43 protein-coding genes and 4 pseudogenes (1 of these 47 running past the window's edge) are annotated in these 57,671 nt (G+C 62.6%); 25 read left to right on the top strand and 22 right to left on the bottom strand.

Features of this window, described 5'->3' with window-relative positions; all coding sequences use genetic code 11:
- The 7 genes and pseudogenes from SB772_RS18080 to SB772_RS18110 form a co-directional block, all read left to right on the top strand.
- Window positions 1–395: citrate/2-methylcitrate synthase (locus tag SB772_RS18080; protein ID WP_410834594.1), on the top strand; the 395-nt coding region annotated here is incomplete at its 5' end.
- Window positions 396–613: 218 nt separating this feature from the next.
- Window positions 614–3,208, top strand: a complete 2,595-nt coding sequence (gene acnD, locus SB772_RS18085) for a Fe/S-dependent 2-methylisocitrate dehydratase AcnD (protein WP_410834595.1) — start codon at window positions 614–616, stop codon at window positions 3,206–3,208.
- 68 nt (window positions 3,209–3,276) lie between these two features.
- A complete protein-coding gene (prpF, locus tag SB772_RS18090) occupies window positions 3,277–4,476 on the top strand; it encodes a 2-methylaconitate cis-trans isomerase PrpF (protein ID WP_410834596.1) in 1,200 nt (399 codons plus the stop codon).
- 323 nt (window positions 4,477–4,799) lie between these two features.
- Window positions 4,800–6,269 carry an OpgC domain-containing protein gene (locus SB772_RS18095; protein ID WP_410834597.1) on the top strand — a complete coding sequence of 490 codons (1,470 nt, stop codon included), beginning with the start codon at window positions 4,800–4,802 and terminating at the stop codon, window positions 6,267–6,269.
- 454 nt (window positions 6,270–6,723) lie between these two features.
- Window positions 6,724–6,867 (top strand): hypothetical protein, encoded by a 144-nt coding sequence (locus SB772_RS18100; protein ID WP_410834598.1) that lies wholly within the window; start codon window positions 6,724–6,726, stop codon window positions 6,865–6,867.
- 585 nt (window positions 6,868–7,452) lie between these two features.
- On the top strand, window positions 7,453–7,797 hold the full coding sequence (locus SB772_RS18105) for a BON domain-containing protein (protein WP_410834599.1): 345 nt from the start codon (window positions 7,453–7,455) through the stop codon (window positions 7,795–7,797).
- Window positions 7,798–7,880: 83 nt separating this feature from the next.
- Window positions 7,881–7,982 (top strand): annotated as a pseudogene (locus tag SB772_RS18110) (flavin reductase family protein); the annotation flags it as partial.
- Between the two features lie 143 nt (window positions 7,983–8,125).
- On the opposite strand, the gene SB772_RS18115 reads toward SB772_RS18110, so the two are convergent.
- On the bottom strand, window positions 8,126–9,037 hold the full coding sequence (locus SB772_RS18115; protein ID WP_410834600.1) for a LysR family transcriptional regulator: 912 nt from the start codon (window positions 9,035–9,037) through the stop codon (window positions 8,126–8,128).
- A 167-nt stretch (window positions 9,038–9,204) separates the two neighbouring features.
- Here SB772_RS18115 and SB772_RS18120 point away from each other — a divergent pair, with 167 nt between their 5' ends.
- The gene (locus SB772_RS18120; RefSeq protein ID WP_410834601.1) at window positions 9,205–10,293 is read left to right on the top strand and encodes an alkene reductase; all 1,089 of its coding nucleotides are present in this window, start codon (window positions 9,205–9,207) and stop codon (window positions 10,291–10,293) included.
- 13 nt (window positions 10,294–10,306) lie between these two features.
- On the opposite strand, the gene SB772_RS18125 is transcribed toward SB772_RS18120, so the two are convergent.
- From SB772_RS18125 to SB772_RS18135, 3 genes are all read right to left on the bottom strand, one after another.
- Window positions 10,307–10,729 (bottom strand): ACT domain-containing protein, encoded by a 423-nt coding sequence (locus SB772_RS18125; protein ID WP_410834602.1) that lies wholly within the window; start codon window positions 10,727–10,729, stop codon window positions 10,307–10,309.
- Window positions 10,730–10,865: 136 nt separating this feature from the next.
- Window positions 10,866–11,207: a DUF4148 domain-containing protein gene (locus tag SB772_RS18130; protein WP_410834603.1), complete on the bottom strand. Its 342-nt coding sequence runs from the start codon at window positions 11,205–11,207 to the stop codon at window positions 10,866–10,868.
- Window positions 11,208–11,277: 70 nt separating this feature from the next.
- Window positions 11,278–11,637: a DUF4148 domain-containing protein gene (locus tag SB772_RS18135; protein ID WP_410834604.1), complete on the bottom strand. Its 360-nt coding sequence runs from the start codon at window positions 11,635–11,637 to the stop codon at window positions 11,278–11,280.
- A 414-nt stretch (window positions 11,638–12,051) separates the two neighbouring features.
- On the opposite strand from SB772_RS18135, the gene SB772_RS18140 reads away from it, so the two are divergent.
- Both SB772_RS18140 and SB772_RS18145 read left to right on the top strand, forming a co-directional pair.
- Window positions 12,052–12,951 (top strand): LysR family transcriptional regulator, encoded by a 900-nt coding sequence (locus SB772_RS18140; RefSeq protein WP_410834605.1) that lies wholly within the window; start codon window positions 12,052–12,054, stop codon window positions 12,949–12,951.
- 671 nt (window positions 12,952–13,622) lie between these two features.
- Window positions 13,623–14,744, top strand: a complete 1,122-nt coding sequence (locus SB772_RS18145) for a YncE family protein (RefSeq protein WP_410834606.1) — start codon at window positions 13,623–13,625, stop codon at window positions 14,742–14,744.
- A 341-nt stretch (window positions 14,745–15,085) separates the two neighbouring features.
- Here the strand turns inward: SB772_RS18145 and SB772_RS18150 are convergent, their stop codons facing one another.
- On the bottom strand, window positions 15,086–15,691 hold the full coding sequence (locus tag SB772_RS18150) for a TetR/AcrR family transcriptional regulator (protein ID WP_410834607.1): 606 nt from the start codon (window positions 15,689–15,691) through the stop codon (window positions 15,086–15,088).
- A gap of 128 nt (window positions 15,692–15,819) precedes the next feature.
- On the opposite strand from SB772_RS18150, the gene SB772_RS18155 reads away from it, so the two are divergent.
- Both SB772_RS18155 and SB772_RS18160 read left to right on the top strand, forming a co-directional pair.
- Complete coding sequence (locus SB772_RS18155; protein WP_410834608.1) at window positions 15,820–16,743, top strand: NAD-dependent epimerase/dehydratase family protein; 924 nt, start codon at window positions 15,820–15,822, stop codon at window positions 16,741–16,743.
- A gap of 2 nt (window positions 16,744–16,745) precedes the next feature.
- Window positions 16,746–17,090, top strand: coding sequence for a DoxX family protein (locus SB772_RS18160; RefSeq protein WP_410834609.1), 345 nt, complete (start codon window positions 16,746–16,748; stop codon window positions 17,088–17,090).
- A gap of 391 nt (window positions 17,091–17,481) precedes the next feature.
- Here SB772_RS18160 and SB772_RS18165 read toward each other — a convergent pair.
- Window positions 17,482–18,191: pseudogene (locus SB772_RS18165) on the bottom strand (SDR family NAD(P)-dependent oxidoreductase).
- Window positions 18,192–18,295: 104 nt separating this feature from the next.
- Window positions 18,296–19,048, bottom strand: coding sequence for an SDR family oxidoreductase (locus SB772_RS18170; protein WP_410834610.1), 753 nt, complete (start codon window positions 19,046–19,048; stop codon window positions 18,296–18,298).
- 189 nt (window positions 19,049–19,237) lie between these two features.
- Here SB772_RS18170 and SB772_RS18175 point away from each other — a divergent pair, with 189 nt between their 5' ends.
- Window positions 19,238–20,767, top strand: coding sequence for a PLP-dependent aminotransferase family protein (locus SB772_RS18175; RefSeq protein ID WP_410834611.1), 1,530 nt, complete (start codon window positions 19,238–19,240; stop codon window positions 20,765–20,767).
- Window positions 20,768–20,866: 99 nt separating this feature from the next.
- On the opposite strand, the gene SB772_RS18180 is transcribed toward SB772_RS18175, so the two are convergent.
- Window positions 20,867–21,541 carry an FMN-dependent NADH-azoreductase gene (locus SB772_RS18180; RefSeq protein ID WP_410834612.1) on the bottom strand — a complete coding sequence of 225 codons (675 nt, stop codon included), beginning with the start codon at window positions 21,539–21,541 and terminating at the stop codon, window positions 20,867–20,869.
- Entirely contained in the window at window positions 21,538–22,005 is a 468-nt protein-coding gene (locus SB772_RS18185) for a GNAT family N-acetyltransferase (protein ID WP_410834613.1), read from the bottom strand. The genes SB772_RS18180 and SB772_RS18185 overlap by 4 nt, the downstream gene beginning before the upstream one ends.
- Before the next feature lie 1,028 nt (window positions 22,006–23,033).
- Between SB772_RS18185 and SB772_RS18190 the strand changes: the two genes are divergently transcribed.
- Window positions 23,034–23,450: a cupredoxin domain-containing protein gene (locus SB772_RS18190; protein ID WP_410834614.1), complete on the top strand. Its 417-nt coding sequence runs from the start codon at window positions 23,034–23,036 to the stop codon at window positions 23,448–23,450.
- 511 nt (window positions 23,451–23,961) lie between these two features.
- A complete protein-coding gene (locus SB772_RS18195; protein WP_410834615.1) occupies window positions 23,962–24,939 on the top strand; it encodes a histone deacetylase family protein in 978 nt (325 codons plus the stop codon).
- Between the two features lie 213 nt (window positions 24,940–25,152).
- Here the strand turns inward: SB772_RS18195 and SB772_RS18200 are convergent, their stop codons facing one another.
- Together SB772_RS18200 and SB772_RS18205 are read right to left on the bottom strand one after the other, a co-directional pair.
- Window positions 25,153–25,698 (bottom strand): Cache 3/Cache 2 fusion domain-containing protein, encoded by a 546-nt coding sequence (locus tag SB772_RS18200; RefSeq protein ID WP_410834616.1) that lies wholly within the window; start codon window positions 25,696–25,698, stop codon window positions 25,153–25,155.
- Window positions 25,699–26,800: 1,102 nt separating this feature from the next.
- Window positions 26,801–27,518 (bottom strand): annotated as a pseudogene (locus SB772_RS18205) (transposase).
- A 1,059-nt stretch (window positions 27,519–28,577) separates the two neighbouring features.
- On the opposite strand from SB772_RS18205, the gene SB772_RS18210 reads away from it, so the two are divergent.
- Window positions 28,578–29,123 (top strand): hypothetical protein, encoded by a 546-nt coding sequence (locus SB772_RS18210; RefSeq protein WP_410834617.1) that lies wholly within the window; start codon window positions 28,578–28,580, stop codon window positions 29,121–29,123.
- Window positions 29,124–29,438: 315 nt separating this feature from the next.
- On the opposite strand, the gene SB772_RS18215 is transcribed toward SB772_RS18210, so the two are convergent.
- Window positions 29,439–32,618: an EAL domain-containing protein gene (locus SB772_RS18215; protein WP_410834618.1), complete on the bottom strand. Its 3,180-nt coding sequence runs from the start codon at window positions 32,616–32,618 to the stop codon at window positions 29,439–29,441.
- Between the two features lie 421 nt (window positions 32,619–33,039).
- Here SB772_RS18215 and SB772_RS18220 point away from each other — a divergent pair, with 421 nt between their 5' ends.
- The 5 genes and pseudogenes from SB772_RS18220 to SB772_RS18240 all read left to right on the top strand — a co-directional run bounded on the left by SB772_RS18220 (window position 33,040) and on the right by SB772_RS18240 (window position 40,082).
- Window positions 33,040–33,966 carry an ABC transporter substrate-binding protein gene (locus SB772_RS18220; protein ID WP_410834619.1) on the top strand — a complete coding sequence of 309 codons (927 nt, stop codon included), beginning with the start codon at window positions 33,040–33,042 and terminating at the stop codon, window positions 33,964–33,966.
- Complete coding sequence (locus SB772_RS18225; protein WP_410834620.1) at window positions 33,966–35,582, top strand: amino acid ABC transporter permease/ATP-binding protein; 1,617 nt, start codon at window positions 33,966–33,968, stop codon at window positions 35,580–35,582. Before SB772_RS18220 ends, SB772_RS18225 begins: the two co-directional genes overlap by 1 nt.
- Before the next feature lie 28 nt (window positions 35,583–35,610).
- Window positions 35,611–36,897 (top strand): annotated as a pseudogene (locus SB772_RS18230) (acetamidase/formamidase family protein); the annotation flags it as partial.
- Between the two features lie 280 nt (window positions 36,898–37,177).
- Complete coding sequence (locus SB772_RS18235) at window positions 37,178–39,589, top strand: acetamidase/formamidase family protein (protein ID WP_410834621.1); 2,412 nt, start codon at window positions 37,178–37,180, stop codon at window positions 39,587–39,589.
- 79 nt (window positions 39,590–39,668) lie between these two features.
- The gene (locus tag SB772_RS18240) at window positions 39,669–40,082 is read left to right on the top strand and encodes a RidA family protein (RefSeq protein ID WP_410834622.1); all 414 of its coding nucleotides are present in this window, start codon (window positions 39,669–39,671) and stop codon (window positions 40,080–40,082) included.
- Window positions 40,083–40,186: 104 nt separating this feature from the next.
- Here SB772_RS18240 and SB772_RS18245 read toward each other — a convergent pair whose 3' ends face one another.
- The gene (locus tag SB772_RS18245; RefSeq protein ID WP_410834623.1) at window positions 40,187–41,320 is read right to left on the bottom strand and encodes a TDT family transporter; all 1,134 of its coding nucleotides are present in this window, start codon (window positions 41,318–41,320) and stop codon (window positions 40,187–40,189) included.
- Window positions 41,321–41,424: 104 nt separating this feature from the next.
- Here SB772_RS18245 and SB772_RS18250 point away from each other — a divergent pair, with 104 nt between their 5' ends.
- Complete coding sequence (locus tag SB772_RS18250; protein ID WP_410834624.1) at window positions 41,425–42,321, top strand: LysR family transcriptional regulator; 897 nt, start codon at window positions 41,425–41,427, stop codon at window positions 42,319–42,321.
- A gap of 231 nt (window positions 42,322–42,552) precedes the next feature.
- On the opposite strand, the gene SB772_RS18255 is transcribed toward SB772_RS18250, so the two are convergent.
- From SB772_RS18255 to SB772_RS18280, 6 genes are read right to left on the bottom strand one after another with little or no spacing between them, the layout of a single operon-like run.
- Window positions 42,553–42,987 (bottom strand): c-type cytochrome, encoded by a 435-nt coding sequence (locus SB772_RS18255; protein ID WP_410834625.1) that lies wholly within the window; start codon window positions 42,985–42,987, stop codon window positions 42,553–42,555.
- A 15-nt stretch (window positions 42,988–43,002) separates the two neighbouring features.
- Window positions 43,003–44,244 carry a molybdopterin-dependent oxidoreductase gene (locus tag SB772_RS18260; protein ID WP_410834626.1) on the bottom strand — a complete coding sequence of 414 codons (1,242 nt, stop codon included), beginning with the start codon at window positions 44,242–44,244 and terminating at the stop codon, window positions 43,003–43,005.
- A 13-nt stretch (window positions 44,245–44,257) separates the two neighbouring features.
- The gene (locus tag SB772_RS18265) at window positions 44,258–46,549 is read right to left on the bottom strand and encodes a heavy metal translocating P-type ATPase (RefSeq protein WP_410834627.1); all 2,292 of its coding nucleotides are present in this window, start codon (window positions 46,547–46,549) and stop codon (window positions 44,258–44,260) included.
- A gap of 18 nt (window positions 46,550–46,567) precedes the next feature.
- Window positions 46,568–47,155, bottom strand: a complete 588-nt coding sequence (locus SB772_RS18270) for a c-type cytochrome (RefSeq protein WP_410834628.1) — start codon at window positions 47,153–47,155, stop codon at window positions 46,568–46,570.
- Window positions 47,152–47,748, bottom strand: a complete 597-nt coding sequence (locus tag SB772_RS18275) for a cbb3-type cytochrome c oxidase subunit II (RefSeq protein WP_410834629.1) — start codon at window positions 47,746–47,748, stop codon at window positions 47,152–47,154. Before SB772_RS18275 ends, SB772_RS18270 begins: the two co-directional genes overlap by 4 nt.
- 2 nt (window positions 47,749–47,750) lie before the next feature.
- On the bottom strand, window positions 47,751–49,415 hold the full coding sequence (locus tag SB772_RS18280; RefSeq protein WP_410834630.1) for a cbb3-type cytochrome c oxidase subunit I: 1,665 nt from the start codon (window positions 49,413–49,415) through the stop codon (window positions 47,751–47,753).
- A gap of 486 nt (window positions 49,416–49,901) precedes the next feature.
- Between SB772_RS18280 and SB772_RS18285 the strand changes: the two genes are divergently transcribed.
- Window positions 49,902–50,945 (top strand): lyase, encoded by a 1,044-nt coding sequence (locus tag SB772_RS18285; RefSeq protein WP_410834631.1) that lies wholly within the window; start codon window positions 49,902–49,904, stop codon window positions 50,943–50,945.
- A gap of 71 nt (window positions 50,946–51,016) precedes the next feature.
- On the opposite strand, the gene SB772_RS18290 is transcribed toward SB772_RS18285, so the two are convergent.
- Window positions 51,017–51,436 carry a DUF1810 domain-containing protein gene (locus SB772_RS18290; protein ID WP_410834632.1) on the bottom strand — a complete coding sequence of 140 codons (420 nt, stop codon included), beginning with the start codon at window positions 51,434–51,436 and terminating at the stop codon, window positions 51,017–51,019.
- Between the two features lie 369 nt (window positions 51,437–51,805).
- Window positions 51,806–52,753: a pseudouridine-5'-phosphate glycosidase gene (locus tag SB772_RS18295; protein WP_410834633.1), complete on the bottom strand. Its 948-nt coding sequence runs from the start codon at window positions 52,751–52,753 to the stop codon at window positions 51,806–51,808.
- Window positions 52,754–52,917: 164 nt separating this feature from the next.
- On the opposite strand from SB772_RS18295, the gene SB772_RS18300 reads away from it, so the two are divergent.
- Window positions 52,918–55,659 carry an MGH1-like glycoside hydrolase domain-containing protein gene (locus SB772_RS18300; RefSeq protein ID WP_410834634.1) on the top strand — a complete coding sequence of 914 codons (2,742 nt, stop codon included), beginning with the start codon at window positions 52,918–52,920 and terminating at the stop codon, window positions 55,657–55,659.
- Between the two features lie 78 nt (window positions 55,660–55,737).
- Here the strand turns inward: SB772_RS18300 and SB772_RS18305 are convergent, their stop codons facing one another.
- Window positions 55,738–57,303 carry a methyl-accepting chemotaxis protein gene (locus SB772_RS18305; protein ID WP_410834635.1) on the bottom strand — a complete coding sequence of 522 codons (1,566 nt, stop codon included), beginning with the start codon at window positions 57,301–57,303 and terminating at the stop codon, window positions 55,738–55,740.
- Window positions 57,304–57,665: 362 nt separating this feature from the next.
- On the opposite strand from SB772_RS18305, the gene SB772_RS18310 reads away from it, so the two are divergent.
- On the top strand, window positions 57,666–57,671 hold the 5' portion of the coding sequence (locus SB772_RS18310) for a DsbA family oxidoreductase (RefSeq protein WP_410834636.1). 636 nt of this gene lie beyond the right edge of the window; the window shows 6 of its 642 coding nt (coding positions 1–6); it begins with the start codon at window positions 57,666–57,668; the stop codon falls past the right edge of the window.

Below are 57,671 nucleotides of genomic sequence, written 5' to 3' on the forward strand. Positions count from 1 at the left end.
TCCGCCGTCGCGTCGAGAACAAGGAGGTGGTGATCGGTTTCGGTCACCCGGTGTACACGATCTCCGATCCGCGCAACAAGGTGATCAAGGAAGTCGCGAAGAAGCTGTCGAAGGAAGCGGGCAACACCAAGCTGTTCAGCATCGCCGAGCGCCTTGAAACAGTGATGGCAGATGTGAAAAAGATGTTCCCGAATCTCGACTGGTTCAGCGCGGTGTCGTATCACATGATGGGCGTGCCGACGGCGATGTTCACGCCGCTGTTCGTGATCGCCCGCACGGCTGGCTGGAGTGCGCACATTATCGAGCAGCGGATCGACAACAAGATCATCCGTCCGAGCGCAAATTACACCGGGCCCGACGATCTGCCGTTCGTGCCGCTCGCCAAACGCGTCTGAAGGCGTACGGACGAAGCCGCAAGCGTTTCTCCTCCATTGCGTCTCATGAGCGCGACGTAATGAAGTTGGGCCTTGGCTCGCTGGAACCTCGAGCCAAGGCCGTTTTTTTTCGGCGCGTTTTGCACGCGTGTCCGCGAGACCCGCGGCGAGCTGACAAGCTAAACTGAAGCTCGGCCGCCACATCGCCCCCGGATCATTACTGTTTTGTCCCCTAAGCCATGAATACTGCAAACCGCAAACGCCTTCCCGGCACCGGGCTGGATTTCTTCGACACGCGTGCCGCCGTCGACGCAATCCAGCCGGGCGCCTATGACAAGCTGCCGTACACGTCGCGCGTGCTGGCCGAAAACCTCGTGCGGCGCTGCGACCCGGCCACGCTGAACGCATCGCTCGAGCAGATCGTCGAACGCAAGCGCGAGCTGGATTTTCCGTGGTTCCCGGCGCGTGTTGTATGTCATGACATTCTGGGGCAGACGGCGCTGGTCGACCTCGCCGGCCTGCGCGACGCGATTGCTGCTCAAGGCGGCGATCCTGCGATGGTCAACCCGGTCGTGCCGACGCAACTGGTGGTGGACCATTCGCTCGCCGTCGAGTGTGGCGGCTTCGACCCGGATGCGTTCGCGAAGAACCGCGCAATCGAAGACCGTCGCAACGAAGACCGCTTCGATTTCATCAACTGGACCAAGCTCGCGTTCAGGAACGTCGACGTGATTCCGCCGGGCAACGGCATCCTGCATCAGATCAACCTGGAGCGGATGAGCCCGGTGGTGCAGGTGAAGGATGGCGTGGCTTTCCCCGACACGCTGGTCGGCACCGACTCGCATACCCCGATGGTGGACGCGCTGGGCGTGATCGCCATCGGCGTGGGCGGCCTCGAAGCCGAGAGCGTGATGCTGGGCCGCGCGTCGTGGATGCGTCTGCCGGACATCATCGGCGTGGCGCTGACCGGCAAGCCGCAACCTGGCATCACCGCGACGGACATCGTGCTGGCCTTGACCGAGTTCCTGCGCAAAGAGAAGGTGGTGTCCTCGTACCTGGAGTTCTATGGCGAAGGCGCTTCCCACTTGACGCTGGGCGACCGCGCGACCATTGCCAACATGGCGCCGGAGTTCGGCTCAACCGCCGCGATGTTCTACATCGACGAGCAGACCATCAAGTATCTGAAGCTCACCGGCCGTGACGACGAACTGGTCAAACTGGTGGAGACCTACGCGAAGGAAACCGGCCTCTGGGCGGACAGCCTGAAGAACGCCGAGTACGAGCGGGTGATCAGCTTCGACCTGTCTTCAGTGGTGCGTAATATTGCCGGTCCGTCCAATCCGCACAAGCGCGTGCCGACTTCGGAACTGGCTGCGCGCGGCATCAGCGGCAAGGTGGAGAACGAACCAGGTCTGATGCCGGACGGCGCGGTGATCATCGCGGCGATCACCAGCTGCACGAACACCAACAACCCGCGCAACATGATCGCCGCCGGCCTGCTGGCCCGCAACGCGAACCGGCGTGGACTCACCCGCAAGCCGTGGGCGAAGACGTCGCTGGCGCCCGGCTCGAAGGCCGTCACGCTGTATCTGGAAGAGGCCGGGCTGCTGCCGGAACTGGAACAGTTGGGCTTTGGCGTCGTCGCTTATGCTTGCACGTCGTGCAACGGCATGTCGGGTGCGCTGGATCCGGTAATCCAGAAGGAAATCGTCGAGCGCGATCTGTACGCAACGGCGGTGCTGTCCGGCAATCGCAACTTCGACGGCCGGATTCATCCGTATGCAAAGCAGGCTTTCCTGGCTTCGCCGCCGCTGGTGGTCGCGTATGCGATTGCCGGAACCATTCGCTTCGACATCGAGAAGGACGTGCTGGGAATCGACGGCGACGGCAAGCCCGTGACGCTGAAGGACATCTGGCCGTCCGATGAAGAGATCGACGCGATCTTCGCTTCCAGCGTGAAGCCGGAGCAGTTCCGCAAGGTGTATGAGCCGATGTTCGCCGTGTCCGTCGATACCGGCGAAAAGGCCGACCCGCTGTACGACTGGCGCCCGATGAGCACGTACATTCGCCGCCCGCCTTACTGGGAAGGTGCGTTGGCCGGCGAGCGCACGCTCAAGGGCATGCGCCCGCTGGCCGTGCTGGGCGACAACATCACCACCGACCACCTGTCGCCGTCCAACGCGATCCTCGCCGATAGCGCGTCCGGCGAATACCTGGCGAAGATGGGCTTGCCGGAGGAGGACTTCAACTCCTACGCAACCCACCGCGGCGACCACCTCACCGCGCAGCGCGCCACCTTCGCGAATCCCACGCTGAAGAACGAGATGGTGCTGGAAAACGGCAAGGTGAAGGCCGGCTCGCTGGCCCGCATCGAGCCCGAGGGCAAGGTGACGCGCATGTGGGAAGCCATCGAGACTTACATGGAGCGCAAGCAGCCGCTGATCGTGATTGCCGGGGCCGACTACGGCCAGGGCTCGTCGCGCGACTGGGCGGCCAAGGGCGTGCGTCTCGCCGGCACGGAAGCGATCGTCGCCGAAGGCTTCGAGCGTATTCACCGCACCAATCTGGTCGGCATGGGCGTGCTGCCGCTGGAGTTCAAACCCGGCGTGAACCGTCACACGCTCGGTATCGACGGCACCGAGACCTTCGATGTGGTCGGCGAACGCAAGCCGCGCGCCGACCTCACGCTCGTGATTCATCGTAACAGCGGCGAGCGCGTGGAGGTGCCGGTGACCTGCCGGCTCGACACCGCGGAAGAGGTGTCCATCTACGAGGCAGGCGGTGTGTTGCAACGCTTCGCGCAGGACTTTCTGGAATCGTCGAAGGCTGCATAACAGGCACGGATCATTGTGTTCGGGCGGTACGGTGACGTGCCGCCTATCCACATCAGGACAACATTTCTATGGCCCATCAAGCTCAGATCAAAATTTCCGCGACCTACATGCGCGGCGGCACCAGCAAAGGGGTGTTCTTCCGCCTGCAGGATTTGCCCGAAGCCGCCCAGTTGCCGGGCGCGGCGCGCGATGCGCTGCTGATGCGTGTGATCGGCAGCCCGGACCCGTATGGCAAGCAGATCGACGGCATGGGCGGCGCGACGTCGAGCACCAGCAAGACGGTCATTATCGCGAAGAGCAGCCGGCCCGATCACGACGTCGATTACCTGTTCGGTCAGGTCTCCATCGATAAAGCCTTTGTCGACTGGAGCGGCAACTGCGGCAATCTTTCCGCTGCCGTGGGGCCGTTTGCGATCAGTGCCGGGCTGGTCGACGCGAGCCGCATTCCGCAAAACGGTGTGGCCACCGTGCGCATCTGGCAGGCCAATATCGGCAAGACCATCATCGGGCACGTGCCGATTACCGATGGCGCCGTGCAGGAAACCGGCGACTTCGAACTCGACGGTGTGACGTTTCCTGCGGCGGAGGTGCAACTCGAGTTCATGGATCCGGCTGCTGAAGAAGAGGGTGCCGGCGGCGCGATGTTCCCGACCGGCAATCTGGTCGACGATCTGGACGTGCCGGGCGTCGGTACGCTGAAGGCGACGATGATCAACGCCGGCATTCCGACCATCTTCGTGAACGCGGAAGCGATCGGCTATACGGGCACCGAGTTGCAGGACGCGATCAATAGCGACGATAAAGCGCTGGCGATGTTCGAGACGATTCGTGCTCATGGCGCGCTGCGTATGGGTCTTATCAGGCATATCGATGAGATCGCGACGCGGCAGCACACGCCGAAGGTTGCCTTTGTCGCGAGGCCGGCCGATTACGTTGCGTCGAGCGGTAAGCGTGTTGCCGCGGGTGAGGTCGATCTGCTGGTGCGGGCGATGTCGATGGGCAAGCTGCATCACGCGATGATGGGGACGGCCGCGGTTGCGATCGGTACGGCGGCGGCGATTTCGGGGACGCTGGTGAATCTTGCCGCGGGTGGGGGCGAGCGCGATGCGGTGCGGTTTGGGCATCCGTCGGGGACGTTGCGGGTGGGTGCGGAGGCTAGTCAGAGAGATGGCGAGTGGACTGTCACCAAGGCGATCATGAGCCGCAGTGCCCGGGTGTTGATGGAAGGATGGGTGAGGGTGCCTTTTGATGGCTTCGCCGGGAAGTGATGCTCCTGCATGACGGCGTCGCGGTAGGCTTCCCGGGGACGGCAGTTCGGCCATTTCTGCCGGTCACGCTGGTGAACTTCTTGCAGCAATTGTCCGATATTGGGCGGCCTTCAGATTCGGCAGGTGCAACGTCGGCTAGCTGACGCGTTTGTCATCTACACGTCAGCGTCCTGTCTGGATCGTGCCTCTAGACTACTGCTGTGCTGTCGCGATTGACACGCGACAGCGGCTCTCGTGTTCGCACGCAGGCCGTATTTTTTCGCAGGAGTCGATCATGACCACGCTCTATCTCTCTTCGAGCTAAAACCGACGCTGGCCGATTCGTGAACACCCTTGGCGGCTGCGCTGCCCGCCCGGCGCAACAACCTCCGCAGCCGACCGTCATGTCCACACAGCATCAAGCGGAAGTCACCATGAGTCGAAATCCCGCTCGTTCAACGAGCGTCGATTTTCTGCGTGGCCTGGCGCTGATCGTGATTACACTCGACCACGTCTCGCAGAGCGCGCTCTCGCATCTGACACTTCATAACTATGCATTTTGCGATGCGGCCGAGGTCTTCGTCTTTCTCGGCGGCTATGCGAGCGGCGCTGCTTATTGCGCGATGACAGCGAGCGGTGGCGCAGCGCAGGCGCATCGCCGCTTTCTAAAACGCAGCGGAGAAATTTATCGTGGCTATCTCCTGACGGCCGCTTTGATGCTGCTTTGCGGCCTGGCGATGCTCGCGCTGCACATCCACTCCGCCATACTGACCTACACCGATGCGCCACTGTTTTTGGCCCGGCCGTTCCAAACGTTGCTCGATATCGCTACGCTTCGGCGCCAGCCTGATCTGGCTGCGGTGCTGCCGATGTATATCGGGTTCGCGCTGTGCGTGCCGCTGGTGGCGCCGGTGGTTCGCCGCCGGCCGGCCACCGCCCTGCTGGCGAGCCTGGCGTTGTGGCTGTGCGCTCCCTCGCTTGCGCATCTGCTGCCGAGCGCCGACCCTATCGGCTGGTCATTCGATCCGTTCGCGTGGCAGTTGATGTTTATGTTTGGCATGCTGTGCCGGCTGCATCCGGTATCCGCCGTGTTCCAGGCTTCGCGGGCCGGACTGCGGCGGACCTGGATCGCGCTCGCCGTAGCGCTGGCTTTCGCCGCTTACAAGTTGCTGATTGAGAACCAGCCGGAACCGGGCTATTTGAAACAGCACCTGAGTTCCCTGAGAGTCGTCAGCTTCGTCTCGATCGCCTGGCTGGTCGCCCAGCTGAGCCGGCTCGGGTGGATCGACCGGCTGGCCGCGGCGCTACCGCCAGTGGTCACGGCCGGTCGCCAGGGACTGGCCTGTTTTGTCTGGGGAACGCTCATTTCGATCGTTGCCGACACCGCGCTGCAGGTCGCGGCGCCCGCTTTTCATACACGCACGCAAGCGGTCGTCGCGGCGCTATCGGCCGACTTGTTGACGATCGCAGCCGTCCTCGCCGTCGCCATTATTAGCGCCAGGCTCAAAGCGAATCGACCGATACCGCGGCGGCAACACAGAACCGGACAATACGGATGCCAAAGCGTGATTGCCGCCGCCTTTGTGAATCGCTATCAGGACGCGGCCCGCTCGCTGGTTTTGTCCGCACCGAATGTCGCGCGCGGACATCTGCAGGACAAGGAAAAGTCCCCGGAACTTGAGGCGCTTCTGCATGCGGGCAATGCGATGTTGCGATCAGATAGGGTGGCCGTCGTTGACCGGCTTGTTGCATCTGACACGCCCTCCGTGGTTCGGGATCACATGACGTCAAAGCCGGTTCGAGTACCGCATTAGACGGCGTAACAGTAACCCTCCGCGGGTTCGAATGATCGGCTGGCTAAAGCGTCACCGCGTGTCAGCCGATCCAGAGAACTTCCACTACCGCTACTATCGGCGAACGCGAAGGTCCAATCAGGGGCGAGGCGTTCACAAATCGCGAAAGCGGACGCTGGCCTCCGCTCAATAGCGGCCGTTCGACGCTAGAGGTCCAGGTTTGATCGGATTATTTGTCACCGGCTTCGTCCGTTTCATTGAGCATCGTCATTTCCATTATGTTGCCGGCCTCCTCTCGACCGGACCGCGATCCCGCCCTGGGTGACTGGACCGGGGGTGGAGTCCTCGATGACCTGAGACGGCGCCACATTGCCCCTTGCCCCCGGCGCGAACGCGAGAATGCGCAGGTTCGGCTCGGCAACAAGGAGCCGCCCGCAGGTTCGGCTCGGCAACAAGGAGCCGCCCGTCCGAGGAGATGACGATCTTGTTTCCCGGCAAGCCAGGGCCCGTGTTTCCCGTGGCTGGACCGCTGATTGTCCGTACCGGCGGCACGTCGCCGTTCGCCTGGGCGGCGAAAACGCTCACCTGGATCTGCGTCAGGTCCGTGGTCGCGTTGTAGACGAATAACTCGTCCGTACGCGGATCGACAGCGATCGTGATGTCGTTCCTTGCGAAGAGTCCGGCCCCCGGCAGCAGGCCGGTTTTGCTACCCGTGAGGCTGCGCAGAAGCGGCGGGGAGGTAATGGAACCCATGTTTTGGCGGGCGATGCGGGGGAACACCTATGCAGTCAAATTGTCAAAGCTCGGTAGCTGTGGCATTGGAGGTCTTCATGAAGGCGCGATATGCGATGATGTTCGCGGCGCTCGGCGTAGCCGAGTTGTGAAGCGTCGCGTGCCGTGCTGCGCCGCCCGACGTCGCATACACGACGAACGGGACGGCAAGATTCTCGTGTATGCGGTCAATCCGCCAGGCGACGCACAAACCCTGCCTGTGCCGTTGACGCGTAAGGAACAGCGTAAAGCTGAAGTGATCGCAACCAGCCGGTCGCCTGCTAAGGGGACCGCGATCCATCCAGAATGTCTCGATAAAATTGGGCAACGCCACTCAGCCCGCTTTTTAGCTCGCAATTTAGCGCTTATATAGGAAAATCGACTTCATGGCGCGGTCCCTGCTTAATGCACGAATCTGGATGTCGTAACCGACATGCGAAACGCGCCATACATCAAAAGCCGGTTGCTGATCGTCGCGGCGTTCGCGTTGCCCGCGTTCGTGTTCACCAACGGCTGTAAGTCGACGGCGAGTCCGTCCGTGACCGCGCCGGGGGAGATCGCCACTGACGACGCTGCGCTCGCCGCCCGGGTGAAGCAGGCGCTCGTCGCGGACCCGGGGCTGAGATCGTTGCCGATGAGCGTCGCGACGTATCGAGGCGTCGTGCAGTTGTCAGGATACGTGGATTCGGAGGTACAGATTCAGAAAGCGCTTGCCGTGACGCGCGGCGTGCCGGGGGTCCAATCCGTGAGCGACGATCTGCACCTCAGGCCGCAATGACGCGCGTTCGCCGGAAAACAGATGACGAACGAATAACGCAGGAGAGCGCGCCAAAGCGAGGGCTGTCTCACATGCGACAAGATGATACGTTCGGGGCGGGCGTCATCCTCCGCGCGGGAGGACCGTCAGCGTATGCAACGATCCGCCCGGAGAACCGTTTCGATATGTTCCGGCCTCAACCGTAAGTTGCCCGTGTGCCTTGCGCGCATGCTGCGTGAGGGGCAGGGTGGCCATGCCCTGCACGGACAAAAGTTCGTTCGGGCGCTGGCTCGAACGCTCGCCCCCCCCGATGACGGGCCAGTCGGAATGACCGGCTTCGCGACGACGGCTACGTCACCCGATCGAACTTGTGCACAAACCGCTCCGTCGCCCATTCGATGAAGACGCGCAACCGCTGACTCATGTGCCTGTCTGGCGGATACACGAGGAAGAAGGGGTAGGGATCCGGTTGCCATGTCGACAGAACAGGCAGAAGCTCGCCACGCGCGATCGCGTCCCTCGCAGCAAAGGTGAAGGTTTGAATCACGCCGAGACCGGCCAGCCCGGCCGCGACATGTGCGTTGCCCTCGTTGACCCCCATGCCCTGTAAGCCGCCGATTTCGATTCGCTCGCCGCCCTTCTGAAAACGCATCGGCAAGACACGTCCGGTCCGTGCCGAAACGTAGCTCACGATGCGATGCCCGCTTTTCAGCTCGTCGGGGTGCTTCGGCCTGCCGTGCTGCTTCAGGTAATCGGGCGCCGCGCATGTTACCCACGATGCACGGCCGAGCGGACGTGCGATGAGCGAGAGCTCGTCGACGTTGCCGCCGCGGAGGACACAATCGACGTTCTCGCCAATGAGATCGACCTGCCGGTCGCTCACGCCGAGATCGACACGTATGTCGGGATATCGCGCAATGAAGTCGGGCAGTGCGGGGATCAACACGCCGCTTGCGTTCGCCGCGCCGATGTCAATGCGCAGCCGTCCGCGCGGACGCTGATGTGCGCTGGCGAAACCCGAGTCGATGTCCTCGAGTTCCTTCAGCACGCGCGAGGTGCGCTCGTAGTACGCGGCACCCTCGGGCGTGACGGTGACACGTCGCGTCGTTCGCTGGAGCAGCTTGACGCCGAGATGCTGCTCCAGTGAACGCACGAGTTTGCTCACCGTGGCCAGCGGCATGTCGAGCGAATCGGCGGCACGCGTGAATGCGCCCGCTTCGACAACGCGGGCGAACACGCGAATGGCAAGCAGCTGGTCCATGTTGATTATCTACCCATGTGGATAAAGTTATCGAGTTTAGCCACTTTATTCAACAATCCAGGGTTTGTACAGTAGCTCACATCAGCGATGACGCGACATTGAAGCGGCACGGTGCCGTTTCCGCGTTTTATCTGGCCCTACGGGGCTCTTTGAAAAGGAAATTGATCGTGACTACGAACGCACTTGAACGCCTGCTTGCGACCGTTCGCCTTGGCGGGCTGGAACTGAAGAACCGCCTGGTGATGGCGCCGATGACACGCAGCCGCGCCGGGGTTGACGGCACGCCGGGAGAACTGGCCGCGGAGTACTACGCGCAGCGCGCGAGCGTCGGCCTGATCGTGACTGAAGGGACTCAGCCCTCGGACCCGGGCCAAGGTTATCTCGCCACGCCGGGCATCTATTCCGACGCGCATGTCGCCGGGTGGAAGAGGATCACCTCTGCCGTGCATGAGCGCGGTGGCCACCTCTTCATCCAGCTCATGCACGCAGGGCGCATGTCGCACCCGGACAACACGCCGCATCATCGCCAGGCCGTCGCGCCTTCGGCCATCGCGCCCGGTGCGCCGATGTTCACGGCCAAGGGGATGCAGGACATTCCCGTGCCGCGTGCGCTGACGACCGGGGAGGTGCGCCAGACGGTGGCCGACTTCCGCTTCGCGGCACGCCGCGCGATCGAGGCCGGCGCCGACGGCGTCGAGATCCACGGTGCAAATGCCTACCTGGTCCATCAGTTCCTCGCACCAAGCGCCAATACCCGCACCGACGAATACGGCGGCTCGATCGAAAACCGCGCCCGCTTCGCCATCGAGGTGGCCACTGCGATCGCCGGAGAAATCGGCGCTGACAGGACGGCCATTCGCCTGTCGCCCGGCATGACGCTGTGGGGCATCGACGAAGGTGCCGAAGGACCGGCGCTCTACCGCTATCTGGTGGCTGAGCTGGACAAGCTCGGTCTGGCGTACCTGCACGTCACGCATCAGGGCAACGAGCCGCTGCTGGCTGACATTCGCAAGCGCTGGACGGGCCCGCTGATCCTGAACCGGCCGGGCCGCCCCCGTGACGGGATTGGGGCCGATGTGGCCTCGAGGCTCGCCGATCTGGAAGCCTATGGCCAGATGGTGCTGGCCAACCCGGATTTCGTCGCGCGCCTGAAGATCGGTGCACCGATGAACGATGCGAACCCCAATGCTTTCTTCGGCGGTGGCGGGCGCGGCTATATCGACTATCCGGCGCTGGCCGAAGCTGCGGAATCCTGAGGGATCGGGCCCTTCAGGCCCTCTGTAGAATGTCGATCGCCTTTTCGGCGTCGTCCAGCGAGTCGACCGCGAGATAAGCAATGAACTGTGTGCCAAGTACAGCGGCGGAAACGCCGCGGAGGTTGATCCCTCCGTCTGCCAGCATCTGGGTCAATTGCGCGATGATCCCCAACTGGTCCAGACCCATTACACGGACGGAGTGAAGGCTCGGGGTGACGGTGAACCCCACCTGTGTCGCGGCATGGATCTCCCTTTCCCCCTGCAGCGGTGCGACAAACACGACCCCCTTGCCCGAGGCTTCCGGCGTGCGGCGTGCGACAACGAACTGCAAGTCCACGCCCGCATCCCGCAAAGCGCTTAATACTTGCGCAAGCCCGCCCGGTTTGTCCTCGATGGTAGCGGCCCAAACATCGACGCGTTCAACACTCAGTTCCATGACATTCCTCCCGTCCGATGCATCTCCCTATAAAAATCTACTTCACTAACGGCTCGCAAGCAAGGCCGGCAGACGGCGCCAGACACCCGCTGCTGGCGTGTCTGCGCTTTGCCCAATGTGCGTTGCCGGACACCACTCAATGGACTGACACATTGTCAATGCCCGGCATACAGGGAACGGGCGAAATTGCATTTGCCGCCATACCTGTCTGCGAGGAACCGGCCTGCGCGGTACCGCCCACGGCGTCGGCCGCGAGCCGGGCACCGTCCTGTTCAGCAATTTTTGCTTCGGCGGCCTGGATGTCGGCGGGATAGTCCTGATCGTCGCCTGCTGACGGGTTATAGCCCGCCTGCTCGACACGGATGAGATCCGCGCGCACCTGCGCACGGGTCAACTGGCCGGATGTGGCTTGCGCGAAGGTCAGTGCCGGGCTCGCGAGCGCGCTGACGACGAGCGTCAGACAAATAAGCGTCTTCATGACTTGATCTCCTTCAATCAATGATGGGTGGTACTGGGCAATCGATCGGCGTGCGCGACATGTTGCTGCGTCAGCTGCCGAAATACGGCGTACAAAAGCTGACCGGTCCGACGCAGGAAGGCATAGCCGCCTGACTTTTACCGATGCCGGCTTTGCCTGCCGCTTCTCGCTGGCCGGCGGCGCTCGAACCCGACATGCCGGCACCCGTGCCGCTTTCGCTTTGCTGCTTGAGCTGGGCTGCCTGTTGCGCAAAGATCGGGTTGACGTCGGGGTACGACGTGTCGGTCACGAAACGCAGGCCGTTGTTTTCTGCCTGGATCAGTTCCTGACGGACTTCCGCGCGGGTCTTCTGCTGGGCGGACGCGTTGGAAGCGATGCCTGCCGACGCGAGCAGGATCATGGAAAGGCTCAGCACAAAACGCTTGTTCATTTCGAACTCCTAAATTGATGATTAAGAAATAGACACTGGCTACATCATGGTGAACACAGAAAACCTGACTCTATTCCCAGCAGGGACTGCCAGGGGCGATGCTCGTCTGCCGCGTTCGTGGCGCAAATCTGCGTGAGCCGGGGGTTGCATGTGCAGATCTTGTCTAGCGCCTCCATGTACACATCGTATTCACCAGGAAGATAGAAATAAAATATATTGTTGCGATACGATCCATATCTGTAACGCATGCCGCTGAAAGGTGAATGTGGGGTTGTGCCTGCAAACGCAGTGCGAATCGGCGCCAATGGCGTGCGCGGACGCGACTGCACTGCATTGCGAAGGAAGGCGTCGCGACAGGTATGGCATGTGTGGCGTGGTCCAGCGCATGCGCGGTTTGCGGGAATTACAGTTGCGATGAACTTTACTCATCTATTGGCGTTTTTCGAGGTCGCACGCGCGGGCAGCGTTAGCGCGGGGGCCGAACGCCTGCGCGTGAGCCAGCCGGCGGTCACGCGGGAAATCAGGGAGCTGGAGGAACGGCTTGGACTTGTGCTGTTCGACCGGTTGCCGAGAGGAGTCGCGCTGACCGACGCGGGGTCGATGCTGTTCCGCTATGCCGAGCAGATCTTCTCGCTTGCCGACGCGGCGGAATGGGAACTGCGGGAACTGGCCGGTCTCAACGCCGGGCATGTAAAGATAGGCGCCAGCGCGACGGTCGGCGTATATCTCGTGCCGGAGATGATCGCGCGATTCAACGCGAGCCACCCTCAGGTCGCGATCGACCTGACGGTTACCAATACCGAGCAAGTCGAAGCCGGTTTGCGCAACCATGCCTTTGCACTCGGCTTCATCGAGGGGCCATTCGACAACACGATTCTGCATTCCCGTCCGATCGGCGCCGACGAAATCGCCGCGGTCGTCGCAGCCGGACATCCACGTGCCGGGCAGAAGCTATCGTCGCGCGATCTGACTGCGCATACGGTCATTCTGCGTGAGCCCGGTTCGGGCACGCGTGCGGTTGTCGAGGAGGCTTACGAGCATATCGGCCTGCAAATTGACCCACTAATGTCCGTCAGCGACACCGAAGCCATCAAGCGGATGCTGCTTGCCCAGCACGCCATCGCTTACGTTTCGCTGATCAGTGTGAAGGACGAGTTGCGCCGCGGCGAGCTGACGGTGCTCGAAGTCGACGATCTTCGCATCGAGCGCCCGCTGCACATGGTGTGGCTCAAGGGGCGGTCGCTATCACCGAGTACGCAGGGGTTTTTCGACCTGGTGCTGGCGCGGGTCGCAGCGGATGCCGCAGCGCGCTGACGTTGTTGGCCCCTGAAGGTCTCGTGTCGCCCGAACATGTCGTCGTCGACGATCAGCGGGAACCGTGCGAGATCGTTGGGGAGCAAATAGCGGGCGTACGTATGGGTGGCCGCGTAATCAGTTCACCTTGATCCTGAGCCTCGTAATCCGCGCCGAGGCGTTTCAGGGTTTCGACTTCGCGAATCCCGGCACGCGATCACGTGATCAGCTTCATGCTGCATCACTTCTATCCTCTGTACCTGCGCCGCCTGTTCATACTGGCGCAATCGACAATGCACGCACACTGCAACTGACGGATGTCGATGGACGCGTCTTTTCGACATCTCTGCAAGACGCATCAGGGGGCGTGCAGATAGTAATCGATCGCACATAGGCTTTCGCGTTCCATACGGGCTGCCAACAATCCGTTAGTGAAATTAAAATGTATCGACTGAATTTACCAATTCGAGAGTAATCATATAACTGGTTGAATACGCAACGAAATATTCCACTTGGCGCGCAGGACCGCGCGCCTTTTTGCGCCGGCTGAAAATTATATCTTCGACATTCCGCATTGCTCGTCCTAGTGTGCTTGCTGACGTGGCATCCATTCGTGGCCTCGCCTCGCCATCTCGCAGCCAATAATGGTTCCCGTTCTGGATCGAACGTGCGGACCTATTCCGGAGACAACAATGCAAAGACAGCTTTTGTTCGCGATAACGCTTGGCGCGTCGATTTTGCTCGCATCGTGCGGTGGAGGCTCGGACGTCACCTCCACTTCGCCGACCATCAAGACCACCGTCGCGGTGCCCAATTCGGCGACCCCGCCGTTCAGTTTCGACATCAGTTACGCCGGCAGCGGCAAGTACTTCCTTGCGGACCGCAACAACGCGGCGGTCGACGTCGTCGACACGAAGAGCAACACGCTCGTTACACAGATCAAGGGCGGCTTCACCGGCGTCGGCGCGACATCCGATACTTCCGGCCCGGACGGGCTCGTCGGGATTCCCGGCACGAACACAATCTATGTCGGCGACGTCAACGTGGTGAAGATCGTCGACGTCGCAGCGCAGCAGGTCGTCGGCACCATCCCGATCAGCACCGCGGGGCACCGCGTCGACGAAGGCTGTTACGACCCGGACGATAACCTGGTGATGTTTTCGAGCCCGGGTGAGACGCCTCCGTTTGCGACCTTCATTTCAACGAAGACGCAAGCGATCGTCGCAAAGCTTACGTTCGCGACGTCGTCTGGTCTCGAAGCGTGCGTGTACGACTCGAAATCGAAGAGCTTCATCGTCAACAACGACGGCACGCCGGCCAATCCGGAAGGTGAAGTGAACGTGATTGCCGCGAGTACCGTGGTCGCCGGTACACCGGCCGTCAGCAAGGTGTTCCCGCTCGGCACATGCGCGCCGACGGGACTCGATCTCGGTCCGAACAACGACATGCTGGTGGGCTGCGATCCGCCCGCCGGTAAGCCGCTCATCACGTTGATCCTCGATCGCACGACGGGTGCCACACTGGCGAGCATTCCGTTCGGCGGAGTCGATCAGATCGCGTACGATCCTGTGTCGAACCGCTATTTTCTACCGGCACGCCATGAGACCTCGTCCGGCACCGCGGCATCCTCCGGCTTTACGCCGATACTCGGCGTAGTCGACGCGTCGACGCGTACGCTCATCGACCAGCTGCCGGTGGGCACCGGCGTGCATTCGGTCGCGGTAGACGGCGCGTCGGGTCAGGCGTACGTGCCCTTCCAGCCAGGTGCCGCAGCGTTCCCGAATGGCGGGATTCTTGTCGTCACCACGCATTGAAGACGTATGAACCGCTGCCGGCGCCGAGATTGCTGCACGATCTCCGCCGGTAGCATTCCTTGAAACCTGGAGGCTTCAAGGAGCGCGGTCTGGTGCGCAGGAATGTTGCGCTTGCGGCATTCGCGCTCGACGATGAAGCAGTCCGAATAGCGCTGCGTGCCGTCGATCGGCGGCATGCAGTGACCGGCCACAAAACGACATTCACAATCTTAGAAACGCGCCTGGATCGTGCGGAAACCGGTGCGCGACTGCGTTCGGAATCGGAAACGCGGTGTCTTGCTTCCTGCGCTACACGCTGCTGCGCTCCGCATGCAGCGGCTCGACATCTTATGCGGCGCTCCTTAGCGAAGTGCAGCCGCTACCGCCTCGTCAATCTGCAGCGCAAAGCGTGCTTCAACATCGGGCACCGTGTAGCCGATTGACAGTTCCAGATACGCGTCGCCTAGCACCAACTGAACGAATGTCGCTGCCCGCAATGCAGCAGTCGATTCGTCAAATCGCCTTCGCAGAATTTTTGCGGCGAAGGCACGCACGACCTTTGCACCATTTTCGTAAAACACCTGGCCGAGTTCCGGAAAACGCGCGGCCTCAGCAACGATGGCCCGGTAAAGCTGCAGATTATCCGGCGCGATAAGGCTTCGTGCCAACACCCATCCCAACTCGCGCAACTCGACTTCGGGTGCGCCATCGGATTGCTCGCCCTGAGCGCGGGCAAGCACCGCGCCCACCTGAGCGCACATCGCGCTCACCAGACCAACGAAGAGCGCCTCCTTCGACTTGAAGTGGCGGTAGACCGTCTGTTTGCCGACGCCGGCGGCCGAGGCGACATCGTCCATCGTTGCCAAACCGAAACCCTCGCGTAAGAAAACGGTTTTCGCGCCGTCGAGGATTGCAGACCGCTTGCGGCATTGCAGCGGGCTCAGGCCGGGGAGAGAAGAAGTGTCCATGCGAGATAAATAACAGATCGTCGAGTGGTTGACAAGACTGGGTGGTCTCGTTTAGATTTGTCAAAACGAGACCAATGAGTCTCGTTTGTATGGCTATTCAACATCGCAGCCAATCATTGGAGAACGCTTTGAAACTGTTCATTACAGGTGGTACTGGCTTCATCGGGCAAGCGGTCGTGCGCAAGGCAATCAGCCTCGGCCATCAGGTGACGGCGCTGGTGCGCGAGGACAGCTCGGCGGCCGCCAGCGCGCTGGCACGTCTCGGTGTGACACTGCATTCCGGCGACCTGCGCGAGCCACAGTCTTTCGCTGCGACTGCCGGTGCCGCTGATGGCGTGGTGCATACCGCGTCGACCAACGATGCTTCCGCCGCTGCTGCTGATGAGGCCGCGGCTGTAGCGATGCTTTCGCATTTGCATCCGGGCGCGGCGTTTGTCTATACGTCGGGCATCTGGGTCTACGGCAATACGGAGGGGGAGCCCGCGACTGAAGCATCGGCGCTGAACCCGACACCACTCATCGCCTGGCGGCCCGCAGTGGAGCAACAGGTGCTGGCGCTAGCAGCACGCCGCTCGATTGCCGCAGTGATCCTCAGGCCGGCGATGGTGCACGGCTACGGCGGCGGCATCTTCGGCATGCTTGCCGGCATGGTCCGTCAGACCGGCAGTGTGAGGGTCGTCGGCGATGGCCGCAACCACTGGCCTGCCGTTCACGTCGATGATCTCGCCACGGCTTATCTGAGCGCGGTGGAGCGGGTGGCAAGCGGGGACGGTCGAGTCACGGGACAGATCTTCAACGTGGTCGCGGAAGATGCCGTTGCCGTTGCCGAAATGGGTGAAGCGATTCGGGCCTCGGTCGGCGCCGATCGCGTCGAACCCTGGCCGCTCGACGATGCTCGCAAATCGCTTGGACCGTTCGCCGACGCACTGGCGCTCGATCAGACAGTAAGCGGCCAGCATGCCCGGCGAGTTCTTGCGTGGACGCCCCATGGCCCCGGCCTGATTGCGGACCTCTCCGTACAAAAGCACTTTCAGCAAATCAACGGAGCGTGACGATGGCGTGGAACAGTGCATCTTTCGAATCGGTTCTCGCGACGATCGTAGCGGTTCTGTTCGCGGTTGCTGGGTTGGTCAATCTCGCAGGACGCGGCGCGGTGAAGCGCGACTTCGCGCGCTGGGGTTACCCGGCATGGTTTCATTTGCTCTGTGGCGCTCTTGAGCTGTTGTGTGCGGCACTTCTTTTTGGACAACAAACCAGAGTCCTGGGCCTAACGCTGGCCGGTGCGATCCTGGTCGTCGTGCTCTTCACGTTGCTACGAAACCGGGAGCCGTTCCGGCATCTCGCCCCGGCGCTGATCTTCTCGGCTCTCGTTGTGGTTACTGCGGCGCTCCGCGGTTGAGGCTTGCTCGCCACCAGGCGAGTGAGCCCGGGACGCGATGGCTGGCGCCCCGGGTCGCCTGCCGCAGATCACCGCTTTACGTGCCACGGGAAACGGTCCCTCATGCATGGGGCAGCAACCGGCCATCTGCGGACCCTCATCTCAACTGTCGCGCAGACATTGGGACGTCGGTTCGAACGTGTATAACGGCCCTTCGCCGGACCGTGCCATATGCCGGTGCCCAAACATGTTCACGGCGTAGACTGAAAAATGAACAACCTGGTATTGCGCATCGGACATGGATTTCGCACGAAGAAGATTGACGCGTGCAAAGTGTGATTCCAGGAACTCTCGAATGATGTAATTGCTGTAGGGATACGGAAGGGCACCGGTTTGCGGTGCCTGAGGAATTTTAGTGACCGGCGCTCTGGCCGCCGTCGACGTGCAGGATTTCTCCCGTGATGAACGGGGCGGAATCAAGGAACAGAATCGCGTCGGCGATATCGCTCATCTCGCCCATGCGCCCGAGCGGATGGAAGGCGCCCAGCGCTTCATGGGTTTCCGGCGCGTGCATCGGCGACTTGATGATCCCCGGTGCGACGGCATTCACGCGAATACTTTTTTTGGCGTACTCGATCGCCAGCGACTTCGTGGCGGCGTTCAGACCACCCTTCGTCAGGGCTGCCAGTACGGAATACACGCCGCTGATAGCAGCGTCAACGGCGCTGGAGGTCACGCTAACCACGTGGCCGTTCGAATGCTTTTCCATTTCGGCGATGGCGAGTTGCGTGACGTAAAAGAAGCCCGTCATATTCACATTCACCACCGCGGCGTAGTCTTCGGCGGTATGTTGGGTGAAAGGCTTCCGATGTATATGCCGGCGTTGTTCACCAGCGTGTCGATCCGGCCAAATCGTGCGACACCTTCGGAAATGACACGGTGGGCGGTTGCCGGGTCTCCAATATCACCGGCGACGGTCAGGATGTTCGCGTCGTCCGACGGCTTGATCGAACGTGCGGTCGCCACAATGCGGTAGTCGAGCTTGCGAAACGCCTTGACGACTTCGGCGCCTATGCCTTGCGATGCGCCGGTAACGACGACAACCTTTTGTGACGTGCTCATGCTTTACCCAGAAAATTTTTGTTCGCCTTCAACGCCGATCGGGCCGATGGCTCCGATCAAGGCAAATGTAGAGACGTTGATTCAGGTTTCGCATAAACCTGCAATCAACCCTTTTTAGCCTGCGCCAGCCACTGGTCGAGACTGACGCGGCCGATCTGCGCGTCGCCGAGCGGCACGAGCGACTGTTCCTCGACACGACCGCCGTAGTACCGGGCATCGCGATCCGTCACCACCGGGCGTGCGTCGCCTACCGATTTCAGATAACGCGTGACGATCTCCGCGAAGGGCGCGCGGTCTGGGCCGGCGATCTCGACCGTGTCGTTCAGCGGCGCAGCGAGCGCGATCTGCGCGAGGATCGCCGCGACGTCGTCCGCGGCGATCGGCTGAAACAATCCGTCGCCGATGCGCACCGTGCCGCCGTCCGTGCCGAAATCCGCGATACCGCCGATGAACTCCATGAACTGAGTCGCGCGCACGATCGTGTATGGCACGCCCGCCGCTTCGATCACCTCTTCCTGCGCGACCTTGGCAGTGAAATACGCGTTCTCCTGCGTGCGGTCGCAGCCGACGATTGATAACGCGACGTGATGGCGCACCCCTGCGGCTACTTCGGCCTTGCCGAGGTTGCGCGCCGAGGTGCGGAAGAAGTCGAGCACCGCCTGCGGCTCCCATGACGGCGCGTTTGTCACATCTACTACGACGTCCGCGCCCGCGAGCGCGTTGCTCAGGCCGTCGCCCGTAACGCTGTTCACGCCGGTACGCGGCGACGCGGCGAGAGCCTCATGGCCCGCCTCGCTGAGCAGCGTGACGAGACGCGATCCGATCAGGCCGGATCCACCGATTACGACGATTTTCATGGCAGATTCTCCAGATGAGAGTAAATGAACGCGCGGGGCGCTCGGCGGGTGTCGTATCGCATGAAAGTGTTCGCCGCCGTCGCATCGCGTGAGGCTATTGTGGAAGAATCATGCTCTATCGAAAAGTGCCAAGGATTGTCGAACCGACTAGTCCAAGTCGTTGCCACTCCCCTTGTCCGCCAGACCGTCATGACCGTACCGACTCCCGCATTGACCATCGAAATAGATCGGCAGCAGCAGTTGCCGATCTATCAGCAGATCTGCGATCGTTTCAGGACCGCGATCGCCGCGGGGCATCTGCGTCCAGGCGATCGCGTGCCCGCGCTGCGCGGCCTCGCCACGCAGCTGAATACGGCGCGCGGTACGGTCGAGCTCGCCTACACGATCCTCGTCGACGAGGGCTATCTGCAGATGCGCGGCGCGGCGGGCACGTTCGTATCGTCGTCGCTGCCGGCATCGGTGATGCGCTCGTCGCGTGCACAAGGCGTTCAGGACCCGCGCAGTAGGCAAAACGCTGAAGGAAAGGACACGCCGCAGACGTCAGGCGAATCGCGCGGTGGTCAACCGGCGCTGCGCCAGCAGGCCATCGCCGTCGCCATGAGCGGCGAGCCGCGGCCGTTGCAACCAGGGCTGCCCGCGCTCGACGCATTTCCGGGCAAGGTATGGAACCGGCTCGTTGCGCAGCGCGCGCGCAGCGGCGAACGCGCGATGCTCGCGTACCCGGATCCGGCCGGCTACCGGCCGCTGCGCGAACATATCGCCACCTATCTCGGGCTGTCGCGCGGCGTGACCTGCCTGCCGGAACAGGTGTTCGTTACCGGCGGCTACCGTGCGACGCTCGAACTCGTGTTGCGCAGTCTCGCCCGCCCGAACGATCGCGTGTGGTTCGAGGATCCCGGCTATCTGCTCGCGCGCGGTTTTCTGGCCGAGACCGGCGTGCAACTCGTGCCGGTGCCGGTGGATGGCGAAGGGATCGACGTCGAGCGCGGCACACTGCTGGATGCGCAGGCGCGCTTCGCAGTGGTCACGCCGTCGCATCAGAGCCCGCTCGGGCACACGCTGTCGCTCGCACGACGCATGGCGCTGCTGGACTCGGCAGAGAAAGCGTCCCGCTGGATCATCGAAGACGACTACGACAGCGAGTTCCGTTATCTGGGCCGGCCGTTGCCGGCTTTAAAGAGCCTCGACCGGTGCGATCGCGTGATCTATTGCGGCACGTTCAGCAAGGTGATGTTTCCCGGTTTGCGCCTCGCGTATGTGGTGGTGCCAGAGCGGGCCGTCGAGCGCGTCGGGAGGGTGGCGCGCAGCATGAACGCCGGATCGCCGACGCTATTGCAGGCAGCCGTGGCGGATTTCATTGAGCAGGGGCATTTTGCGCGGCATCTGAAGCGGATGCGTGCGTTGTACGGCGAGCGGCGCGTGCTGATCGTGCACGCGCTAGAGCAGGCGTTTGGCGAACGGCTGATTGTCGATTTGCCGCCGGGTGGAATCCAGTTCGCGGTGCAGTTCGCCGAAGGCCCCGATGGCCCGGTCGACGACGTCGCCGTCGCCGCGCGCGCCCGCGAGGCGGGGCTCGCGGTGCTGCCGCTTTCGATCTGGTACGCGAATGGCCGCGCGCGGCACACGCGGCGCGGCCTCGTGATGGGCTTCGCGAACATCGCCGATGCGGGTGAGGCAGGCCGTCTCGCGCGAACGTTGCGCGCGTGTCTGGACGGCTGACGCGCGGGGCATGTGTCCAGATCTCGAATAGGTGCAGCGCGGCAGGCCTTCGCACGATGCGACAAGAACGCTTTCGGAACGCATCCCGTCCGGCGTGCTTTATGCCCTCTGCGCAGCCGTACCCGCCGCCATGCTTGCGCTGCCGGCCGCCTGTGCGGCGAGCGAGGCGAACACCGCGTCGCCGGTAAGTTGGATGCGCGCCGCATCGAGCGCCTCGGCCACCGTCGCTTCGCCCATCACAAGCCCCTGCAGGGGAAGAAACCGCACGCTGTGGATGCCGACCGAGCCGAGTGCATAGCGCAGATACGGCGTCAGGAAATCCGGCTGCCGCGCGCGTTCGCCGCTATGGACACCGCCCGAACCGACGATCACGATGGTCGGCCGGTCGCGCATCAGTCCAACCTTGCCTCCCGGTGTCGCGGCGAACGTGCGATGGATGCGCAGCGTGTAATCGATCCACAGCTTGAGCGCTGCCGGCACCGTGAAGTTGTGCATCGGCGTGTTAATAACGAGTGCATCCGTCGTTTCGATTTCACCGATCAGTTGCTCGGAGACATCGAACTGCGCCTTATCCGGCATGCGCGACGTGATGGCGCGCGCATAGTCGCGGGCGACCGGCGGCAGCGGCGCGGCTGCCAGGTCGCGTTCGATCACTTTGATGGCCGATGCAGCGGGTGCGGCGTGCTCGCGCAGCATGCCGACGATCTCGTCGGCGAAACGGTAGCCGCGGCTCGCCTCGCCGTGCGGACTGGCGTTGATCAGCAAAATTTTCATGACGTGAACTCCGCAGGATCGGAAAGAGGAGTGAGTGGTTCGACGAAGTGCATGCCTCGAGCGAGCAACCCATTGCGGAAATAGAAGCGTTGCGCAAGCGGCATGTGCAGACCCGTGTCGAGCACGAATTGCGCGCAGCCGGCTTCGCGCGCAATCTGCCGTACCGCGTCGAGCAGTTGTGCACCGATGCCGCCACGCTGCAGCCTGCCATCGACAACCAGATCGTCAACATAGACAAAGCGGCCATACAGCAGATTGGTCAGCGTTCGATAACCGGCGAGGCCGACGACGCTGCCCGCGTCGGACGCAGCGAGCAGGCGATAGCCTTCGGCATGCTGCCTGGCCACCTGCGCGGCGAACGAGTGCGCGTCCGTCAGATGCGGGCGCAACTGACGCATGACGTCGAATGCGGGCAGCAGCGAATCGGGCGTGTCGAGGTGAACGAAGCGAAGCGAGGCGGGCATGTGCGTCTCCACGAGGAACGACGCTCACGATACCCAGCGCACGGCCTGGCCGACAGAGCCAAGAATGTGCGACTCGACCAAGCCATCCGGCGGACGCGGTGTGTCGCTAGCCGAATTCGACGCAGTCGCCATGCAAAGCGGTGTCACCGATAGACCTATCGCGTTGCCCACGTGTACGAGCAGTGGGCATTGGGCTGCCCCGGTCCTCGAACCACGCGTGTTCGTCGCCGCCGATCTGGGGCAGATCATCCAGGCATGCTCGCCGAGCGCGGGCGATAGACCTTCGACAGACGCTAGCTCCGCTTTCGCGCAGCCTAGCGTCTGTCGTCAGCTTTCTGTCCGTCTGCTCCGCTTCAAAAAGAGCCATTGATGTCACTGCATCTCGACAGTCTGCTCCGGGTCGAGAGTATGAATTCGCTGACGCAGGATGCTGCCGTTCGGCTGCTCGATGCTGTCATCGTCAGCAATCCGCCACATTGCTGACGTAGAACCCAGCCCGCCCCAATGTCGGCAATGGCCGTCAAGCTTCCATCGAGCGTCCGGCAAGTTACGAAGCGAACCGGCCATTGGAATGACGGCTATCTGCGTTGCGCGAACGGCAACTATTGGCCGAGAGCCGCGGTTCGCAACGCTCGCCGAAAGCGGTGTCGGCTAAACCGTGCTTTCCAGTGAAGGGCAGCTTTGTGGCGCCAGCGCCCACAGGCAGCCGTCGGCCATGAACGGTCATTCGTCGGCACCATTCTTCGGAAGCTCAGGCGGCGGTTCCGTGCAGCAAGCGGCCATTCGATTCGCGACAACGAATGTTGCTTTATTGGCCGTTCGATATCCTGCTATGTGCGCCGCGAAAAGTGGTCTCCAGCGGCCACGACGATGACGAGGGTTCCTACCCATGCATATTGGCAAACGTGCCTACTGACGCGCGACGGTCATCGAGAGAACACTTGATCCACGAGCCTTCGGGGCCGGCGAATCCGGCACCGTGGTTCGACGCGTCTTGCGGCAACACGGCACTTTCGAGGAGAAACATCATGATCAACAGAAGCCGTACTGCGTTCGTGCTGGCGGCGGTTGCGCTCGGCGTTGCGCCGCTGAGCGTTCATGCGGACGAGACGATCCATGTCAAGCTCACGGACAACACGATTCAACTCGATCCCGGCACGGTGAAGGCCGGGCGCGTCACGTTCGAGGTGAACAACGCAACGAACGGCAGTACCGAACATGAGCTCGTGGTGCTGAGGACAGACATGGACGACGCGCATCTGCCCGTCCACAAAGGCCAGGTCACGGAAAGTCGGTTCAGGAAAATGGGCGAGGTGGAGGACTTGGCGCAGGGTTCGACCAAGCGCCTGTCATTGAAGCTTGCGCCAGGACGCTACGTGCTGATTTGCAACCGGCCGGGGCACTATGAGATGGGCATGCACACATCGTTCGTCGTTGCGCGCTGAGGCGAGGCACGCCTGTCCCGCCTTTGCAGCGGATCGATAGCGACAATAGCACTACTTTACAAACGCCTGTGGGAAAGGCTCTGGTCGAGCGGATCAGCCCCTTGATTCCAACGGCCGGAGTTCGACGATGATCAGTCATTCGGCGAGAGAATATCCACCGGCTGCAATGGGTCGAGTGCGGAAATCGGTGCAGGCCGACGATCGCGGAGCCCGGCCAGATCAGCACTTGCGAACTTGGCCATTAAGCCCGTTGCTCGGCTCCGCAGTAGTCGCAGCGTGGAAAAACCGATTGCGCTCGGGCACCGCAGTGATCCATAAGCGAACGTCTATGATGTTGCAAGCAATGTCTGATTATCGTGAAAGTACGTGCCGGCTCTATGCTCGCTTCTTGCAGTCAGAAAGTTTGGGGCGGGGTGATGAGGCGCGCCACTACCGCGTTATGCACTCTCGCAGCGCTGCGAGTGCACCGGCAATAAGGAGACAACGCGGTCTGCGCCGCGTATCAATGTAAATGACGACTACCATTATTTTTTCCCATGCTGCCTGTCTGGATCATCGCCCGGGCCCTGACCATCCGGAATCGCCGGAACGTCTGAAGGTCGTGTTGCGCGCGTTGCAGTTGCCGGAATTTGCGGCGCTGGAATGGCGCGATGCGCCGATGGGAACACTTGATCAGGTGCAATTGATCCACGACCAGGCCTTCGTCGATGAGGTCACGGAGACCGCCCCGCAGCAGGGTTATGTGCCGCTCGATGCGGGCGACACAGTGATGTCGCCAGGCTCCTGGGAAGCCGTGATGCGCTGCGTCGGCGCGGCTTGTGCCGGCGTCGATGCGGTGATGAACGCGCAGGCGCGCAACGCGTTTTGCGCCACGCGTCCGTGTGGTCATCACGCCGAGCCAGCGAGGGCAATGGGTTTTTGCATTTTCAATCAGGCTGCAATCGCTGCGGCTTACGCTCATGAAGTACACAAGCTGGAGCGCGTCGCGGTCGTCGACTTCGACGTCCATCACGGCAATGGCACCCAGGCAGCATTTTTCAATCGCCCGGAGCTGTTTTACGCCTCCAGCCACCAGTCGCCTTTGTATCCCGGTACGGGCGCCGCATCCGAGACCGGCGTGAACCACAACATTGTCAATGTCCCGTTGCCCCGTGGGTGTGATTCGGCACTCTTCCGTGCACGGATCGAGTCCGACATGTTGCCGGCGGTACGCCAGTTCAGCCCCCAACTCATCGTTATTTCGGCAGGCTTCGACGCGCATCGACTGGACCCGCTCGCAAGCCTGAACCTCGAGGACAGCGATTTTCGTTGGATTACCAGTGAGTTGATGCGTATTGCCGATGCGACGTGCGAGGGGCGCATCGTTTCGATTCTGGAAGGGGGTTATAGCCTGGAGGCCCTGGCCACTGGCACGATGGCGCATGTCCGCGCCTTAATGAATGTTGAGGTCGACCGATCAGGCTTACAGGTTACCGGAGCTACGCAGTGACTTCCGGCCGTGACCGGCCAGTTCCTGCCATTCGGCCGCACACGTGGGCGGACATACGGAGGTCGGTTGTGCCCCGGAAAGCGGGTATAGCAACCCTCTCATTTTCGTCCGTGACCGCCCTATGTCCGCCGATTCGGTGCAGGCTTCCCATATGACTGGACTGAATTGCGATTGCTTATGCGGGATACGAAGCGCCATGTCGCTTACCGCGACTCACTGGATCTTGGGGTAGCCGACGTAGTAGATACCGACGACGGCCCCACCGGCGTCACGTATCGGTTCATAGCCCGTTATATAGGGCTTTCCTAGGATGTCGGCTTCGCCATAGTAGGCACCACCGCCGCGAATCGCCGCGAAGGCCTTTCCTTTAGGATCGAGGACAGTGCCAATTGCCCGCGACCCGTCGTCTTTTTGCACGTTTGTTGCAACCCGAACGAAGTCATCGCCGCTCTTCACAAATAACGTGGCAGTCCCACCCTTCTCCTGCTTGACCTCATCGACCACCGTAAAGTCGTTGTTCATTTTCGTCGTACCAAAGTACAAAGCCGGGATCTGTTTGCCGGCAACAGCATCCTCTCCTTTGATCCCCGGCGCGCCCAACTTGGCCGTTTTTGCCTTCAGCAATGCCATAGCTTCCTTCACGTTCGCCGGTGACTGTGCACGACTCATGGTCGGGAGAACAATTGACATTGCAATTGCGTACACCGCTAGCACCAGAAAGCGCTCGATGAAGCCCATTTGTACGTGTCTTGGCATCATGTCGCCCTCCAATCAGTGTTGCCGATGAGGTGGGGCGGCAACATCCCCAGGATGACGGGCTGACTACTCCGTGATCCTGTTCGAGTATAGTGAATGCATTACTGTTTGCTAACACATTAATTTCACTATCATTTTCGCACTACCACGCGTCGACGCATCCTGAGAGTACTCATGATTCTTATACGCAAGTTATGGCTCCGCCGATGGCCAGCCGCTGGCCTTTTCTTAATCTTCGTTGCCATCGGCGGCCGAGCGAAATCCCCTTGTCCAAACTGGGTTGTTACCCCGGCCGGAAGCGCATTTAATGTAGCAGCGCTAATTTCGGACAGCGGTTCTCAGGAAGCAGCCCTCACGAAGGCACGCAACGCATTGGCGCGCATCAATAACGGCGGCGGATGCGTGGCAATCGCCAGCGACCCTGCCGCATGCGACGAAACGATTGCGCTCGCTAAAAAAGCCATAGCGGCCTTGGAAGAATGTGGGGCGCCGAATGCCAATACCAAACCAGCCCCAAAAAACACGCCCCCCTGTCGAGACAGAAAACGAGCTTAGCCCATAGAAAGGCAACTCGACGACACGTATGCCTGAACGAAGCGCTGCGTCGGCCTGGCTCCGGCTGGTTTGACTCGTTGAGCCGCCGTCGTAGCATCGTTCGACGAACGTCGGCAAAGGCCGATGACGTGCCGGACGAACCAGAAATGCGAACGGCCGTTGTACCTCGCAAGCGGCCATTGCAAGTGCTCGGTGACGGCCGGCCGCTTCGGGTCGGCTGCGGTAGTTCGATGTTCGATGGCCCAGTAGTTTGTCTCAACGTGGTACGGGAAACGAACAAACAGGGAGTGCGGCGGCACCTTCAGTCACCATGCAGGAATGCCTTCACTGCCATGAACTCTTCTACCCCGAGAATGAGGATATTCAAGTTCGGGTCGGGCAAAATAACAGACCGGTCGACGGGACAGAGTTTTCCCGTGCGGCCGACGCGTTCGACGATGAACGCGTTGGGCAGGGTGGTTTCGCGACACCGGCCGGGCGGATTGGAACGCCCTGCTCAGACGTAGCACCTCTCAAACAAGCAAGGTTTCCTTGCTTGTTTATCTTTTGGTTAGCCCACGTGTGCGAGGGCGCGTGTCGCGCAAACCTTGGGGCGGCCGGTCGCGCAGCAGCAGGGGCATCAAACGCCGGCTGGCTGTCTGCGCCGCCCACTCGCAATACGCGGCGCTGCCGAGCACCCAACCTTCGAGCGTCGACTGCATCAGGTCATTGACCTCGCGTTCGTCAAGAGACTGTACGCCCAAATCGCGGTAAGCCTGGTGGCGCTCGAACGGCGTATTGCCGAGCGCCCGATAGAGTGGATGGTCCTTGATGAAGTTATCGAAACGTAGCCCGGTGTGGTGCGCGTAGCTAGACCACTGGTAGTTTCCCGGCTCGGCTACAAGGCGGTTGCGCACCGGCGCATGATCGATGACCTGACTCGCGAGCAGGAAATACCGATCGGGCTCAATCACTGTTGCCCGGTACCCGCCACGCCACACCGTACCGCGGCGTCCATGGCGGCGGTTAAAGGTCTCGACATAGCGACGGCCGACCGCCTGCATCGCCACGGCCACGCTCGATTCGTATGAAGGCGTGACGAGGAACTGTATCGCGTCAGGCATGAGTACCCATGCGTGGACTGCCAGATCGGCGACGCGCGCAGCGTCCGCCAGGCAGGCGAGGAAGTACAGGTAGTCTCCTTCGTCCAGGAATGCGGGCTCCGTGAGTCCCTGCAAGATAACGTGCTGCGGTTGTTCTGGGACGTAGTGCCGTGCAAGCCGTGTCATGCTGAATTAAACGGAAATCCGATGTGAGGAAGCGATCCGCGACAGTGCGTCACGCGTGTATAGGACGAAATTCTATCGGTCATATGCGTGCGTTTGCATCACGAACAGGCCTTTTTTCTGGCCTCTTTTCGTTGATTTGCCGATCGCTACAAGCATCTGTTTTTATGCCACCGCTGAATAGCAGCGCCGTGTTATATACCTCCAGACGCTCTGCCCGTGCGCCATCCGGCACCAATACGTCAGGCCGCAGGACGGTACAGCGCTCGAAGCGCCCCTGGTCGCCATTGCATCCCACCTGAAGCCGTCAATCCCAGCGTAATGTGGTTCGCGAATTTCATAGGTACCCAAGCACAACGAGGTGGCAATGCACCGCGCACGAAATGTCGTTAGGCGCTTGTTTTAGTCATATTGTTACGCTCAAATAGCGCCGGTCCGGACAGCGGCGCTATCCCGTCAGCAAGTGTGTTTATATCGACCTTCTGTCTGGCCGATTTTTTGCCCGCTGGCGTCGGATGTGGTGAATTGCTCGCGCTCGCCAAGCCGCGACCGTGACGCTGGGAATCCAAAGAGCGCATCGCACAGGAGCCGGACGCTCACCTAGACCCTCGCGAGCCGCTTTCGGCCAGATGGCGGAACTCGAAGCGCATGCGTCGCGCGCGCACCTACCGAAGCTCGGGCGGCAGACCGGGTTCGGCCAGAAGCGATCCTTCCCAGTCGCATGGCGAACGTCTGCTGATGAGCGACGGCTCGCCATTTGGCGAAAGCGATGGCGGCCGACGGTTCGTCGGACCAGCCAGCTTCATTTTCAAGCGTTGTGTGCGGCGGCTCAGATTTCGACAGACATTCTGGCCGAGACTCCTTCCAATCTGTCTGTTTGCACCACCTGAATTCGCCTATAACAAAAACAGAACAGGTGGTAAACATGCTGCGACCGGCTCTCGAATTGCCTATTGGCTATCCGCAAAGCACCGTCAGCCTCTCGGGCACAAGTCCCGAGGGGACTCTATCCGTCAGTTCGACCCGCCTGCCACGCCACTTCAATCAGCCGGGAGACACGACATGAAGATGATTGGTTTGCTGGGACTGCTGGCGAGTGCCGCTGTGCAGGCTCAGGTCACCCTGCCGTTGCCAGCGGCATACCCGACGCTGCTCGGGGCCTCGTGCGGCGGTGTACATGTGGCCAGCTATGTCACGGGATTCGACGAGAACGGGTATATCCGCGGCGAGGTCTACGCGTGGACCCGCTGCGGCGGATCGGGGCGCGGCGGCGGCTACCAAAGCCAGACCTATCAGGCCTGGCACACCATCGTGTGGGACCTGCGCCAGAACTACAAGCTGCTGCCTTACGACAACGTGGTTCCCGACCCGGCATTCACGGCCACCGATGCATACGGCAACAGCATCCTAGACACCTGTTCCGTTACAACCGATGGACAGCCGGCTTGCATCGCCAGTGCCTATATCTACTATGTTCCGCCCACGATGACGCCGATTTCGGATACCGTCCCCGTCAACCAGGCGTGTGGGCAATCGCCGCCGCCGGACACGGCCGTAGGTGCCAGTTCAACGGTCGGCGTGGGCTTGTCATCCGGACCGGCACAATGAGTTCTAGATAACACCTGTGAGCGTCGACAGGCCACTACGAGTCGCGAATGAATCGACAACCGGCTCGTCCAATGTGTACAGAATAGTCCTTCGTGAGCATGCACGGGAGCGAACATAGGCGGCCTCCAGTTACGTTCGACCAGGCGGAGACGGGCCGAACGGCTGTTATGGAGCGGGGTAGTGACATTCGCAGAAACTAACTGAAGGGCGGGAAAGGGTCGTAGAACAACGCTTAACGCGTGCTGCCCGTCGCGAACATTCTTGCCCTCTCCAGGTCGGCGAAATATCGCACCAGCGGAGAAGGTACTGTGGCGCTCACGCCACCATTCGTACGCTACTCCAGGACAACAAATCGGCAGGCGACAATGCCTTCGAGAAGAGGAAGCCCTGCAGTTCGTCACAACCGATGTTGCGTAGTATGTGAGCCTGATGCTCGCTCTCGACTCCCTCGGCGACCACCCGGAGGCCGAGTTCGTGGCCGAGCTCGATGATTGCCCGAATGATGGCAAGGTCGGCCGGCGCATCAAGCATGTCTTGCACGAACGCACGGTCGATCTTGAGGCGATCAAGCGGAAATCGGTTCAGATAGCTGAGGCTCGAGTAGCCGATACCGAAATCGTCGAGGGAGAGTTTGACTCCAAGCTTGCGGATCGAGTGGATTGTGGCGAGATAGTTCTCCGCATTGTCCATCAGCACCGTCTCGGTAATCTCGAGTTCGAGCCGCTCGGGAGCGACGCGATACCGTTCGAGACTGTTTGCTAGCGTGCTTGTCAGATCCGGATCGCGCAGCTGGATCGCCGACAGGTTGATCGAGACGCGCAAATGCATCAGCCCTTCTGCGTCCCACGCGGCGACCTGCCGGCATGCTTCGTCTATCACCCAGGCGCCGATCGGAATGATGAGCCGCGTATCTTCAGCGACCGGAATAAACTGCGCGGGCGACACCGTGCCGATCTGCGGGCTGCTCCAGCGCAGCAGCCCTTCAACAGCAACCAGTTCGCCCGTGCGCGCATCGACACACGGCTGATACGCAAGCCGGAACTCGTGCATCGCAATCGCGGTGCGCAGGCACGCTTCGAGCTTCAACCGGTGGCGCGCGCGTTCGGCCATGTCGGGCGCGAAGAATTTGACAAGGTTACGTCCCGCTGCTTTCGCCTGGTACATCGCGGCGTCGGCGTTCTGCATCAGGGTCTCGATGTTCTCGCCGTCGTCCGGGAAAAGCGCCACGCCGACACTGCACGACACCGGCAGCGCGACGCCGCCGAGTTCGTGCGGCTGACGCACGAGCGGCAGCAAACGGTCCTCGATCGTTCGGGCAACGTCCGCTACGTTGTTGACGCCGTTGAGAATTACTGTGAACTCGTCCCCGCCGAGGCGGCTAACCGTGTCGTTGCTGCGCACGGCCTGCAAGAGACGCCGCGAGACTGAGCGCAACAGGTTATCGCCGACGTGATGGCCCAGCGAATCGTTGATGTTCTTGAAACGGTCCAGATCTATAAAGAGCACTGCAACACGTTGACCCGTGCGGCGCGCGTTTCCGAGTACGACGCCAAGGCGCTTCACGAACAACTCGCGGTTCGGCAGTTCAGTCAGCACGTCGTGTTCGGCGAGGAACTGGATGCGGGCCTCGCTCTTCTTGCGGTCCGTGATGTCGATCAACGTGCAAATATAGTGCGACAGGTTCGCGCGCCGGTCGCGTACAGCGCTCACCATCAGCCACGCCGGATAGTCGCTGCCCGCCCGCCGCCGCACATGCGCTTCGCCATGCCACGCGCTCAGGCGATCTACGGAATCGATAACGGCAGGGAAAATGTCACCTTGCTCCTGCGCTCCGAAGAGGAAAGCGGGCTCCTTGCCCGCCACGTCGTCGGCGCGATATCCGGTCGCACGATAGAACGATGCGTTGGCAGTCACGAGCCGTCGTTGCGCATCCAGAATCAGAATCGCCTCGGATGAAGCCTCGAACACTTTGGCCCACAACTCGAGGCGTTGCTCCATCAGCTTGATCTGGTTGATTGGGGTGAATGCAGTCAACACCGCGTCGCGCCCCTGGAAGTCGAGGCGCCGCGCCGAGAGCATGGCCCAAGTGGGTTCGCTGCCGGCCGTCCAGCGCACTTCGAATTCGTCTACGGCATCGCGGTCGGAGAGTTGCTGGAAAAAACGCGCGCGCACCTCGGAGTCAAGACCGAAGCCCCAAGGGTCTACCGTGCAGCCATTGAGCCAGGAAAGCGCCGGCCTGTTCGCGTGCAGCACCTCGTGCCCCGGGATCGCCGTGACGACCATCGGCACTGGCGTCGCCTCTACGAGTGCGTATTGCGCGGCCGACGCGCGCGCTGTTGCTGCAAGCTCTTTCTGCACGTCGCGCTCGCGGTCAAGCTGCGCGAGCATATCGTTGAAACCCCTTACGAGCTGGCCGATCTCATCCTGGCTATGCCAGTTGGCGCGCAGCGAGTGGTCACCTGTGCGGCGCACGGTATCCATCACGCGCGCGAGTTGGCGCAAGGGTCGGGAGATCTGTTGGGCGACGAAGTACACCATGCTCAGGATCGCGCACAGTAGGAAGAGTGCCGTTCCGAGGTGCAGCCACATTCGCGCAAAAAGGCCGCGCACGCGCTCATGCAGAAGTCTTTCGAGCTGACTGCCGGTCATACTCCACGCGTCGCTTACACTCATTACCACGCGCTGCTGTGCGGCATCGAGCGCGGCCAGCGTGAGCGCATCCGCACCGGCGTCGACTGCGGCGCGAGCCACACGGCGATACGCGTCGATCGCGGCGAGCATGCGATCGACCGGCGCTCCAATCGTGCCGGTCAGTGTGCCGTTTGCGGCCGAAGCTTCCGCATAGTCCGAGCGCAGCCCCTGCAACACTGCATCGAGTTGCCCCTCCAGCACGAGGTAGCGGGTCCGCATTTCGTCGCGGCTCATCGGTGCGGCGCGAAGACTCGCGCCGGCATCGTGCAGGTGGCGGCCGATCCGGTTGACGTCGCCGAGCAGTTCCGGGTAGCGCAGAATCGACAGCGACATCGAATAGTAGCTGTCGAGGTCCGGATCCAGAATCAGGTTCGACTGGTTACCGACCCTGGTCACCAGTGCGCGCGTCGCCTCGAGACCGCCGTCCACCGTCGCTGCGCTCGCATGCGGCGCCGGGCTGGCTGCAAGTGCATGGCGTACCCGTTCATTGATCGCTGCGCTTTGCATGTTCGCGCCAAAGCGGTGCTCGGCGTCGGCGAGTCTGCTGGCAGTGCGCTGCAATCGGGCCGCAGTCTGCGGTTGCCCGGCCCCCGCGAGTGCGAAGTCGATAAGCGCGTCATGCACGGCCGCGACGTAGGCATTGCCGATCAGCTCCTTGTTGGAGAAGTCAATTGCGATGTACTTCTCGTGGATCAGGATACCGCTGATGTAAAGCACGGCGCTCAGGTCGAGCAGATAGATCAACAGCAGCTTGCGGCCGACACGAAGACGTCCGAGAAACCGGAAGAACAGATTGCGTTTCATGGGCGCGGCCTCTCGATCGCAAAGGATGCGTCATAGGTGCGGTAAGCCAGACGTTTCACTGCGTTTCTCCGTGCAGGGAACGTCGGACCTGTTCAGACCCGACGGCGGGAAAAGCCCCTGATCACACTATCGACCGGTAGAGGAGCTTCTTTAGTCTTTGCTTAAAAATCCCCGGAACGGTGCCAGAAACGCGTCAACACGGTGCGGATATTTCGATCAAGGCTCTTTTTAGGGGAATCACACAATGGCGATGACGCCCGATTGCGGTTCGCTGTATGCCAACCTCCTGCGCCTCCGTGCAAACATTTGTGCGCGCTGGGACAAGTATGCGGAATTTCGTCTGTCTACCCTTGCGCTGGTGCGATGCAACAAGGCGTACATGGTGTGGGCCATTGACATCTGCCGCTCAGGGAGTTCCGGGATGCATACCAATCTTGTCGATCACGGGCACGGAGTCTTGCGCGCAAGCGGTCTTGCCCGCCGCTGGCGCGAGCTGGTTCTTGGCGCCGTCAGTCTGCTGGCGCTGCTGATCTCGGGTCACGCACAGGCTGCCGCGCCGGCGCCTGCCGAATGCGCGGCACTACAGGCGAAATACCCGCAATTCAAGGGCAAGACGCTAATCAACGCGATCAACCCGCACACGCCGGGCTATGAAGCGCTGGACCCGAACGACCCGAGTAAATACATCGGCTTCGACATCGACCTCGGCGACGCGATCGGCAACTGTCTCGGCTTCAAGATGGCGTACAAGCCCGTCTCGTTCGCGGCGCTGCTGACCACGCTGCAAAGCGGCCAGGCCGACATCGTGATCTCCGACATCTATGCGACCGAAGAGCGCGCGAAGGCGGCGGACTTCATCACCTATTCGAAAGTGTTCGACGGCGTGCTCGTCGCGAAGGGAAATCCGAAGAAGATCAGCGGCATCAACCCGACAATGTGCGGCACCACTGCTGCAGAGAACACCGGCTACGTTGAAGTGCCGCTGATCCAGAATCTTGCGCCGGCCTGCAAGGCGGCGAACAAGTCGGAAGCGGCCGTGCAGCTGTATGACAACAACGCGAACGCGATCCAGGCGATTCTCTCGGGCCGCGCCGACACGTACATCAACGATGTGAACACGGTGGACCAGGCAGTCAAGGCGTATCCGAACCAACTCGAAAAGGCCAATGCAGTGACGCTGCCGTATTCGATCGGTATCGGCGTTCCGAAAACCAATCCGGCAATGCGTGCAGCCGTGATGGCAGCGCTTGTCGCGATTCAGAAGGCCGGCATCCAGACCGACTTGCTGAAGAAGTGGTCGCTCGGTGTTGAAAACCTCGAAACCCCCAAGCTGATTGCCTCGAATTGATGAATTTGTTTCTGCACTATCTCGGCCTGCCGTATCTGCTAAGCGGCATCGGTTTTACGATCGCAGTCACGGCCCTCGGGCTCGCGGGCGGTCTGATCGTGGGACTGGTGCTCGCGAGCATGCAACTGAGCAAGGTGGGGCCGCTCGCTGCGATCGCGCGCGGCTACACAGTGATTTTTCGCGGCACGCCGCTGATCCTGCAACTCGTGTTCGCGTACGACGCGCTGCCGCATATCGGGCTGAAGTTGAGCGCGATGGGCGCAGCGGGTCTCGCGCTCGCGGCGAACGAGGGGCCGTTCATCGCGGAGATCCTGCGCGCCGGCGTGCTCGGCGTCGACCGCGGGCAACTGCTCGCGGGGCAGGCGCTCGGCATGACGCCGACCGTGCTGCTGCGCCGCGTGATCGCGCCGCAGGCCATCCGCACCATGATACCGGCGCTCGGGAACGAGTCGGTCAGCGCGTTGAAGAACTCGTCGCTGGCCTCCGTGATCGCGGTCGACGAACTGACCTTGCGCAGCACCCAGCTCGCGTCGTCGACGTTCGATTTCTTTTCGATCTTCTTCGCGTCCGGGCTGATGTATCTCGTGCTGACCGGCGTGATCGCCGCGATCCAGCTGTTCGCCGAAACCGCGCTCGATCTCGATCGCAGCCCGTCCGGGCGCTTCGCACGGCTGCTGCCGTGGCGCCGTGCCGGGATTGCGGCGAACTCGCCCGGCGCGGGCCCGACGTTACCCGTCGATTCGCCTTTCGAACCGGCGCCGTCGCCCATGCCCAACGCGGGTGACGTTCACGCGGCGCGCGCGCAGCGCTACACGGCGCTCCAAAAGCAGAGCGCGACCGTGCAGGTGAAGGGTCTGAGCAAGCGTTACGGTGAGCAGACGGTGCTCGACGGCTTCGACCTCACAGTCCGCTTCGGCGAGGTTATCGCGCTGCTCGGACCGAGCGGATCGGGCAAAAGCACGCTGCTGCGCTGTATCAATCACCTGGAGCAGTGGGATTCGGGGGAAATCCGCATCGCCGGCAAGCGCCTCGGTTTTCGGGTCGACGGTCAGCAGATGACTCAGGGCGATATCGCCAACGAACGTGCGAGTGCCGGCGTCGGCATGGTGTTCCAGCATTTCAACCTGTTCAGTCATCTGACGGCGTGCGAGAACATCGCGGGGCCGCTGCGCTGGGTGCACGGCATGGCGCCCGCCGATGCCGAGCGCCGCGCGCGTGAACTGCTCGAACGCGTCGGCCTCAGTCATCGCGCCGATGCGTTGCCGCGCCATCTGTCCGGTGGCCAGCAGCAGCGCGTCGCGATCGCCCGCGCGCTTGCGCCCAATCCTCGCGTGCTGCTGCTCGACGAACCGACTTCCGCGCTCGACCCCGAACTCGTCGGCGAAGTACTCGATGTGATCCAGCGGCTCGTGGACGAAGGCGGTCTGACGATGATCATCTCAACGCACCAGTTACGCTTCGCCGATCAGGTCGCCGATCGCGTCGTGTTCATGAGCGGCGGCGCGGTGGTCGAACAGGGGCCTGCGCATGAAGTGCTCACACATCCGCGCCATCCGTTGACGGCGCGATTCCTGAGCGTGATGGGCGCCGACGACCGGCTCGAAGTCGCGTCGTGACGGCACGCGCCATTCAGCATCGCCCGGCCCTTTGCGCCCGGCGCCTTATGAGGTTCGAACGAACATGAAGCACCATACCCTCCCCGTGTCGCCCGAAACGGTTCATTGGGGTTACTTCAGCAAAAAAGTCGAGCCCGCGTTGACGGTGCGCTCCGGCGACCGGATCACGATCGAGACGCTGACACACCATGCGAACGACGATCACGAACGGATGGTCGCGGGCGACCCAGGCGCCGAAAGCATCTTTCACTGGACCCGCGAGCACAAGGCCATGCCGCGCCGCGGTGCGGGGCCAACCGATGGACCCTTTACGCTAGGTTCCGGCGAAGGTATCGGCGTGCATCTGCTGACCGGGCCGGTCGCGATTGAAGGGGCCGAGCCCGGCGACGTGCTCGAAGTGCGGATTCTCGACGTACGGCCGAGGCCGAGCTGCAATGCGTGTTATCGCGGCCGTTGTTTCGGTTCGAACGTCGCCGCATCCTGGGGCTTCCACTATCGCGATCTGATCGAGGAGCCGAAGCCGCGTGAAGTCGTGACGATCTTCGAGCTCGATACCTCCGGCGAGCCGTTCGCACGTGCGGTCTACAACTACGTATGGACGCCGCAGACCGATCCGGACGGCGTCGTTCATGCGATGATCGATTATCCGGGCGTGATGGTCGATCATTCGCTGGTCAAGAAGCGCGAGAACATTCTGTCGAACGTGAAGGTGCCGGCCAGGCTGCATTTCGGCACGATGGGGCTGGCGCCGACGGAGGCCGAATACGTCAGCTCCAATCCACCCAGCTACACTGGCGGCAATATCGACGACTGGCGTGTCGGCAAGGGGGCGCGGATGTATTACCCGGTCGCCGTCGAAGGCGCATTCTTTTCGGTCGGCGATCCGCATGCGGCTCAGGGCGACAGCGAGCTCGGCGGTACCGCGATCGAGACCTCGCTGACGGGCGACTTCGAATTCGTGCTGCACAAGAAGAACGACCTGGGCGGCACGATCCTCGAAGGCCTCACGCACCCGATGCTGGAAACCGACGACCAATGGTCGGTGTACGGCTTCACCTTCCCGAACTACCTGGCGGAGCTCGGCCCGGCCGGACAGATCGAGGTGGCACAGCACTCCAGCCTCGACAAGGCGATGCGCGACGCGTTCCGCAAGCTGCGCCGCTTCCTGATGACCGTGCACAGGCTGAGCGAGGACGAGGCCATCGCGCTGATGTCGGTCGCCGCGGATTTCGGCGTCACGCAAGTCGTCGACGGCAACTGGGGCGTGCATGGCTCGATTCGCAAGAACGTCTTCGTCGACGGCGTGGGGGGCTGAGCGTTCCCATGCGGGCCGCGGGGCGATGTGGGGGGCCCACATGGGCTGGCGTGCCAGATGCGTCGGCACGGTGCGTATGCGCGCTGCTGGTGCAGCATCGCGCACGACTGTGGCGGCCTCGCGCGCGCTGCCGCTCAGGGCCGGGGACCATCGATGCAGTCGCCGTGTGATGGCGCGAATATTGCTTCCTGCGATGATCCGTCCGGCTCCCCGAATCCATCCAAGGGTAGCGGGCGCCCTGCGACGTGCTCGCGCCGCAGGCATCGGCCCTGGAGTCCACTTGGATCTGCTGCGCTTTACAACCGAATCCTATCCGGAGGTCGAACGGCTTCGCGCCTGGCGGGAAGCGCTCGACAGGATGGGATGGCGTAGCGGCGCGATACCTCCGGCACGGGCGTTGCACGGGACGATCCAGACGCAGCGGTCGGTCGGGGGCTTCGATCTGAGCCTGCTGGCGTCCGTTGCGCAGACGCTCGAGCCGAATGCTGCCGGCGGCGACAGCATGCTGATCATGCTGCACCTTGACGGCGCGGCGACGCTGCTGCTCGCCGACGGCCGGCGCCAGCCCCTGAGGTTGAACGACCTCGTCTATCTGCCGTCACGCGAGGGTTGCTCGCTGGTTTTCGCCACGGATTTCCGCGCCTTTGTCGTGCGTATACCGCGTGCGGCGATCAGAGGGCGGCTGCTTGCGCCGTCGTCGATGTGTGCCGGGCGGATCGCCGGAGATGCCGGCGTCGGACACGTGTTTTCCGGTTTTCTGGCGTCGCTGGCGGAAAGCGTGGAGACGTTGTCGGCCAACGAGTTGCGCCCGCTTGAACTCGCGCTGATTGAGTTCCTCGTAGCGATTCTCGCAGTGCATCAGCGCGAAACGCCGATCAGCGGACTGACATCGTCGCAGGCGGCCATCTTCTCGCGCGTGTGTCGCAGTATCGATGAGCGGCTCAGCGACCCGAAAATCAGTCTCGCGCTTCTCGCCACAGAAGAGCGCGTCTCGCAGCGCTACCTGCAAAAGCTGTTCGAAACCGCCGGCCAGAGCTTCTCCACCTATTTGCGGCTGCGCCGCCTCGAACGTTGCAGGGCCGAACTAGCCGATCCGCTACACGAAAAGATGTCGATCTCGGATATCTGTTTCCGTTGGGGTTTCAACGATCCCGCGCATTTCAGCCGTGCGTTTCGCGAGCAATATCACACCTCGCCGCGCGCCTTCCGCAACGAAGCGAGCCTGGATCTGGCCCGGCATCTGGTGCAGCGCATTTCGCGCGGACTGCCGTTCAACACGGAAGTGCTGCTGCTCCATGCGCAAGCCGCGGCGCAGGCCAGCGCGCAAGCGCGGCCGCGGGAAGCAACGCTCGACGATGCGGGTACGGTCGTGGCCAGCCCCGCCGTCGAGACGCGGACCGAGTCCACAAGAGGCGACGCCCGCCGGCCGGGCAAGCCGCGCCACCACCTGTTGCGTGCGACGGCAAACACGGTGCACTGGGGCTATTTTTCGCACGACCTGAAGCCGGTGCTCGAAGTCGACAGCGGCGATACCGTGACGATAGAGACGCTGACGCAGCATGCATCGGACGACTGGGCGCGCATGGTTGCCGGTGACCCAGGCGCCGAAAGCGTGTTCCACTGGACGGCAGAGCGCAAGAACGTGAACCGGCGCGGTGCCGGACCGATCGATGCATCGATCTACGGACGCGGCGCGGGCGAAGGGTTCGGGGTGCATATCTGCACCGGTCCGATCGCGGTACGCGGCGCCGAACCGGGCGATGTATTGGAAGTCAGGATTATCGATGTGCATCCGCGGCGCTGCGCGAATCCGCAATTCAGCGGGCGCGCGTTCGGCAGCAATGCGGCCGCGTGGTGGGGCTTCCATTACCGCGAGTTGTTGACCGAGCCTAAACCGCGCGAAGTCGTCACGATTTATGAACTCGACGCCGAGCCGCGGCCGCACGACGGTCCGCCATATGCGCGTGCGGTCTACAACTACCGCTGGACGCCGCAGCGCGATCCGTTCGGTGTGGTGCATCCAACGATCGATTATCCGGGCGTGCCCGTCGACCATTCGACGGTCGAGGAGAATCACGGGATCCTGAAGGGTGTCAAGATTCCCGTGCGCCCGCATTTCGGCCTGATCGCGGTCGCGCCGCAACAGGACGGCCTCATTGATTCGATCCCGCCGTCCGCGTTCGGCGGCAACCTGGACAATTGGCGCGTCGCGCAGGGCGCGAGCGTCTATCTGCCGATTGGCGTTCCCGGCGCGTTGCTGTCAGTCGGTGATCCGCACGCGTCGCAGGGTGATTCGGAGCTGTGCGGGACCGCGATCGAATGCTCTCTGACCGGCGACTTCCAACTGGTGTTGCACAAGAGAGCAACGCTTGCCGGTCAACCGTATGCGGACCTCACGTATCCGCTCGTCGAAACCCCCGAAGAGTGGGTGCTGCACGGCTTCAGCCATGCAAACTATCTGACTGAATTCGGCACGCACGCGCAGAGCAAGGTCTACGAGAAGTCGACGCTAGACCTCGCGATGCGCGACGCGTTCATCAAGACGCGCCGTTTTCTGATGACGACCAAGGGTCTCACCGAAGATGAAGCAATCTCGTTGATGTCGGTTGCGGTCGACTTCGGCGTGACACAGGTTGTCGACGGCAACTGGGGGATGCACGCGATTATCCGCAAGGCCTTGTTCGCGGATTAATTATTTTGTGATGGTCGCTATGGTGCTGCCAGGAGTGGTACGCGTACGACGCTTTTCTTTGCTCATGGAGTGACGGCAGATGAATTTATCGACGAGATTCTGGATGGTTGAGGGTGCGCCTACGCCGGTCGGTCCCTTTTCTCATGCAACCGAGCAGCACGGCTGGGTGTTTCTCACTGGCCAGATGCCGACATCGCCTGACGATGACAACGCCCCGCTTCCCGAAGGCGTTGCCGCACAGACAACCCGGGTGATGGACAATCTGGTTCTGGTGTTAAAGGGAACCGGGCTTGGGCTCGAAGATGTCGTCTCCGTGCGGATCTTTCTGACCGAGTTCAAACGGGATTACGCGACGATGAACGCAGTCTATGCTGCCTATTTCCCGCCTGGGAGATTGCCGGCGCGGACCTGTATAGGCGTGACTGGATTGGCCCGCGACGCGCTCGTCGAAATTGACTTTATTGCTCGCAGGCAGGCTTCAGCAGCCGCTTGATATCGGTAGGCGGATGTCGACCATTCCGGTGCCGGATTCTATGCGGCGACGGTCCTCGACGCGGCGGCCGCGTAGGAGCGGGGCCGCCGGCCGAAAATCGATAACTAGCGCGCAGCGGCAAGGCAAGGCGCGTAGAACAGGTGACCGCGCGCCACTTCCCGCAACGTCCGCGACAGCACGACACTCCAGAGTCCACCCAGCAGGACTGCGAACAGCACGCCGGCCACGGCGAACGCCTCGAACCCGGTCACCCGATACAGGCTCAGTGTTGCCGCAGTGTAGACGCCGAGCGGGAACGTGAAGCCCCACCAGCCGAGGTTGAACGGCAAGCCTTCGCGGCGGTAGCGCAATGTGAAGAGGAGCGCGAGCGCAAACCACCACAGGCCCGCACCCCACAGGATCAGCGAGCCGATCAGGCCGAAGTCGCGTGCGATGGCGGCAACGTTCGCGAGCGTAGTGTCGGCGAATGCGCCGGGAGCGGCCTGGCCCAGCATAAGCAGTCCCAGCGCGCCGGTGCCGATCGGGCCGAGAGTCAGCCAGCTGGACGGGCCCAGATCACGATGCGGTAGCTTGTGAATGACCAGCCGGAAGAAGACGACGGTCAGCACCGAGAAGGCGAGCGGCACCGAAATCGCCCACAGCAGATAGCCTGCGCCGACGACGAGCTGCGCGGTTCGTTCGGCCAGGTGCGGGGCAAGCGCCGCGGCACTTGACGCCGCCACTTCGGGCGCCACAATCGGCAGCAGCAGCACGGCCGTAACGCGCTCGAAGGCATGGCTTTGCTCGGTGAACATCAGGTACGGCACGCCCACCGCGACAACGACTGCCAGCAGTGCGTCACAGCACCACAACGCATACGCGAGCGAGTAGGCCCCTGCGCCGAAATGCGGTCCCGCGAACAGCACGATGCCGTTGATGATCGGCGCGAGACCCATAGGCAAGGTGCCCAGGAACATCGATTGAAGCGGGTGATGCAGCAGGGGTTTGATCGTTTCTGGATAGAGGATCCAGCGCGCGGCGAACATCGCCATGAACACCGCATAGAGCACGATGTCCACACACCACAACGAAACGGCGAGTGCGTGCTGGCCCGGAAAGCTCTGGGGCAACGCGGCGAGCACGAGCGACACGATGCCGTTGCCCATTGTCATCGCGAACCAGTTCGGCGTGAACTGGCGAATCTTGTCGGAGAAATGCTGCGAGAACGTTGCCTCGCGTGCACCAAACTGGCTGGACATGGTCGTCTCCACAGGGAATCGGGATGAACTGATTGTGCGGATTTGCTGTCCATATTGAAAATATATCCTTAATATGGGATAAATGCCTTTTTGATATATATCAGATGAACTTCACCCATCTAGCAGCTTTCTTTTCTGTTGCGGAGACCGGCAGCGTCACCGCCGCGTCGGAGCGGCTTCACGTTAGCCAGCCGGCGCTCACGCGCGAGATCCGCGGACTGGAGGAACGAGTCGGCGTGCCGTTGTTTGACCGTCTCCCGCGCGGCATGCAGCTTACCGAGGCAGGCCGTCTGCTTGCCGATTACGCCGCGCAGATTTTCTCGCTGGCGGACGCAGCCGAAACCGCGATCGGCGAGTTCGCGGGTTTGACGCGCGGGCACCTTGGGCTCGCCTCAAGCCGCACGATTGGCGTTTATCTGCTGCCTCCCGTTCTGGACGAGTTCCGGCGGTTATATCCAGGCATCACGGTCGACCTCGCGGTGTCGAACACCGAATACGTCGAGGAGACGGTGCTGGCTCACGAGCGGCAGCTTGGGTTGATCGAAGGACCGTACGACGCATCGATGTTCGACGCGGCCGTCATTGGTCGTGATGAACTGATTGCGGTCGCCGGCGCCAGCCACCCGCTGACGCGCAAGCGCCGCGTCAGCGCAGCGGAGGTCGGCAATGCCGAACTCGTGATGCGTGAACCCGGGTCCGGCACACGCATGGTAATCGAGGACGCGTATGCCGAGCACGGCTATGAGCTGTCGCCGAAGCTGTCGGTGGGCAGCCCGGAGGCGATCAAACGGATGCTGCGCCTTGGCAATGCGGTCGCGTGGGTGTCGCGCCAAACGGTCTCCGACGAACTCGCCGCAGGCGTTCTGGTGCAGTTGCGGGTGCCCGACCTGAAGATCGAGCGCGACCTGAACATGATCTGGCGCAAGGCGCGTGTGTTGAGCCCGAGCGCGCGCGCCTTTCGCACGCTCGCGGATCAGATGTTCGAACACGTGATCGTCTAGCGGGCGAGCGGCGTCAACGTGGCGCCTCACTTCGATGTAACAGCGTTAAAGAGGCCAGCGTAAATGGTCCAGCAAAGCGCGCATTTCGGTGCGAAGATCTGCAACCCGACGGCGGCGAGTCGTGCGGCTGCTTCGATACCGGGCGGCATGCGGCTCGACGGCTTTCAAGCGTCGAGTCCTCGGGCAGGAGCACACTCGCAGCTGCACGCTACCAGGTCCGAAGCTTGTGCGTCAGCTGGCCTGGTTGTCGACACCGGAGGGGCCCGCCTCATTCTTCTTTCCATTGATCACGCCAAGATAGTGAGCAAGCTGGTCGACCTGATCGAGAGGAATCGGCGCGCCGAAGCCGTTGCGCATCTTCATGATCTCGGTCTTCCACTCGGTAGTGGTTAGCGCGGGCTGACGCAGCACCATTCCGGTCGAATGACACATCACGCAGTTGGCGTTCGCGATCTCTGCGCCTTCGCCGGGTGGAAAGAGCGTGCTGCCTGCCGGCAAAGAGACGTCGAGCGGGGTGAAACGCACGGGAGGCACGACGGCGGCCTGCCGCTGCGCCTGTGCGACGATCGATTCAGGCAGGTAGTGACTGCCGGTCAGCGCGAAAATGGCACCGACGACGACAGGAACGGCCCAGACCGCCGTGATACGAGCCAGCTTCAAGTTCATGGTTTTCGCCTCGTGTCAGACTACGTTGATATCGACGGATTCAATGACGTTGCGCATGAAGCCCGCGCCGTTCCAATTCGGTGTATCCGGCTGCGCCTGTCCGGTCGAGTCGATCGCGCGGACCATCAGTGTCCGGCTGCCCGTTTGCGGGAAACTGACCGTCGTCTGCCACTGTCGAAAACTGTAGCGGCCGTAATCGCGGCCTATCGTGGCGTCGGCCCAGTTGCGGCCGCCATCGGACGAAAACTGCACCTTCGCGAGCGCGTTGAAACCGCCGAACGCAATGCCGCGTACGAGCATCGGCTGACCGCGTTGTACGGTGCCGGCAGAGTGCAGATTGGTGAAGAACGACCGGGGCAGCATAGTATTGATAGGCACCTGCTTGAAGCCCTTGTCGCCGGGATGCACGTTGGCAAAATGGTTATCGGGGACGAGGTAGGCCTTGGCGGTCCAGAAGTTGTCGTCGGGCTTGTCCAGCACCTCGATGTCGTGCAGCATCTTGACCCAGTAGGTTGCATACCAGCCGGGCACGACGAGCCGCAACGGATAGCCGTTGAGCAGCGGCAGCGGCTCCCCGTTCATCGCATAGGCGACCATCACTTCGCCGTCGAGCGCGTGGTCGATCGCGAGCGACTTCATGAATTTCGGCGTCTGCGGAATCACGCCGGTGTCGAGGCCGTTCAAGCGTACCTGCACCGCGTTTGCGCCCACACCGGCATGTGTCAGCAAATCCTTCAGCCGCACGCCCGTCCATCGAGCGTTGCCCATCGCGCCGTTCGCCCATTGACCGCCTGGTACGCGGGGACTAAAAAAGCCGCGGGAATTCCCCGAGCATTGATTGACTGCGGCGATTTCGAAGCGCGGGAATTTTTTCAAAAGATCGTTCAGCGTCAGGCTGACGGTCCTGTTCACGTGACCCCGGATGTCCAGCCTGAACGCGGCCGGATCCACGGACGTCGGAATGTTCGCAAGGTGCCACCGCACATAGAAGCGGTCGTTTGGTGTAAAGACGCCCTGGTCGAACACCTCGAACGGCGTTTCGATTAACGGCGGCCGCGTTCTTTGCAGTATGACGTTGGACTTCTGCGCAAACGCGGACGTGAGCGGGCGCTCACCATTTTCGAAGGGCAGCATGATGTTATTGCCGGGTGCTGCCCTCCCCATTATGGGATTCGTCAATGCCGCAAGCCCCAGCGCACCGAGGCCACCGAGCAGCCTGCGGCGCTGCTGGAAGATGTCGCGTTCATCGTTCTTCATGGTCATCCTTCTGTCAGGTGTTGAACATCGGCGCAGGCGGGCGCTGCAGATCCGGATCCTGGGTGCCGCGGTGATCTGCGGTGTCCGTGTCGAACCTGTCAGCAGTAGCGCCGTGCCGGTTAATTGCGCCGGCAGCGAGGCGGGAGGAATTGAGCGTCACTGAAAGTGAGCTGGCGATCATCAACGCGGCTGCCATTGCCGGCGACACGACTCCGGATAACGCGAGCGGCACGGCGAGCAAGTTGTAGACGGCTGCGGCAACGAGGTTCTGGCGCATCACGCGCGCGGTGCGCCGGGCGATCGCCAGCGCGGCATTGAGTTTCTCGATGCCGCCCTCGACCAGTACGATCGACGCAGCGGCCACCGACGACGCCGTCGCGTTGGCGACGGCGATGCCGAGATCGGCCGCCGCGAGCGCGGGCGCGTCGTTGAGGCCGTCGCCGATGAACGCGACCTTCGTTCCCGCTGCCTGCGCAGCGACGATGCGACGGGCCTTCTGTTCCGGCGACTGGCCCGCGTACACGGCGCCGGAGTCAATGCCGACAGCCTCGGCGATGCGCAAGCCGACGGCCGGCTCGTCGCCGGTCAGCATCGCTAGCGCCGCGCCTGACGCGCGCAACGCGGCCAGCGTGCGGCGCGCACCGGCACGCGGCGCGTCCGCGAAATGCAACGTGCCACGCCACCGCCCATCGCGCGCGACATGAACCGTCGTATGCGTGGCTGCCGTGTCCGGCACCGGTACGCCGAGCCCGCCGAGAAACGACGCGCTGCCGGCGAGAATGCGAGAGCCGTCCGCGCCGATCCATTCGACGCCCGCGCCGGGCGTCGCACGGGACGTTCCCGTCGCGCCGTCGACGGTTGCACGGCATGACGGCGGTACCAATGATTCGATGGCCTTTGCGAGCGGATGCTCGCTGCCGCGCTCGGCAATCGCCGCGTCGGCGAACAGGTCGGCGGTGCTCACGCTGCCGGCACATTGCGACTGGACGAGCCGGGGCGAGCCTTCGGTCAGCGTTCCGGTCTTGTCGAAACAGAAGAGGTCGATGCGGCCGGCCTTCTCGATCGCCTCGACATCCCGGAACAGCACGCCCGCGCGCGCCGCTCGCCCCGCCCCGGCGGTAAGCGCGAGCGGAACGGCCATACCGAGCGCACAGGGGCAGGTAATGACGAGCACTGCCACGGCGCGTTCGAGCGCGGCGGCGATGGCCATACCCTCGGCTGCGTTCCACAGCAAGGCGAGCGTCGCGGCCCCGCAGATGGCTGGCACGAGGTAGCGGGTGAACCGTTCGGCGAGTGCCTGGGTCGCCGTCTTGCGCGCGAGCATCTGCCGCACGCTATGCGCGATCAGATCCACGCGACGCTCACCCCAGGCGCGCTCGACCAGCACCACCAGTTCGCCGTCTCCATTGAGCGCACCGGCTTCGACCAGGTCGCCGGGTTCGACGGTGATGAACGCCGTTTCGCCGGTCAGCAGCGAGCGATCCAGCGACGACACGCCTTGCGCGATGACGCCGTCGAGCGGAACGCGCTCGCCAGGGCACACCCGAACCGAGCTGCCGCGTTCCACCCGCTTGGCGAGGACTTGCGTTTCGGCGCCGGACGCATCGATCACGTGCGCGGTTTCAGGCGGCAATTCGAGCAGGCTGCGTACGGCGTCGGCCGATTGGCTTCGCACGGTCGTTTCGAGCAGCCTGCCGGCCAGCAGGAAGACCACGATCATTGCGGCGGAATCGAAATAGACGGTCGACTCGCCCCGTATCAACTGCCATACCGAAAGCAGGCAGGACCCGCCGGCCCCGGTCGCGACGAGGACGTCCATGCCCGGCGCCCGAGCGCGCAGCGTGCGCCACGCCGCGCGGAAAAACGGCAGCGCACCGTAGCCGATCACCGGCATGGTGGCGAGCCCTGCAAACAGCGCCAGCCCAAATCGGGCGGCCGGCGAAAGACTGCCCTCGGGCGCAACGTACAGCGCCCATTGCGCCGGCATTACCCACATCGAAAAGAACACGGCAACCACGAGCCGGACCATCAGGTCATGGCGGATTCTGGCGAAATACGCGCGCCGGTCGTGCCCCGCGCCCTCGGGGATGCACGCGTATCCGAGTTTGGCGACGCGCTGCAGCAGGCGGTCAAGCGACGTCGCGAGCGGGTCCCATTGCAGCGAGGCGGACTCGGCCGCGAAACTGACGCTGGCGGCGAGCACGCCGGGCTGGCGCCGCAGCATGCTTTCCAATGCGTTCGCGCAACTGGTGCACCACATGCCGCGCACGTCCAGCAGCGCACTATCTGGAAGGTTGGATTGCATTTTGCGTTTCGTCCGGCGCTATGGCTGCTTCGAGAGTTCGTCGCCGCCTGCCCATGGCGTCGTCCGCGTGCCCAGAGCGGTTCGCTCGCCCTTCACAAGGTCGGCTGTCAGTGCTGCCGACTTGTTGCCGAAGCTCGCGCGAACGTGCGTGGCCACCGCCGCGATTTCCGCGTCGGAAAGGGGCGTGCCAAAGGCGGGCATCGTGCCGTTGAAGGTTGCGCCGGCAACGTCGATCTTGCCGTTGATGCCCAGCAGCAGGATGCGCGCGACGGTCTTTGCGTCGCCGTTCACCCATGCGGAGCCGGCCAGTGGTGGAAACACTCCGGGCAGGCCGGCGCCGTTCGCCTGATGGCAGGACGCACAGCGACTCGCGAAGATCTGCGCGCCGTCGGCCGCGGCGGGTGCTGCGGCGCTCGTCACGGCGTCGTGGCTGGCGTCCTTGCTGCTGGCCGGCGCGAGGTCCGGATTGAGCAGGAAGTAGCTGACGCCCCAGACTGCTAGCGATGCGCCGACGAGCCCCAGAAGCCAGGGCACCGGATTCGCCTGTTCGACGGGTTCCGCATGCTCCCGTGTGTGGATCGTGTCGTGCTGCGTGTCGTGTTTCATTTCGTCACTCCGGACTCAGTGGCGGGAACGGGATACGTGTGATTGAGTGCAGTCAGGTAAGCGACGAGATCGAGCGCCTCCCGCGTGGCGACGACCTGGCCGCCGGCCGGCGCGAAGTGCGGCGGCAGCGTCACGACCTTGTCGTTCGGTCCAGCATGCGCGACCACTTTGAAGAGGAACGGGTACGACGGCATCACGCTTCCAGGCGTCACACTGCGTGGCTGGTACAGGTGAGCGAGATGCCAGTCGACGCTGGGCTGCCGTGCGCCGATGTTGAACAGATCAGGGCCGGTGCGCGACACGCCCAGCAGGTGCGGGTAGTCGTACGCATAGTCGGCCGATACCGACGGCCGACCCCAGCCGCGCAATGCATCCGGACTCAGGGTCGCCGCTCGCGGCTGTTGCGAGTGGCAATACACGCAACCCATGTTGACGTAGGTGGCGCGGCCGCGCAGTTGTGCGATGGTGTACGGCTTGAGCTGTTCGGGCGGCGATTCGTCCTGCAGTTCGCGATACGGCAATGCGACCAGCACGAGCGTGGCGATCGCCAGCATGATCAGCGCGCCGATGACGATGGTGAGAACCCGGTTCATGGTCAGACTCCTGCGGACGGCACGCCGCCGATAAGCGCCTGGCCGGAGCGGATCGTCCCGCGGTCGAGTAGCATTGCGAAGAAGTGCCACGCGAATACGAGGTGCCCGGCGGTCATCAGCACGCCACCGAACGTTCTCGCTCTCAGGTAAGGCGTGAGCACGGTGACGGAATCCATGAAGGGACGCGTGGCATCAAGCATGGCGATGCCCTGCAGAACACCGCCGATGCTCAGAGAAACGAAGTAGATCGCGAAGCCGATCACAGCCAGCCAGAAATGCAGGGCAACCAACTTCGGATAGGGCCACTCCCGCTCCAGTACGCGTGGCATCACGAAATAGATCGAACCGAACATGATCATCGAGTAAAAGCCGTACAGGCCGAGGTGCGCATGCGCGACCTTGTACTGGGTGAAGTGCACGAGGCGATTGAAGAACGGCACGGCTTCGAGCGAGCCTTGCAGCGAAACGAGCGTGTACAGCGCGGCGCCCAGTACGACGAAGCGCAGCGTGGGCGAATATCGCAGCGTCGCGAAGCGCCCGGCCACCGTCACGTGCTGATTGACGCCGACCGCGAGGACGGGGATCAGCATCATCACGCTTTGCACGACCGAGACGCTTTGCAGCCACGCTGGCACGGGGCCGCCGAGCAGATGATGAATGCCGGCCTGGCTATAGAACATCGCCAGCGCCCAGAAGCCGACCAGCGAGAGGTTGTACGAATAGATAGGACGGCCAAGCACCTTCGCGATGAAGTAGTAGGCTGAAGCAAGACCGAACGGCGTAAGCCACAAGCCAAGCACGTTGTGTGCGAACCACCAGTTGACGATCGCCTGCTCCACGCCGAAATGCACGTACGGCACTTTCGCGACGACATACAGGATCGGAAACCAGAGCAGCGCCGCAGCGATGTACCAGACCGAAACGTACAGGTGGTCCACATTGCGGCGGGCGAGCGTCAAAAATAGCGGCACCGCTGACAGTGCGCCGCCCAGTGCAAGAAGAATGCCGATCTGCCACGGGATCTCGAGCCACTGCAGGCCGTCCGTCCAGCCCGCGAGTATCGCCACGACGCCGGCCGCGACACCGGCATTCCATAGACCGGCGCCCGCGACGGCGTAACGCTCGCCGACCAGACGCGTCTTTAGCAGCCGCGGCAGCATCCACAACGAGATGCCCAGTCCCGCCATCGATGCCCAGCCATAGATCACCATATTCAAGTGCGCGGTTCTGATGCGGCCGAACGTCAGCCAGGCCGATTGCGCCAGAAAGTCCGGCGACGTCAGCTTTTGTGAGGCCACCAGGCCGGCGAGCGAGCCGAGTACCAGCCACAGGATCGACGACGTGAGAAACGCGAACGCGGCGGCGCGGCTCGACCTGTCCTGCACTTCGCGGGCCAGCAAATCAGGCCGCGTGTGCGAGGCTCGTTGCGCGCCGCCGCGCGTCGCCGAAGCATTGGCATTGCTTTCGGCCCTTTGCAGCGCGCCGCGTTGCGTCGTCGAAATCCCGGGTTCTTCGACCATGCCGAGTTCACCCGCTTCGAATATCACCTGTGCCGCCTCTGGGCCGGCCCGCATCAAACCTCGTGTCTGTGCCCAGATGAACATGAAGAGCCCGAGCACGGAAATGAGAAACGACAACGCAAGCAATGAGCCGACTGTGAGCGTCATGGCTGAAAAGCCCTCAAATGTTCGAAGGAAAATTGTTAGCGACGGCGGTCACGCTTGTGTGACCTCGGGGGAACTCAGGTGACTTGTTCCGTCCGCAAGATTCGCGGTGTGCACACTGTTGCCGGTCCCGGCACGTCGGTTGAAAAGCAGTATGAGGCTCGCATTCGCATATGTAATATGCATTTTTGCGATGTAATGCATGCTTTATTGATATGCCCGAGCCGAGCAGCGGTTGCGTGTTTCCACCGGGCATTTCGAATGCGCCGTGGACGTATGAAGTCGCATTGCACGCCAAACAACCTGCGGACACCACCGTGATGTTTTTGAAGGCGCATCCTTCGTCACCGTGAACCTGAATTGCGCCGGAGCCGGCGTGGCGAATGAGCCGGCACAGCGACGGCTACAGATAAGTGCAACAATAAAAAGGTGCAACAATAAAAAGCCGTCAGCGCCCTTTGAAACTCATCCTGTGACACGGAGGCGAGCATGTTGGCGATCGCGAGGAAACGGGTTGTGGCAACGGTGCACAAGATTCTCGAAGCAGGGCTGGCGCCGAGGTTTGCGTCGGCCCTGGCGAGCGCTGCGCTCACCATCGGCCCGGCGCAGGCGCAGCCTCCGTCGTTCGAGACTTTCGCCGTCCCGACCGGCAGTGCGCCGCATGACGTCGCACCCGCGCCGGACGGCGCCGTGTGGTACACCGCGCAGGCGCAGGGCGCGGTCGGACGGCTGGACCCGCGTAGCGGCAGGATCGACAGGATTCCGCTCGGCGCCGGATCGGCGCCGCACGGCGTGATCGTGGGTCCCGATCGCGCGGCGTGGGTGACGGACGGCGGCCAGAACGCGATTGTGCGCATCGATCCGAAGACGCTCGCCGTCACGCGTTTCCCGCTGCCGAAGGACCGGCCAGACGCCAATCTGAACACCGCCGTGTTCGACAAACAAGGGCATCTGTGGTTTACCGGGCAAAGCGGCATCTATGGCGAACTGGATCCGCAGCGCGCCCGCATGCGAGTCTTCGATGCGCCGCGCGGGCCGGGGCCCTACGGCATCTGCGTGACCCCGGACGGCAGCCTGTATTTCGCGTCGCTGGCGGGGAGTTATCTCGGTCGCATCGATCCCGGGAGTGGTGCGGCGCAGGTCATCGAGCCGCCAACGTCGAACCAGGGCGCGCGCCGTGTATGGTCCGATTCGAAGGGACGCGTCTGGGTCAGCGAGTGGAACGCAGGAAAAGTCGGCGTATTCGATCCCGTGACGCATCAATGGCGCGAATGGCGGCTGCCCGGCGACGATCCGCACGTGTACGCAATATTTGTAGACGACCAGGATATCGTCTGGCTCAGTGAATGGAGCGCCAACGCGCTAGTGCGCTTCGACCCGCGTGCCGAGCGGTTCGAAGTGTTTTCGCTGCCGCGCCCGCACGCGAACGTACGCGAGATGATGGGCCGGCCGGGCGAAGTCTGGCTGTCCGAATCCGGCACCGATCATCTGCTGCGCTACCGGTCCCGCGCAGCGGATGCGAGCAGAAATTGACGACACACTGTGCCGACACTGAAATTCCGAAATCCGCTCCGCCACGCGCGCAGGCCCAGCGCAAAAATGGCCTAGAGCAGTTGCAGAGTTTGCGGATCGGCTTCACCGCCGAAATACTTGCGCAGCGCTTCCACAAATACGTCGTTGTCGCTCGTGGCGCGCGCGAACAGGCTGATCGACGATCGAAACTTCAGGTAGTCCGGATACCCGAAAATCTCCTCGATGGAACGCTCTTTGACGAGGTTGACGAGTTGCGTCGATTCGCGCAGCCGCGGACCGAGTAACGGGTGGCGCAGATAGGCTTCGGCCTCGGCCAACGACGAGATCGCGAACCGCCGCGCCATTGCGCTTGCCCCGAGGCCCTGGATTTGCGGAAACACGAACCACATCCAGTGGCTTCGCTTACGTCCCTTCCTCAGTTCATCGCATACCTGTGCGTACACCGGGTCCTGGGCGTCGACAAAGCGCTGAAGGTCATATAGATCGTCCATTTCGTATTCCATCGATGCCGGCGTGGAAATCCACACCCTTGAACCTCGATTCTCGCACCTGTTTCCCCACCTCGTCCGCCGCCCGCCGCGGCTATTACCTGCCGCGCAATGCGGCATCGGGCGTTGCGTTTTTAATGTTAGCCCATCGAAACGCGCAACCGAACGGCTAACTTTCCGTATCCGGGATCGCCCGTCGACCGCAGGAATTGGCAACCGCTTATCCGGATTGCAGATAGGCGGCAACGGCCTTGGCCTGCTCGGCATTCAACGTAGGTGCGACGGCGGTCATCACGGGCGCATTGCCGCGGCTACCGTTCTGGAAGACCTCGTTCTGACGCGAAGTTTGCTGGAGAGCGGACGTTCCTGTGTCTACGCCGCGCCCGCCCCGCGCCCTGCGTGTGCCAACGCCAGCGCCAGCCTTGCGCCCACCTCGGCATTGTGTTTCACGAGCGCGATATTTGTCGCGAGGCTGCGTCCACTCGTCAGTGCCTTGATGCGAGCCAGCAGGAAGGGTGTCACGGCCTTACCGGTGATGCCTTGCGCCGTGGCCTCGGCGAGCGCCTGCCGGGTCAGCGCGTCGATCTCTTCGAAGCTCATCGCTGCCGCTTCCGGCACCGGCGTGCTCAACACCACGCCGCCCACGAGGCCCAGGTCCCACTTGGTACGGATGAAGCGCGCCTGCTCCGCCGCGTCGTCGAGCCTGAAGTCCGCGCGAAAGCCGCTGTCGCGCGTGTAAAACGCCGCGAAATTGTCCTGCTCGCAACTGAGCACCGGCACGCCGTGCGTTTCCAGGTATTCCAACGTGAGCCCGATGTCCAGGATGGACTTCGCACCGGCACAGACCACCGCCACCGAGGTCTTCGCCAGTTCCTGCAGGTCGGCCGAAATGTCGAAGGTTTCCGGCGCGCCCCGGTGCACGCCGCCAATGCCGCCGGTCACGAACACCTCGATACCGGCCAGGGCGGCACATATCATCGTGCCAGCCACCGTCGTGGCGCCGAGCCCGCCGCCGGCCAGCACTGCCGGCAGGTCGCGGCGGCTGACCTTGTGTACGTGGTCCGAGCGGCCGAGCAGTTCCAGCTCGTCGTCCGAAAGGCCGATGCGGATTCGCCCGCCGATCAGTGCGATAGTTGCGGGCTCGGCGCCCAGCCCGCGGATCGAGGCCTCCACTTCGCGCGCGGTGCGAACGTTCTCCGGATAGGGCATGCCGTGAGCGATGATGGTCGATTCCAGCGCCACCAGCGGGCGGCCGGCGGCTTGTGCCGCGACCACAGGTGCGCTGCGGGTCAACCACGAGTGTGCAAGGTCCGCAACCATGTCGACGTTTTCGGCGGTGTGATTCGCTTAAGTATGCAACACAAGGCGGGTCCACGGCTCGCGCGCTGCAGCGCGATGGCGCCTATCATTAAGATTCTGATGGAACAGGGCAGACGTTCACGCACTGAACGTGTTGGATGGTCGATCTCGGGTCGGGAGGTTCCATGCCGCCGCTACGCGCAATCAATCTTCTCCAGTCGAAGGAAGGTGCCCGGCTCCATGGTCCGGAACTCGACCGCTGGCGCCGCTGGGGACCTTATCTGAGCGAGCGGCAATGGGGCACCGTTCGCGAAGACTACAGCGAACACGGCACCGCGTGGGACTACTTTCCGCACGATCATGCGCGCAGCCGCATGTACCGCTGGGGTGAGGACGGCATTGCCGGATTCGGCAACGACCCGCTCGACTGGTGCGTATCGCTCGCGCTCTGGAACGGGCACGATCCGATCATCAAGGAACGGCTCTTTGGGCTAACGAATGAGCAAGGCAATCACGGCGAGGACGTGAAGGAGCTTTACTTCTATCTCGACGGCACGCCGACGCATTCGTACATGAAGATGCTGTACAAGTATCCTCATGAGGCGTATCCGTACCAGGACCTGATCGACGAAAACCGGCGGCGCGGCGCTGATCAGCCGGAGTATGAAATACTCGATACGGGCGTGTTCGACGACAACCGCTACTTCGACATCTACGTCGAGTATGCGAAGCACACACCCGACGATATCGTGATGCGCGTTACCGTCGAAAACCGCGCGGATCAGCGCGCGGCGCTTCATCTGTTGCCGCAATTCTGGGCGCGCAACAGATGGGCGTGGTCGGGCAAGCCCGGCAAGCCGTCGCTCACGCTGGAGCCGAATAAAGAGGAGGGCGCGTGCGTGATCGCCCACAATCCCGCGCTCGGAACGATGATCGTGACGGCATCGGCGCAACAGCCGATCGAGTGGCTCTTCTGCGAAAACGAAACGAATGTGCGCCGCATTTACGGCATCGATGGAGCGGGGCCGTTCAAGGACGGCTTCAATGACTACCTCGTCGACGGCGACGAGCAGGCAATCCGGCGCGACAAGGGTACCCGCGCCGCCGCGCATGTGGTCCTGCAGTTCGCGCCTCGTGAGCGCTCGGTGCTGTATCTGCGCTGGCGTCCCGAACCGGCTCCGGATGCCGTGCCGCTCGACCTGAACGAGCTTTTTGCGCGCCGGCAAGCGGAGGCCGACGAATTCTATGCAGCGCTTCAGCACGACATTCCCGACGCCGATGCGCGGCTCGTGCAGCGTCAGGCGCTCGCCGGGATGCTGTGGTCGAAGCAGTACTACCAGTTCGACGTGACGCGCTGGCATGACGGTGACCCCGGTCAACCGAAGCCACCGAGAGCACGGAGGCAAGGCCGCAACGCGGACTGGCGGCACATGTGCAATGGCGACATCGTGTCGATGCCCGACAAGTGGGAGTATCCATGGTACGCATCGTGGGACCTCGCGTTTCATGCGGTCGCGTTCGCCATGATCGATCCCGACTTCGCGAAGAAGCAGTTGCTGCTGCTCGTGAAGGAGCGCTATATGCATCCGAACGGGCAATTGCCCGCCTACGAGTGGGCGTTCGGCGATGCGAATCCGCCCGTTCATGCGTGGGCAACATGGCGTGTGTATGAACTGGACCGCGAGGTGACGGGCGTTGGCGATCACGCGTTTCTCGAAGTCATGTTCCACAAGCTGCTGCTCAATTTCTCGTGGTGGGTCAACCGCAAGGACGCCGACGACCGCAACATCTTTCAGGGCGGTTTTCTTGGGCTCGACAATGTCGGCATCTTCGACCGGTCTTCGCCGCTGCCGACCGGCGGCCGCATCGATCAGGCCGATGGCACTGCATGGATGGCCTCCTACGCGCTCGACCTGATGCAGATCGGCCTCGAACTGGCGATGACGAACAACGCGTACGTCGAAATCGCGGTGAAGTTCTTCGAGCACTTTCTGTATATCGCGGAAGCGGTCAGTTGTAACGAAGGCTGCAGCACAGGGTTATGGGACGAACCCGACGAATTCTTCTACGACGTCCTGCACCTTCCGGACGGAACCCGTGCGCCCATGTGCGTTCGTTCGATCGTCGGGCTGATTCCGCTGTTCGCCGTTCACGTGCTGGATGAGCGGGTGTACGGCCATCTGCCGGGATTGCGCGAACGGCTGGCGTGGTTTCTCGATCATCGGCCGAATCTGGCAAAGCTGGTGTCGCGCTGGACCGAACCCGGCAAGGGCAAGACCACGCTGCTCTCGCTGTTGCGCGGACACCGGATGAAATCGCTGTTGCGCCGTGCGCTCGATGAAAACGAGTTTCTCTCGGAGCACGGCGTGCGGGCGCTGTCCCGCGTGCATCGCGATGCACCGTACGTCTTCGACCATGACGGCGCGAGCTTGCGCATCGAATACCAGCCAGCCGAGTCGGACTCGCGTGTTTTCGGCGGCAATTCGAACTGGCGCGGACCGGTCTGGATACCGGTCAACTACTTGCTGATCGAATCGTTATATGAATTTCATCGTTACTACGGCGATGATTTCCGCATCGAGTATCCGACGGGAACGGGCAACCGGTTTTCGTTGGGCGAGATTGCCGACGATCTTGCTCGGCGCGTCACCACGCTCTTTCTCAAAGATGCACAAGGCGTGCGGCCCGTAATGGCGGCCTATCCGTTGCTGCAAGCCGACCCGCGTTCGCAGGATCTCGTACTGTTCCATGAGTACTTCCATGGCGACAACGGACGCGGCGTCGGCGCGTCGCATCAGACCGGCTGGAGCGGGCTCGTCGCGCTGCTGCTCCAGCCGCGCATGATGAAGTTGTCCCATGTAGCGGCTGATGTCGCGTCGGTGGCCGCGCCGGTGGCCGAAGACACCGCACCGGTCATGGCCCGGTAGCGTTTCGGCTGCTGGAAGGCTGTCGGCGCACAACTGACGGCCGAACCTATACGCTTGACGACGTGCGCGGCACGGCCGTCAGTCGACCGCCTCGTCCCGCAGACGGAACTGCGCGACCGCATCGTTGAGCCGTGCGCTCTGTTCCTCCAGCGAAAGCGCGACTGCCGACGCCTCCTCGACGAGCGCGGCATTGCGCTGCATCGTCTGCTCCATTTGCGTGACGGTTGCGTTGACCTGCTCGATGCCGGACGACTGCTCGTCGGACGCGATGCTGATTTCTCCCATGATCGTATTGACGCGCTCGACGGCGTTGACGATCTCGGCCATCGTCGAGCCCGCCTGGGCGACGAAGCCGCTGCCGTCCTCGACGCGGCGTGTCGAATCGCCGATCAGCTCCTTGATCTCCTTCGCGGCCGATGCGCTGCGCTGCGCGAGCCCGCGGACCTCGGTCGCGACGACCGCGAAGCCGCGGCCCTGCTCGCCGGCGCGCGCGGCTTCGACGGCCGCGTTCAGCGCGAGGATGTTGGTCTGGAACGCAATGCTCTCGATGACGCCGACGATGCCGGCGATCCGCGCGGAGCTTTCCGAGATCGCGGACATCGTCGCGACGACGCGCTGCATCGCCTGCCCGCCGCGCGACGCGATATCGGCGGCGCCCTCGACGTAGTTGCGCGCGTCACGGGCGTTGTCCGCGTTCTGGCGTACGGCCGCCGTCAGCTGCTCGACGCTCGCCGCGGCCTGCTGCAGCGACACGGACTGCTGCTCGGTGCGCGCGGACAGATCGACGTTGCCGCTCGCGATTGCGCTGACGTCGCCTACGATAGTCTCTGTGCTTGCGCGCACTTGCTTCACCGTTTCGGTGAGACCCGCCTGCATCTGCTTCAACGCGTTCAGCAGATATGCCATCTCGTTTTCGCGGGCGACGACGACGGTGCCCGTCAGGTCTCCCTTCGCGATCTTCTCGAAGTGATCGACGACGAGATCGATCGGCTCGATGATCGCCTTCGCGAGCCCGCGCTGCGCGAAGAAGCCGACGACGAGCGCGAGTGCGGCTATCGCGCCCATCGCCCAGACAATCTTGTGGAAACGCGCGGCAGCCGCGTCGTAGCGAGCCTTCTCGCGTGTGACCTGGACGTTTTCGAGGGCGCCGATCGCGTCCTGGTACGCCGCGAAAAGCGCGGGCGGCGCGGCGCGCTGGGTGTCGAGGAAATTGAATCCGTCGTCGCGGTCGAGCTGGGACAGCGCCTTTAAGAAGACCTGGTCGAGCAGGTCCTGGCGGCTTTTCTGGAGCGCGTCGAAGAGAGCCTGCTCCTGTGCGTCGCGATCATGCAGGCGCGCGTACCCGTCCAGTTCGTCGTTGCTTTCCTTGAGAAGCGTGTGGAGTTGCGCGATCTCCTTCTTTGCGGACTGACCGGCGCTGATGATCTGCGCGACGTCGCTAAAGCGCTCGCGCACAACGAGCAGGTGCTCGGCGCTCGTCTTGAGGTGCAGCAGCGATGCGGTGTCGTCGCGGTACATCGCCTGCAGCGACGCGTTGCCCGCGTAGAGGCCGGCAATACACGCACTGACGACCAGGACGAGCAGCACGGTGTACCCGGCGATCGTCGCTACGAGACCGCCGCGGATGGTGAGCTGTTTTCGCATTAGGGCGCCTTTGGCCGGCGATCGGAACGCGCTCGGCGGTGGATGTGGTTTCTGGATCACGAACGACGAACGCGGCCTGACCAGGCGCGGCGATCGTCGGGGCTGTGGACGGGATAACGACAGGGCGAGTGAGGAAGCTTTGTGCTGATGCGACTTCGATATGGTGGATTGCGACGCAGTTTGCAAAAAAATACGGTCGGATCGCCGTAGCGCGAGCTGACCGTTCCATTTCGCGGGCGGCACGCTTTTACGTCCGGAACGCAGCCCTGCAAAAATTGGCAATTCAGGCTAGGCTACCCTGTGGGCCGCATTTGCGTCGTACCGAGCCGGCCAAGCCACAGGTTATTCCCGTCAGGAAAGCAATGACA

The organism is Paraburkholderia sp. SIMBA_030 (assembly GCF_046535245.1).
Taxonomy (GTDB): Bacteria; Pseudomonadota; Gammaproteobacteria; order Burkholderiales; family Burkholderiaceae; genus Paraburkholderia.

Excerpts from the sequence above, each read along its gene's own strand:
- SB772_RS18130 (WP_410834603.1), bottom strand. The coding sequence starts at position 11,207 with ATGAAGACGCTTATTTGTCTGACGCTCGTCGTCAGCGCGCTCGCGAGC.
- SB772_RS18140 (WP_410834605.1), top strand. The coding sequence starts at position 12,052 with ATGAACTTTACTCATCTATTGGCGTTTTTCGAGGTCGCACGCGCGGGC.
- SB772_RS18185 (WP_410834613.1), bottom strand. The coding sequence starts at position 22,005 with ATGCCCGCCTCGCTTCGCTTCGTTCACCTCGACACGCCCGATTCGCTG.
- SB772_RS18145 (WP_410834606.1), top strand. The coding sequence starts at position 13,623 with ATGCAAAGACAGCTTTTGTTCGCGATAACGCTTGGCGCGTCGATTTTG.
- SB772_RS18180 (WP_410834612.1), bottom strand. The coding sequence starts at position 21,541 with ATGAAAATTTTGCTGATCAACGCCAGTCCGCACGGCGAGGCGAGCCGC.
- SB772_RS18210 (WP_410834617.1), top strand. The coding sequence starts at position 28,578 with ATGAAGATGATTGGTTTGCTGGGACTGCTGGCGAGTGCCGCTGTGCAG.
- SB772_RS18160 (WP_410834609.1), top strand. The coding sequence starts at position 16,746 with ATGGCGTGGAACAGTGCATCTTTCGAATCGGTTCTCGCGACGATCGTA.
- SB772_RS18125 (WP_410834602.1), bottom strand. The coding sequence starts at position 10,729 with ATGGAACTGAGTGTTGAACGCGTCGATGTTTGGGCCGCTACCATCGAG.
- SB772_RS18275 (WP_410834629.1), bottom strand. The coding sequence starts at position 47,748 with ATGAACCGGGTTCTCACCATCGTCATCGGCGCGCTGATCATGCTGGCG.
- SB772_RS18170 (WP_410834610.1), bottom strand. The coding sequence starts at position 19,048 with ATGAAAATCGTCGTAATCGGTGGATCCGGCCTGATCGGATCGCGTCTC.
- SB772_RS18245 (WP_410834623.1), bottom strand. The coding sequence starts at position 41,320 with ATGTCCAGCCAGTTTGGTGCACGCGAGGCAACGTTCTCGCAGCATTTC.
- acnD (WP_410834595.1), top strand. The coding sequence starts at position 614 with ATGAATACTGCAAACCGCAAACGCCTTCCCGGCACCGGGCTGGATTTC.
- SB772_RS18175 (WP_410834611.1), top strand. The coding sequence starts at position 19,238 with ATGACCGTACCGACTCCCGCATTGACCATCGAAATAGATCGGCAGCAG.
- SB772_RS18200 (WP_410834616.1), bottom strand. The coding sequence starts at position 25,698 with ATGATGCCAAGACACGTACAAATGGGCTTCATCGAGCGCTTTCTGGTG.
- SB772_RS18290 (WP_410834632.1), bottom strand. The coding sequence starts at position 51,436 with ATGGACGATCTATATGACCTTCAGCGCTTTGTCGACGCCCAGGACCCG.
- SB772_RS18195 (WP_410834615.1), top strand. The coding sequence starts at position 23,962 with ATGACGACTACCATTATTTTTTCCCATGCTGCCTGTCTGGATCATCGC.
- SB772_RS18255 (WP_410834625.1), bottom strand. The coding sequence starts at position 42,987 with ATGAACTTGAAGCTGGCTCGTATCACGGCGGTCTGGGCCGTTCCTGTC.
- SB772_RS18260 (WP_410834626.1), bottom strand. The coding sequence starts at position 44,244 with ATGAAGAACGATGAACGCGACATCTTCCAGCAGCGCCGCAGGCTGCTC.
- SB772_RS18300 (WP_410834634.1), top strand. The coding sequence starts at position 52,918 with ATGCCGCCGCTACGCGCAATCAATCTTCTCCAGTCGAAGGAAGGTGCC.
- SB772_RS18270 (WP_410834628.1), bottom strand. The coding sequence starts at position 47,155 with ATGAAACACGACACGCAGCACGACACGATCCACACACGGGAGCATGCG.
- SB772_RS18215 (WP_410834618.1), bottom strand. The coding sequence starts at position 32,618 with ATGAAACGCAATCTGTTCTTCCGGTTTCTCGGACGTCTTCGTGTCGGC.
- SB772_RS18250 (WP_410834624.1), top strand. The coding sequence starts at position 41,425 with ATGAACTTCACCCATCTAGCAGCTTTCTTTTCTGTTGCGGAGACCGGC.
- SB772_RS18280 (WP_410834630.1), bottom strand. The coding sequence starts at position 49,415 with ATGACGCTCACAGTCGGCTCATTGCTTGCGTTGTCGTTTCTCATTTCC.
- SB772_RS18285 (WP_410834631.1), top strand. The coding sequence starts at position 49,902 with ATGTTGGCGATCGCGAGGAAACGGGTTGTGGCAACGGTGCACAAGATT.
- SB772_RS18220 (WP_410834619.1), top strand. The coding sequence starts at position 33,040 with ATGCATACCAATCTTGTCGATCACGGGCACGGAGTCTTGCGCGCAAGC.
- SB772_RS18240 (WP_410834622.1), top strand. The coding sequence starts at position 39,669 with ATGAATTTATCGACGAGATTCTGGATGGTTGAGGGTGCGCCTACGCCG.
- SB772_RS18190 (WP_410834614.1), top strand. The coding sequence starts at position 23,034 with ATGATCAACAGAAGCCGTACTGCGTTCGTGCTGGCGGCGGTTGCGCTC.
- SB772_RS18295 (WP_410834633.1), bottom strand. The coding sequence starts at position 52,753 with ATGGTTGCGGACCTTGCACACTCGTGGTTGACCCGCAGCGCACCTGTG.
- SB772_RS18135 (WP_410834604.1), bottom strand. The coding sequence starts at position 11,637 with ATGAACAAGCGTTTTGTGCTGAGCCTTTCCATGATCCTGCTCGCGTCG.
- SB772_RS18105 (WP_410834599.1), top strand. The coding sequence starts at position 7,453 with ATGCGAAACGCGCCATACATCAAAAGCCGGTTGCTGATCGTCGCGGCG.
- SB772_RS18305 (WP_410834635.1), bottom strand. The coding sequence starts at position 57,303 with ATGCGAAAACAGCTCACCATCCGCGGCGGTCTCGTAGCGACGATCGCC.
- SB772_RS18150 (WP_410834607.1), bottom strand. The coding sequence starts at position 15,691 with ATGGACACTTCTTCTCTCCCCGGCCTGAGCCCGCTGCAATGCCGCAAG.
- SB772_RS18265 (WP_410834627.1), bottom strand. The coding sequence starts at position 46,549 with ATGCAATCCAACCTTCCAGATAGTGCGCTGCTGGACGTGCGCGGCATG.
- SB772_RS18225 (WP_410834620.1), top strand. The coding sequence starts at position 33,966 with ATGAATTTGTTTCTGCACTATCTCGGCCTGCCGTATCTGCTAAGCGGC.
- prpF (WP_410834596.1), top strand. The coding sequence starts at position 3,277 with ATGGCCCATCAAGCTCAGATCAAAATTTCCGCGACCTACATGCGCGGC.
- SB772_RS18100 (WP_410834598.1), top strand. The coding sequence starts at position 6,724 with ATGACGATCTTGTTTCCCGGCAAGCCAGGGCCCGTGTTTCCCGTGGCT.
- SB772_RS18115 (WP_410834600.1), bottom strand. The coding sequence starts at position 9,037 with ATGGACCAGCTGCTTGCCATTCGCGTGTTCGCCCGCGTTGTCGAAGCG.